This window comes from Brucella pseudintermedia, assembly GCF_008932435.1.
GTDB lineage: Bacteria > Pseudomonadota > Alphaproteobacteria > Rhizobiales > Rhizobiaceae > Brucella > Brucella pseudintermedia.
On the sequence record NZ_WBWE01000010.1, the window covers coordinates 115344 to 173014 of the forward strand.

A 57671-nucleotide genomic window follows, 5' to 3' on the forward strand; every position below is an offset into this window, starting at 1 on the left:
CCCGGTCGTGCAGTTGCCTGATTATACCAGAAAGGTCGACCTATGAGCCGCCCAGCCAACCCAAGAATCCTCGTCACGGGCATTCCGAGCCATCTGACGCGCCTCATCCAGCGTGCGGATAAGGCGCAGGTCTATTATTCGGAAAAGCAGCGGGATTCCGAATCCAGAGATAATTTTATCCAAGAACTGAAGAACATCTCCAATACCGGCAATTATCTGATCGGCGAGGGCGCAATGACAGCGCTTCTGCCGACCGCCAAGCATATTCCATTCTGGCACCTCTATAATTGCGTCAACAATGGAACAGGTCTGGAGGAGATCAACAAGGAGTTCGATATCTGCGTCTTCACCTGCGCAAACCTTCTGCGCAAGGGCCTGTCGGCGGATGCGGAAGCGCTCGTTCTGTCAAAGCTCGATATGCCCGTCGTGATGCTGGGCATTGGTATCCAGAACCGTCCCGATATTGAAAGTGAGGATGGCCTGCCGGCGGGTACCAAAAAGCTTTTGGAAGTGCTGAAAAGCCGCGAACACTATTTTCTCACGCGGGGTGAAAACGCCGCCGGCTATTTGCGCGATCAGGGCTTTTCCTATGTCCGACCGGTCGGATGTCCATCGCTTTATTTCCGCCCGGACAATATGCGCAAGGCAATCAGTCGTCTGCCGGAGGTGAAGGTGGGCGAGGGCCGCACCGTGTTCACCGGCTATATGGGAGCGGAACTCGAAACCATCGGCGATATGAATGCGCTCGGTTCCGATGACGGACGTTCAGCCTATGTGGTTCAGGATGAGCTCTTGCATTTCGACATGCAACTCGAATCCGATGCCAATGGCCGCGCCTATGATTCCACCACGGGCGAGCTGGTCGGGCCGCTGACCTACAAGGGGTCGGGCGATCTGAAAAAGAAGGTGAGTGTTCACGCCTTCCTCGATACCAATCAATGGCGGGCCTGGTGCTCGACCATGGATTTTTCCTTCGGTCGCCGTTTCCATGGCAATGTCATCTCCATGCAGGCTGGCGTGCCGAGCCTGATGGTCGCTGTCGATGACCGCATGCGCGAGATGCTCAATTTTTCCGGATTGCCGAAGATCGATGCGCGCGATCTCAACGCCGCCAACGACAGGCGGGCTTTCGTCAGCGACCACATCGCTTCGATGAACATTCCCGAAGTCATTGAAACTTACTCGGCGCGAGAACGCAATTTCCGGAGCGTGCTTTCAGAAATCGGCATCGGCTGATCTCAGGCACTCTTTACCAGTTTCCTTAATTCCAGCGAAGATGGATCACCATGCGCATAATGATCACCGGCATTCCGTCATATTTGATGCGGACCGTCGAAAGCGTTTCCGGGGCAAGAGTGAAGCATCGCCCCTATTTCGAGCCCATCCGCACCAAGAAGGATGTGATCGATCAGGTCAAGAAGATTGCCAATACCGGCAATTATCTCATCGGTGAGGGCGCGGCTAACGCGGTGCGCGGCCATGATGTGACCTACGTCCCGTTCTGGCATCTGGCCAACAGCCTCAATTCGCCGGATACCTATGCGGAGCTCAACGAGAGTTTCGATCTCTGCCTGTTCGCTTCCGCCAATCTTTTGCGTCCCGGCTATGCGGCCACGACGGAATCCTTCGTCTTTGAAAAGCTGGACATGCCGATCGTGATCATGGGCATCGGCATTCAGAAGAAGGAAAACCTGAAAGCGGAATTGCCGGAAGGGACACGCCGGTTTCTTGAAATCCTGCGCCGCAAGGAAAGCTTCTTCCTCACGCGCGGGCATTTCACCGAAGAGTTCCTGAAAGATGCGGGCATGAAATATGTCCGCCCGACCGGGTGTCCGTCACTCTATTATGCACCCGACCAGATGAAGCGCTCACTGACCCGTCTTGCCGATCCGACGCTGGCCGATGCGCAGAAAATCTCCTTCGGCGGTTATCTCGGCAGTGTTGCAGATACGATCGTCGATGCGCACGCGCTGCTCGAAAAGGACAGCGTTGCAAGCTACGTTATTCAGGACGAGGTGATCGTCTACAATATGAATATGGCGGGCGAAGATCATGCGGAAGCCTATGATCAGGCGGCAAGCCGCATCACCGCGCCCGTTGATTACAAACATATGGAAAAATGGCAGCGCAAGAACGAGTTACTCGTCTTTTTCGACACGCATAAATGGCGTAGCTGGATCTCCAGTCAGGATTTCGGCCTGAGCCGCCGCTTCCATGGCACCATCATCGGCATGCAGTCGGGTATTCCGGGCCTGATGATCGCCGTCGATGACCGCATGCGGGAAATGCTGGGCTTCGTCGGATTTCCGCATATCGAGGCAAGCGTCTGGAACCGCGAGCCGCAGAAAAAAGCTTACCTGCGCGACTTCCTTTCCAAGATCGACGTACCCGCGGCCATCAACCGCTATTCGGAATGCGAGGCCAATTTTAACGGTGCGCTGAAAGATATCGGTATCCGATGATGAAATTCCGCAAGAGCGTCGGGGGCAGGAAAGGGGCAATGGCAGTTTTGCTTGGCGCTGCCATGCTTGCCGTCGCGCCCAGTGGCGCTCTTGCCGACACGCGCTTTGGCGTCAATCGGGTCAATATGGCATGGCTCAAGCCCGCCGAGCGCGAGCAGATCTTCGATCAGATGGTGAAGAACGGCGTGGTGGCGGTTCGGCTGTCGCTCACACGTCCTCTTGATCAGAGTATTGATGCTGTGCGCCTTGCGCATGAGAAGGGCTTGGCTATCCTCCTCGAAATCTCGCTCAACAATGCGGATTTTTATCCGGAGGGGACAAAGCCACGGTCCGGGCGCGGACGTATCTGGGACATGTATCGTCTGTCCGACATATCGCCGCAGCGGTTTCAGCAGGTGGTCGGGGACGCCTTGCAAAAGATCGATAAGCTGGGGGTGGCTCTGGTTGCGGTTGAACCCGGCAATGAGATCAACTGGGGCGCTTATAATGGCGATCTTGCCATTCTGCCCAAGGAGAAGATGAAGACCGCACGCTCTTTGGCCGAGATGGAGCAACTTCCTCTGGTCGAAAAAGGTGCGGAAAAATACATCGAACTTTTGCGCATCGCACGGGCGGAATTGGCGAAAACCAAGCACAGTGCCGAGGCAAAGGTCGTATCTGCGGGCCTGTCCGATATTCCCTTCATCGATGCGGACCGGCGGGGAATAGATACCGTCGAACCTGCCGCCTTTACCGATCTTCTCAAGAAGTACGGATTGGATGAAGCTGCCGATGGCTACGGCATCCACATCTATCCCGGCAGCAGCGGCACGCGGGCTGCGCGCGCAAAGCATATCAGCAACGCGCTATCATTCTGCGGTGGTACCAAAGGCAAGCCATGCTGGATCACGGAATGGGGCTTTGCCAACACCTCGAAGGCCTGTCCGGCCAATGACAATAATCGCCAGCAACTGGTCGAGAAGGCGCGTGATCGCTTTCGGCAGATGATGGATAGCGGCCAGATCGCAGCCGCCTATTATTTTGATTGGGATGCAAGCACGTATGGTGTGTGGCGCTGCGGCGCGCTGACGCCAGCCGGTAAAGCTGCAACGGTGACGCAATGAAATTCAAGACTGTAATCATTGGCGGTTCCAACACCGTCATGCTGCCGGGCTATCTGCCGACACTTCTGTCGACGATGGCGCGGCGCGGGGTGGAACTCGATATTGTCGCCGATCTTGCGGTCGGCGGCACGACGAGCGCGCTCGGTCTTTATCAGCTCAAGCAGTTTGAACAGCTCGAAGAGTGCGAGTTGCTGCTGATCGAATATGCGATCAATGATGCCTTTGTTTACGGCGATGAACGGCGTCCATTCCGTCATTGGGCGCGGCTTTACGAAGGGATCATTCGCTACGCGCTTGAACGCAATCCGAATTTGCGGATTGCGACACTTGTGTTCGGTGCGCGCAATGGTTCCTTTCTGAATTCCGTGCCTTCGATCGATGCGGGCATCAACTATATTTCGCAATGGTATGGAACGATCTCGGTCGATGTCTCGCGAATGCTGATGCAGCAATATGGCCGCGATGTCGTGGGCAATCCGGCATTTTATCTCGATCAGGGCCATTATGCGCGGCCCGTTTCGACAACCATCGTCGCGAACCTGATCGCCGATGTTCTCGAACCGGCCTTGTCGGTTCCGCACCGTCCCAAGGCGCTGCCATTCGCCATCGATCCCGACCATTTCGCCAATGCGCGAGCTTTGAGCGGCCAGCAATTGTGTAAGCGGCTCGGGCGCGTGCCTGTCCAATACAGCAATCGCCGTTTCTCGATTTCGGCGCTCGATCTTGGCTTGGACAAAATGCGCTTTGAGGTTGAGGGCGGTCAGCTTCTGGCGCTTGGCTATGTCTGCGATCCGCGTATCCCGCCGCTCGATGTGACAATGGGGGGAGAGGTGCATCGCGCTGCGATGATGAAGGGCGGCGTGCGCGATGGAACTTACAAATTCCTCGTTTCGATGCTGAGTTTCGAGTTTCTATATGATGCTAAGCTTTTGGAAGCGCGGGGGAATGTTGCGCTTACCCTGTCGGGTGCCGAAGAGGGCGTGGAACACAAGCTGCATGTTCCCAAGGACAGCGCGCAACATGAGGAACTGCCTGCGGAGCCGGTGCTTCCGATAACCGGCATCCTGTTTTCGGGCAATCTGAAAGTCATGTCGCTGGAGAAACAAGCAGCCGGAAACGCCATTCTGTCGGAAGCTGCCCAATAGGCCGCTATTCAACAAAAACGTTGACGCTTGCGGCCCGTCCGGCTGCATCGACGACAGTCAGCGTCGAATATCCGGTTCCGTCCGGTTGCCAATTTGTCGTCCTTCTCCGTTCGATCTCGGCGATGGGCTTGCCATTGGCAAGCCAGCGAAATGGCGCGCGCCCGCCCTGTAATTTCAGCACCAGCGGCGATGCATTATCGGTCAGGGCTTTCAATTCAACATGCGCGCCATCGGGTGGAAACACGATGCGCGGTGCAGGCTCAATCGAGGCCTTGAGAACCGGCAGAGAATCGCTCGCAGACGAAAAGCGTATCTGCGTCACCGGAAGATCGGCGCGCGCTGTTCGAAACGCCCCTGCGGGCGCACGCGGCAGCGGTACGGATGCAATACCGGAACGCACAAAGGCTTCAAACAGGATAGGTGCCGCCGAAACATAGCCCGCAAGGCCCGGCACTGAGCCGCCATCGGCACGTCCAACCCAGACACCCAGCACATAACGGCCGTCATAACCAACCGACCACGCATCGCGATAGCCATAGGACGTGCCGGTCTTGTAAGCGAGGCCGAGGCGTTTCGCGCCTTGCGGCGGCACGACACCGGCCAGAATATCGCCGATCTGCCAGGATGCCTGCTCGGTGAGAATAGGGGCGGAAGGCTGCACAGGCTCCGAACTTTCCGTGCCATCACGAAGGGCGGCGCCTCGCCCGCCATTGGCAAGACCGGTATAAAGCTGCACCAGATCACGCAGGCTGATGCCCGCGCCGCCAAGGCCGATAGCCAGCCCCGGCGCTTCGCCCTTAGGCAGTTGCAGATTGACTGCCGCCTGACGAAGGCGTGTCGTCAACCGCGCAGGGCCGACCGCATCAAGCAGGCTAATGGTCGGCACATTGAGCGACATTTGCAGCGCCTGACGGATGCTGACATCGCCCTGATAGTTCATATCGAAATTGCGCGGACGATAGCCTGCGAAATCCTGCGGGCGGTCCTCAATGATGGTTTCCTGTGCAATCAGCCCTTGCTCGAAAGCCAGGCCATAAATGAAGGGCTTGAGCGTGGAACCGGGCGAGCGCACGGCGCGGGTCATGTCGATCCAGCCCTGCCGCTTGCCATCGAAATAGTCAGCCGATCCGACTTCACCCAGAATGTTGCCGTTACGGCTGTCGGCCAGCACCATGGCTACCGAAACTTTAGGGCCGAGTTTCGCAGCGGCCTCTCGTGCCACAGTTTCCAGTCCCGCCTGCACCGACTTTTTAAGCGTCAGGTGATGCCGCGCCTCGGTCGGTGCCTGCTTCAATGCGAGATCGGCAAAATGGGCGGCCAACGCAGGCAAGGGATGACGCGTAGCGGATATGCGCTCACGCGATGCACGCTCGGCTTCCTCGTTCGTGAACACCTTAGACGAAACCATGCGTTTCAACACACGATCCCGTGCTGCAACTGCATTCTTCATCTCGCGGTCCGGACGGCGGCGCTCCGGCAATTGCGGAAGGGCCACAAGCAATGCGGCTTCCGATGTTGTGAGGCGTAGCGGCTCCTTGCCAAAATAGGCGAGCGAAGCTGACCGCACGCCTTCCAGATTGCCGCCATAGGGTGCGAGCGTCAGATAGCGTTCGAGAATTTCAGACTTGCTCAGCCGCCGCTCAATCTGGACCGCACGCGCAAGCTGCCGGAATTTGGAGCCGAAGCTGCGGTTTTCACGCGGTTCGATCAATCGGGCAAGCTGCATTGAAAGCGTTGAGCCGCCGGACACAATACGGCCATTGCCTGCAAGTTGATAGGCAGCCCTCAGCAGCGCCGTGAAATCAATGCCGCCATGATCGTAAAAACGCTTGTCCTCATAGGCGATTAGCATTTTCACGAATTTCGGATCGACATCCTCAATCCGCGTATTCAAGCGCCAATAGCCGTCCGGCGTTGCATAGGCGCGCAGCAATGCGCCGTCCCGATCCATGACTTCAGTAGAAATGGTCAGCCGTTCCGGCAAAGGCGGAGGATAGGCGCGGTCGAGCCAGTCAAGCCCGAGCACGGTTCCAATAGCAGCGATGCCGAGAAATGCGGCACCGCCAATTGCTATTTTCCAACGCCTTTTCATTTGTTTGGCCGCACACTAAGGCGCGGCCACCTCCATCATGCCCGTTGCCGTGCGCGCTGCAAATTGCGGGCGATACATATCCTCAACAGTTGCTGCCGGATGGGTATAAAGACCTGGCGTCACCGCGCGCACCACATAAGCGAGCGTGATTGGCTTCTTCTCGCCCGCCGAGCGGTCGAAAGCCGCCACAAAACGATCATTGCGGAATTCGAGATGCGCTGCTTGGGTGCTTTCCAGCCAAGGGAAATTGCCTAGATCGGCACTGGAAACAAGCCCCGGATTATCGATCTCGAAGCCCGCCGGCAGCAGATCGGTCACAAGCAGACGCGACTGCCATTCCTGCAGGTCATCGATTTTCAGGACAACCACGTAGCGCTCATTCTGATTGACGCCGGTGACATTGGCCGGTTCGCCATCGAGCGTATAATAGGTGCGCTCAATGTTGAAGCCTTCGCCGCCCGCGGGTAGCGACTGAGCAGGGGGCGCAACTGCGGTTACGACCGCATCAACCGATCCCTGACCCTTGTTGGTGACGATCAGCGGCTGTGCTTCAAGGGTTGCACCATTGAGACGCTCGGAGAACGCGCCTTGATGCGCGGTGCCATTGATGTCGAGGCTGATCGAGCCATTATCGTCCTGCAGGCCACGTGCGGCAAGCAGCATCCAGGCCTGATCCTGCGTGCTGAGATAACGAGCCTTTTCACGCTGGAACTCGACCAGTGTAATCAGCGATGGCAGCACTTTCGGCGCAGGCTTGGTTTCGGAGGCAAGAGCCAGCATCGCCGCACCATCACGCAGCGGCGAACCATAATCGGAGCGATTATAGTCGTAGCTGGACTGGCTGGTTGCAAGCTGGAGCGACGCATCGAACACGCGTTCCGAGCGCGGCTGATCACCATAAAGGGCCAGTGCTGCACCAAGCTGGGCAACCGCCATCGGGCTTGCGAAGTTTCCGAGCTGGGTGTCGGCGAAGTAACGCAGATCACCAACCGAAGCCTTCTTGTTGCGTGCCAGAACATAGAGCGCATAGGCAATGTCGTTGCCGCGTTCCTTGACGTCGGTGGTGTAGCCGAGCGCATTTTGCAGGTTGCCAAGAGCGGAGAGCATCGCCTGCTGCGGCACGTCATAGCCCTTTTCGCGGGCACGCGTCAGGAAGTCGGTCACATAGGCGTCCATCCAGAGATCACCCGACCCGGGCGACCAGAGGCCAAACGAACCACTCGAAGACTGGTTGTTCAGCACGCGGAAGATAGCGTCCTGCACACGCTTCTTGAGCTCGTCCTGACTTTCCAGACCCGCCGCCGCTTCCGTACCGGCCGCCATCTCGCTTAAGTATAGCAGCGGCAGTGCACGGCTGGTGGTCTGCTCTGTGCACCCATAAGGATAGCGGTCGAGAGCCATCAACAAGGCTGGCACATCAAATGCGGCACTTCGCGTCACACCAATGCTGACGAAAGCGCCATCAAGCAGGCTTTCCGACAGAAGGCCGCCATCGACCTTCAGGCTTCCGCCATTGCCCGAGAGATTGACGACATGGCGGCTCGTGACCGGCAGATCAACCGGGCGCACCGGCAATGCCAAAACCTGTTCAACGCTGAGGCCCACATCGTTGGAAAGCCGGATAGTCACACCACCGGCACCCGTTGCCACAGCATTGAGCGGAACGGTGATCGACTGCCGTCTGCCACCGGAAAGCGCAATGCTTTCAGGATAGGAGCCAACTTCGACGCCGAGATTATCGGTGGTCTCAAGGCTCACACGATAATTGCCATCCGGTGCGTCCGTATTGGCAATATCGAAGCGGATATTGGCCTGATCGCCGGGAGCCATGAAGCGCGGAAGACCAGCGGTGATGACCACCGGATCGCGGATGATGACATCGGTCACCGCATGGCCAACAGCCTTCTTGGTCCATGCAACGGCCATGACACGCGCGGTGCCGTTGAACTGCGGTATGTCGAAGGTGATTGTCGCCTTGCCGTCGCTGTCTAGTTCGACCGGACCGGAGAAAAGCGCCAGCAGCTTTTCAGTGGGTGGGCTGCCTTCCGCTGCCATATTGCCGCCATCGCCACCTGTGCGCAGCTTGCCGGTGACGCCGAGCGAACCATCAATCAGGCGACCATACATATCGCGCATTTCAAGGCCCAGCTGACGCTGGCCGAAGAACCAGTTTTCAGGGTTCGGCGGCTGATAGCGTGTCAGATTGAGAATGCCGACGTCGACAGCCGCAACCATGACATAAGCCTGCTCGCCACCTGCATTTTCAACTGAAACAGGAATGGAAAGCGTGGAACGCGGCGCAATCTTCTCAGGCGGTGTCAGCTTGACTGCAAGCTGCTTGTCGGCAGGATCGATCTTCAGCCATTTAAGACCAATCGCACGCGCAGGCATACGGCTTTCAATAGCCTCACCCGGACGGAACAGCGTTGCTGTGACATAGACGCCTGCACCCCAATCATCACCCACCGGAATATCGATGGTCGTGCCACCTTCCGGCACGCTTGCGGTGATTGTCTTGAGCAGCTTTTCCGCACCAATGGTAATGAGCAGCTCACCTGCAAAACGCGGGGAGATTTTCAGTTCTGCCGTGTCACCCGCCGCATAATGTTCCTTGTCGAGCGCGATTTCGAGCCCGTCCGGTGTTTCGGTCGAGGTTGAGCTGACAAACCAGCCCGCATCGAATTCATAGCTTGTGGCCGGACCCGAAGCATCATCTGTTTCGATTTCCAGACGGTAACGGCCCCAATCGACCGGCAGGCTGATTTCAGCCTCGCTATCGGTTTTCAGATCGATCTTGCCGTTGGCAATCGCCTTGGTGAAGGTGACCGGCTCGTAGTTCCAGCTATTGCCACTGCGATACCACTGATAATTACGCTCGATCTTGACCAGCGACCATTGTGCGCCATCAAGCGCCTTGCGATCACCCTTGCTGTCAGAGGCGATCAGGCTGAACTTGGCGGTACCGCCCTGCGGAACTTCATCGCCAGCGAAATCCGGGCGAATGCCGATGAGATCGGTTTCCGGCTGAATGGCAACATCGATCTTACGCTCAACCGCACGACCGCCGGTTTCGCGCATACGAACGGTCACGGCTGCGTTTACGAGACGCGTTGTTGACGGCATTTCATCGACTGCAACCGGGAAAGTCGCCTTGCCGTTGTTATCGACTTTTGACAGGCCATCGAGCGGAAGGCGCGTGGCTTCGCCTTGTTCTTCATCGGCGAGGCCGAAATAATAGCCCTTGAAGCGGTCCCACTGACGCTTAGTCGAAAGCGTGACTTCGCCTTCAAGCGCAAGACCGGCGGCAGGCGCACCATAGAGGAAGCGACCGTCCACGGTGATATTGGCGGTTTCACCCACGGCGATTTCCGGCTTGTCAGACGTCAGATCGAACTCGATCCGGTCCGGCACGAAATCTTCAACCAGAAACATCTGTGTGGCAATTGCTGGCTGCTTGGGATCGGTATAGACCGAAACATTCCAGGTGCCGCGCATGGCGTTCGACGGCAAGGTCAGGTCGATGGCATGACCACCGGCCAGTTTGCTGTCCGAAACAAGACGGCGGTCTTCCACGCCATCGGGACGCGTGAAGATGAAGGTGAGCGGCAGATCCTCGATTGCGGTTGCGGTGTCGTCACGCGCAAGCGCGCCCACATGGACGACTTCGCCAGCGCGATAGATACCGCGCTCTGTCCATGCATAAAGATCGAGCGCTTTCGGCACGACACGGCCCGTCACACCACGATCGGAAAGATCGAAACCAGCGCGCGCCATATCGAGGAATGTGAAATCATCATCATCCCCACTCGCCATCAGCACCGCTGGCACCATGCCGTCTGTGCCGCGTGTCAGTCCCGGCGTAAACGTCGCCCGGCCATCGCCATCGGTGGTCGCTTCGCCCAGCACTTCATTGTTGCGTGCCAGCAGGGTCAGTTTCACGCCTTTAAGCGGTTCTGCGCTTTCCAGCGAGCGGGCAAACACATTGATGCCGTCCTGTCCGGTATAGGTCGAAAGGCCGATGTCGGAGACGACAAACCACTGCGTTGCCTTGGTGCCATATTCATCATCGGACTTCTGGACCAGCGGTTCAGCGGTCAGCACGTAGACGCCGGGCTTGCGTTCCGGCAGTGCTTCATCAACCGGGAAACTGGTCGTTGCTTCCTTGTTCAGCTCATTGCCTGCAACCTCGATCTCACCTTCCCAGACAGGCGCCCCCATCTGATCGGAAACCGTGCTGATGTCGTAGCTGTCCAACTGGCGCAGGAACTGATAGCCGGAGAGAAGCTGTGCCAGCGAACGGTCGCCGACGCGGTAGAGCTTGACCTTGGCGGTACTCAGATTGACGCTGACCAGCGGAATGCCGCGACGGGCTTTCGCAGGCAGCACAAAGCTGTCGCCGGTAAAGCGCACCGATGGCGCGCGGTCCTGCACATAGATCGAAAGATTGACCGGAGCAGGCAGCACTTCGCCAACAGCCGAAGGCAGGCCCTGACGGAACGTCACCGTATAATTGCGGCCATGTTCCAGACCCTCGACGCAAATCTGGCGATCTTTGGCATCAACGGCCTTTGGCGCGCCACTATCGAGCGTGACAAAGCTCGAATAATCGACACCGCTTTTCACCAGTTCTTCCGAGAACTGGGCGCAGATGCGCGGCGCGGCATTGTCATTATCGACCGTATTATTGACGATGCGGAAGCCTTTGCGGGCTTTCAGATCTTCATAGGCGTCACGAACGGATGCGGAATTGACGAGATCAAGGCTCGCTTCATAGGCTTGCAAGGCCGGGCGCGATGCATCGCGCTTTTCGAGCGCCTGCGCCATGACGGCAAGCGCTTGCGCGCGCTCATCCTTGGTGCGTGAGGTCTGGTAGGCAAACCACGAGGCCGACGTCGCTTCGCGCTGGAGCTTGGAACGTTCCTGACCATTGGACGGCTCGGTCGCAAGCGCCCAAAGCGCATATCCGGCCCAGATTTCGCTTTCATCCGGCGACATGCCGGCCGCCAGTCGAAATTTTTCCATGGCAGTGCGCGGATCGCCATTGAGCGCTGCCGAGGCCGCTTCGCTCTTCAAGGTGCTTAGCCCTTCGGCGCTATCATTCGAAGTGAGCTCATTTTTCAGGCGCCGAGCTTCATCAATCAGATTGGCGGCGAAGAAGGAAATAGCTGGCGGCGCGCCGATATCCTCGACTTCGCGGGCCGCTGTCGACTGGGTTACGACCTTGCCTGCAATGGAGCCGACAGACTGATTGAGCTTGTTGAAATCGGATTTTAAAAAGCACCACTTGACCTTCGGATTATAAGTGAAGGCGAGGCAGGCATTGTCGCCCAGACAAATGCTTTTGCACTGGTCCAGGGAGACATTTTTCTCCGTGCGCAGGTCGAAGCCAAAATAATCGCTATCTTTGGTAATCTCTATGCGCCGGGTTTCGGCAGCTTGTGTGTTGTATGGAACAGACGAAACGGAGGCTGCGACTGCAAAGGCTAATAAAAGCCGGTTGAAACCAATACGCATTTGCATCCCCTCACAACGAACGCTGCCCATTCCAATCTATTAGAAAAGGCGAAAAGAATCCGGCTCATGTGAAGCCTCACCGCGACAAACTGTCAAGGCGAATAGGGCTTATCTACAACTATTAGGATAGTGGCGATATTCGCCAGTCACGATACGGGTGCCATTAACCTCTCGTTAAGAATTTGGAACAAGGCGGTCAATTCCGTGTTAGAATAGAACCCGCAGAGATGCGCACATCGCCATGCACTATGGGAGAGGGCAGAGATGAGCAATATTCTATTCTGGACGGCTTTGGTAATCGTGCCGGTGCTTTTGGGTACGGCCTATGCCTATTTGCAATCCATCCGTCACAGGGACGATTTTTAAGGACGCAAATCCTATCTACGCCGGATGTGATGACGGCCGCGTGCAGCAGCACTTCGGGGCCGCGTGATGCCGATTCTTCGCCAGTTTGCTTCAATCCGTTCGCTGCTTCTGGTCTGAAAGCGCGCAATGCTCCGTTTTTCCAGATAGGGTTAACATTTATTTCGTTTTGGTTCCTTTTGGATATTGCAACTTATACTTTATTGTAATCGGTAGTCTCAATTAAAAGGTTTGGTCCGGCAGGCGCAGGCAACCCCCCTAATCAGGGGGATTTGGTGATATTGTCCTATATAATCAATGGGTTAGAAAAGAAGTATACGAAAGAGAGCTATACTCGAAAACGATATGTACCATATTGAAGCATGGAGTCTGGTTGTTTGTATATCCTTGTTTCCCGAAAGTAGTTTCATTCTCATTCTGATATTTCACATTGCGTAAATTAAGAAAATGTCCTTCTATTGTTGCGGGTAAGATCTGATCATTAGTTGCGGGTGGTGCATCATCCCTATGTGGGCTCTTGCACGCTTCATTTTGTCCGAGACAACGGTCGCTATCGATCCAATTGCAGCCACCTCAACTAGTCCGGACATGATCGCCGGATAGGAGGGCAATCTCGGGTGATCTAGAAGAAAACAATGGCGGCCGAAACGGATCGTCAGAAATTGGAGGAGGGAACGACGGTAATGGGTAGACGTGCATACGAAAAGCTCGCGAGAATCTGTGCATCCCTGAACACATCCGAGCAGGAGCTCGCTCATTCTCTCGGTATTTCGCGAGTTGCCCTCAAGGCGATAGATCGCACTGATGCGCCTCTCTATCTGCGATTGGCGCTGGCTGCTTTGGTATCAGACATGGACCCTGATGAGGTGCTGAATCCCAAACGCACGAGTTCTGAAATGGAAAGGCCGCTTCACCTCTTGTCGGCGGGATAGTTGTCAAAGTCTCAGGTTTCAACGGTGTTGTTGTGATAAAATCTTTCGCCTTGCTGCTTTTGATTGGACTAATTTGTTATCCGCAACTGGCTGCCGCGTCCTGCACGCGAGCAGCCGGTGCAGCGGATTTGATGACACAACGCCAGCTTTCGGCCCTGCGCGCGATGGAGCGGAGCCGCGGTTGCAAGGGGGGCGATGAACGCGGAGGCTTCTTCAATCCGTGTCGTGATCTTGCCCAGCGTATTGCTGAAATCCAGCGGCAGCTCGGGTCCAGTTCGCTTTCTTCGCGGACGTGCCACGAACAACCGGCGGCACAACGAACTACAAAGGTAAAACTCGACCGGCCAAGAGCGCCTTCGGTTGCCGCGCCCGTCAATCCCACGGTTCCGAAAGGTGTGAAAGGCGCCCTGACATATTGCGTGCGCTTGTCCGACGGTTATCTGTTTCCTGCTCCGCATTCGCAGTTCCAGAAGTCCGACAACGTGGCGGAGACATTGGCGCAATGCCGTTTCATCTGCCAGGGGGAGAATGTCGATCTCTATGTTTTGAACGATCCGAATGACGAAACAGCGGATATGGTTTCCGTTTCCAACGGCAAGCCGTATATCGAGCTTCCGACCGCCTACGACTATCAGGGAGGTCGCGACTTTAAGAAGTGCGATTGGGCCGGTTATGTCAACAAGATCAGCGAGTTGCGAGCGAATAGCAAAGGCAGCCGGGCATTCAGAAATGTGGTGGTACCCATGCCAGACACGCGTCCGGCTCGCAATAACGAGACCAGTGTTTCCGTAACGTCTTTTTCCCCCATGAGCGAGCGCAATGTGCGTGTGGTCGGTCCGGCGTTTATTTTCGACGAACATACGGCTGAGACAAAATCTGCTACCTATTGACGGCAGGGAAACCGTCTTCAGCAGGTCAATTTGAATGAGACGTGTCGCGATTGAGACTGAACCGCACGCGTTCTGTCTGTAGCCTTCCAGAAACGGGCTTTCGATTATGCCCGGAAACTATCGATCATTGCATTGTTTGAAATCAGTCAGTGTTGTTCGACCTGGAGGAGGTAGACATGAGCAAGAACCGTGGCGTCGTTTATTTGCGGCCCGGGACAGTCGAAGTACGCGATATTGAAGACCCCGTGTTGGCCGCACCGGATGGGAAGAAGCTGGAACACGCCGTTATATTGAAGGTAATTTCCACCAATATTTGCGGTTCAGACCAGCATATGGTCCGCGGACGCACTACTGCCATGCCCGGCCTTGTGCTCGGTCATGAAATTACCGGCGAGATTATCGAAAAAGGCAGCGATGTTGAAATGCTCGACGTGGGCGACGTCGTTTCGGTGCCGTTCAATGTCGCTTGCGGACGTTGCCGTTGCTGCAAATCCCAGGACACCGGCGTTTGCCTGACGGTCAACCCGTCGCGTGCAGGTGGCGCGTATGGATATGTCGACATGGGCGGGTGGATTGGCGGGCAGGCCCGCTATGTCATGGTTCCCTATGCGGATTTTAATCTGCTCAAGTTCCCCGATCGTGAACAGGCGATGGAAAAAATCCGCGACCTCACGATGCTCTCCGACATATTGCCAACCGGTTTTCACGGTGCGGTCAAGGCTGGTGTCGGGGTCGGTTCGATTGTTTATGTCGCGGGCGCAGGACCGGTCGGACTTGCCGCTGCGGCATCCGCACGTCTCCTGGGAGCTGCGGTGGTCATGATCGGGGACTTCAACAAGGAGCGTCTAGACCACGCGCGCAAAGTTGGATTTGAGCCGATTGATCTTTCGGCCAGTGACCGTCTAGGTGACATGATCGCAGAGGTTACCGGGAGCAATGAAGTCGATAGCGCTATTGATGCCGTCGGTTTCGAAGCACGTGGTCACAGCGGCGGCGAACAACCCGCTATTGTGCTTAACCAGATGATGGAGATCACCCGCCCGGCGGGAGCTATCGGTATTCCGGGGCTCTATGTCACCGAAGATCCTGGTGCGGTGGATAATGCTGCAAAGCAGGGCAGCCTCTCCTTGCGCTTCGGCCTCGGTTGGGCCAAGGCGCAGTCGTTCCATACTGGGCAAACGCCTGTGCTGAAGTATAATCGCCAGCTGATGCAGGCTATCCTGCACGGTCGCCTGAACATAGCCGATATTGTCAACGCCCAGGTCATATCGCTCGAAGATGCGGCAAAGGGCTATGAAAGCTTTGATCAGGGTGCTGCGAAGAAATTTGTTCTCGATCCTCATGGCTTGGTGAGCAAGGCCGCCTGATCCAACCTTAATTTCGAAAGCACGAGGAAAGGCGCCCATTTGCGGCGCCTTTTTTGCAGGAACTGATTGCTCGTCTGTAACGTTACAGATTCCCAAATTTCCGTCGTTTCAAGAACAGCCCGCTTGAAGTTGGCGCATGGGAATATGCTTCCCTTAGAAAAAAATGCAATGCGAAAAAGCGCGTGAAAACAGCCAGATAATTCGCTTCTGGATGTCAAATTTATGAAGCTGCTGATTAGGGGACTTGCAAGCAAGGCCGATTTGGATACCATATCTGTAACGTTTCAGATTTGGGAGGATATGGAATGTTACCTGAAAGAGCAAAGATGCTCGCCGCATCGGTTTGTCTGGCTATGACAACGTTGACAATGACAGGTTCGGCCTCGGCGGCCAATCTTGAAGTCACACACTGGTGGACATCCGGCGGTGAAGCTGCCGCGGTCAAGGTTCTTGCCGAAAAATTCGATGCGCTCGGCGGCGATAAATGGGTCGATGGAGCGATTGCCGGTAGCGGCTCCACTGCGCGCCCGATCATTATCAGCCGAATTCTGGGCGGTAATCCAATGGGGGCGACGCAGCTCAATCATGGGCGGCAGGCTGAAGAGCTGGTGCAAGGTGGCCTGATGACGGACCTGACCGAGCTTGCCCAAAAGGAAGGCTGGGCTGATTTCATCCGCCCCAAGAGTCTTCTGGAATCCTGCACCTATGAAGGACGTCTTTATTGCGTGCCGCTGAATATTCACTCGTGGGAATGGATGTGGATCAATCCGCAAGCCTTCCGCGATGCCGGAACCGAACCTCCAAAGACCTGGAATGATCTCGTCGCCGCGGCTCCCAAGCTGAAGGAAAAGAACATCGTGCCGCTGGCAACCGGTGACGGCTGGCAGGTGAATGGCATGCTGACAGTCCTGACAACCGCAATCGGCGGCAAAGACCTCTATCTGAAGGTCAACAAGGACAAGGATGCGGAGGCTGCGCGCAGTCCGGAAATGAAAAAGGTTTTCGAAGCGCTGGCGCAAGCCCGCTCAATGGCTGACGCGGGTTATGTCGGGCGCTCATGGAATGAGGCCACCAATATGGTGCTGACCGGACGCGCAGGAACGCAGATCATGGGAGATTGGGCGCAGGGCGAATTTGGCACCGCAGGCAAGGTTGCCGGTAAGGACTATGACTGTTTGCCTGGCCTCGGCGTCCATCAATATCTGGATACTGGCGGCGATGCGATCTACTTTCCGAAGAACAAGGACCCGGAAGTTACAAAAGCGCAGGTGAAGCTGGCCAGCATGCTTGTCTCCAAGGACACGCAGGTTGCCTTCAATCTTGCCAAAGGTTCTTTGCCGATCCGTGGCGATGTAGATCTGGATGCGGCTTCGAGTTGTATGCGCGCAGGCATCGAAATTCTGAAGAACCCGGAGAACATCGTTCCGTCGGTGGAGCAATTGCGCGCACCGGATACACAAGGGCAGATCGAAAGTCTCGCGGCTGAGTTTTTCTCTAATCCTGACATGACGGTTGATGACATCCAGGAACGTTTTGCTGAGATTATCGAGCAGGCCCAATAGTTTCGGGTCTGGTCTCGCGCTGTCGATGAGGGATGACGTCGCGGGGCGTCCGAAAACCGGACAGGGAGGATATCATCATGGCCGTTATGGAAGAGGTCAACCGCCGAAAGCCGCCGGGAGTATTGCGCAATCTGAATGCAAAGGTGGCAGCACTCCCCATGATCGCGACGGTTCTCGTGGTCTTTATTGGCTGCACGCTTTGGACAGTCGTCTATTCCTTCACATCTTCCAAATCGTTGCCGATGTTGAACTTCATCGGCTTCGATCAGTATACGCGTCTGTTTTCAGCAACCCGCTGGCATGTGTCGGTGCGTAATCTGGCGATCTACGGCGTCCTTTGCATGGGCTTTTCTCTTGTGACGGGGTTTGTTCTTGCGGCGCTGATGGATCAAAAAATCCGCTTCGAAAACACGTTCCGCACGATCTTTCTATATCCTTACGCCCTGTCGTTTATCGTGACGGGTCTTGTCTGGCAGTGGATATTCAATCCTCAGCTAGGGCTGGAGAAAGTCATTCGCGATATCGGTTTCGACAGTTTCCAGATGGCGATCCTATCGAGCCGAACTTACGTCATTTATGCGATTGTCATTGCCGGACTTTGGCAGATGACAGGCCTGGTCATGGTTTTGATGTTGGCCGGACTGCGCAATGTTGACGACGAAATCTGGAAGGCTGCGCGGGTTGACGGCATTCCGAAATGGAAAACCTATCTGTTCATCATTCTGCCGATGATGCGTCCTGTCCTGGTGACAACCATAGTCCTAATCGCGACAGGCATCGTCAAACTTTACGATCTGGTGGTCGCGATGACCAATGGTGGTCCCGGCATCGCATCGGAAGTACCGGCAAAATATGTCTACGACTTCATGTTCGGCTGGGCCAATCTGGGGCAGGGGCTGGCTGCTTCTACAGTCATGCTGACCACCGTTTTGATCATCCTCGTTCCGTGGACGATGCTCGAATTTAGCCGGAGGAAAGCGCGATGACGGAAGCTGTCCTGAACAGGAAGATGTCGACTGAAACTCAATCGGTAGCCGCCGAACCCCGTTCGGTACAAAGCCAGGCACAGCCATGGGGGCGCAAGCCGAAACGGCGCTTCGCGCCTGCCACCCTCATGCTTTACAGCATCCTGTTCGTTGCTGCGGTCTATTATCTGCTGCCGCTCTACGTGATGGTCGTGACATCCCTTAAAGGCATGCCCGAGATACGGCTTGGTAATATCTTTGCGCCGCCTGTCGAAATCACATTCGAACCGTGGATCAAGGCCTGGAGCCAGGCATGCACCGGCCTTTATTGCGAAGGGATAAGTGCAGGCTTCTGGAACTCGGTCAAGATCACCGTTCCGAGTGTGATCGTTTCCATTGCGATTGCATCGGTCAATGGCTATGCGCTGGCAAACTGGAAGTTCAAGGGATCGGAAATCTTCTTCGCGGTCCTGCTGTTCGGGGCATTCATTCCGTATCAGGTCATGCTCTATCCGCTCGTTATCATCACACGTGAGCTGGGAATTTTTGGCACGCTGACCGGGGTTGTCTTTATTCATACCATTTTCGGCATGCCGATCCTGACACTGCTGTTCCGCAATTATTTTGCTGGCTTGCCGCCGGAATTATTCAAGGCCGCCCGCGTGGACGGCGCCGGTTTCTGGCGAATTTTCTTTCAAATCATGCTGCCTATGTCGCTGCCGATTTTCGTTGTTGCGATCATTCTGCAGGTGACCGGTATCTGGAACGACTTTCTGTTCGGCGTGGTGTTTGCCGGAACGCAGAATTTTCCGATGACCGTGCAGTTGAACAATATCGTCAACTCCATGCAGGGCGTGAAGGAATACAACGTCAATATGGCCGCAACCATTCTGACCGGTGGCGTGCCGCTACTCGTTTACTTCCTCTCGGGCCGTTATTTTGTTCGCGGCATCGCCGCTGGCGCAGTGAAAGGATGAGGTCATGAGTTCAAGCGTTTCCATTCAGGACCTGTCGCTCGCCTTCGGCTCGGTAAATGTGCTGCAAAATCTCAATCTGGAAATCGGGGAGGGCGAGTTCCTCGTGCTTCTCGGGCCCTCAGGCTGCGGAAAATCCACGCTGCTTAATTGCGTGGCGGGTCTTCTCGATATTTCCGAGGGAAGCATTTTCATCAAGGGGCGCAATGTTACCTGGGATGAGCCGAAGGATCGCGGCATCGGCATGGTGTTTCAGTCCTACGCACTTTATCCGCAAATGACCGTCGAAAAGAACCTTTCATTCGGATTGCGCGTGGCTGGCCTGCCCAAAGGCGAGATCGACAAACGTATCAAGCGTGCTGCCGAAATTCTCCAGATTGAATCTTTGCTGCAACGCAAGCCCTCGGCATTGTCTGGCGGTCAGCGTCAGCGTGTTGCGATCGGTCGCGCACTGGTGCGTGATGTGGATGTGTTCCTGTTCGATGAGCCGCTTTCCAATCTCGATGCAAAATTGCGCTCTGAATTGCGGGTCGAGATCAAACGTCTTCATCAAAAGCTCGGTAACACAATGATCTACGTTACCCACGACCAGATCGAAGCCCTGACATTGGCGGACCGCATTGCCGTGATGAAAGGTGGCGCGGTGCAGCAACTGGCTGACCCGCTGACAATCTACAACCGCCCGAAGAACCGGTTTGTCGCGGGCTTTCTTGGTTCGCCATCAATGAATTTCTTCTCCGGGGAGATTGGTGTCACTGAGGGGAAGCCGGTATTCCGCATCGGGCAGACGGCTGTAGGGCTGGACGGGTATGACGGGACGCCAAAGCCCGGACATAAGGCAACGCTCGGTGTTCGCCCGGAACATGTCAGGCTTAACACGGAGGACGGCTTTGAAGCGACCGTTGATCTGGATGAGCCGATGGGGGCCGACAGTTTGGTTTGGCTTCGCCTGAACGGGCATGCCTTGTCCGCGCGGGTGGAAGCCGGAAAGCGCTATCGGGCAGGCGAAAGGGTCAGGATCGGCTTCAAGCCCGACGCCCTGTCGCTCTTCGATGCCCAGACGGAGGAGAGGCTTTAGATGAACAGAGAACAACGCTCCCCTTAGAGCCGCCGGCATAAGGTCGCATCGGATGTGAGTTGACGGATTGAAGACGGCTTTGATCCGCATGGATGGCTTTTGCCGAAAAAACCAACACAATTTTGGAACGAGTTCGAAGGATACGAACATGAACGGATATTCCTATCAGCTTTACAGCTCCCGCAATTTCCAGCCGTTGGAGCGAACACTTACAATGTTGCGTGATCTCGGCTACCGCCGCGTGGAGGGATATGGAGGGATTTATGGCGATCCCGTTCGATTAAAGAAGGAACTCGACACATTTGGACTTTCCATGCCTACCGGCCATTTTGGTCTGGATATGCTGGAAAGCGAAGTGGGCCGCGTGTTGGAGATTGCCAAGATTGCCGATATGAGGGCGATCTTTTGTCCTTATCTCGATGCAGATCGCCGCCCTGATAGCGTGACTGGCTGGCAGGAGTTCGGGCACCGCCTGGCTGCGGCTGGCGAGCCTTATCGCAAGGAAGGTTATGCGTTTGGCTGGCATAACCACGATTTCGAGTTTCGGCCCTTGGCGGACGGCTCCGTACCTCAGGAACACATTCTAAACGCTTCGCCTGATCTGGCCTGGGAGGCTGATATTGCCTGGATCATTAAAGGTGGTGCCGACCCGCTTGAATGGATCGAGCGTTATGGAGATCGGATACTGGCAGTTCATGTGAAGGACATAGCCGTGAATGGCGAAAAAGCTGACGAAGACGGTTGGGAAGATGTTGGTCACGGAACCGTCAACTGGGCTGCCTTGTTTGCCGCTTTGCGCAAGACACCTGCCCGTTATTTCATCATGGAACACGATAACCCATCGGACGATAGCCGGTTTGCGAGCCGTTCCATCGAATCCGTAAGAAATTTCTGAGTTGGAGAGCGAAATGACCAGGACACTTGGTGTCGGGATTATCGGTTGCGGCAATATATCGGCTGCATATTTGCGGTTGTCTCCCATGTTTCGAAACATCGAAATAAGGGCATGCGCCGATATCAATTTGGCGGCGGCCAATGCGCGTGCAGAAGAGTTCGGCGTGAAGGCCCAGACTATCGAGGAACTGCTCCAGAACGACGATATCGAAATCGTCGTCAACCTCACCATTCCGGATGCCCACTATGCCGTAACCAAGAAGATACTGGCCGCTGGCAAACATGCCTATTCGGAAAAGCCGCTGGTTCTTTCAATGGAACAGGGGCTGGAACTGAAAGCACTTGCCGATGGCCGCGGCCTCAAAGTCGGGTGCGCCCCAGATACCTTTCTCGGCGGCGCGCACCAACTGGCGCGGCGCGAAATCGATAGCGGTAATGTCGGTCGCATCACTTCAGGCACATGCCATGTCATGAGCCACGGGATGGAGCATTGGCACCCGAACCCGGACTTTTTCTTCAAGCATGGCGGTGGCCCGATACTCGATCTCGGACCTTATTACATAGCCAATCTCGTCAATCTTATCGGGCCTGTGAAGCGGGTCGCAGCTTTGACTTCCATGGCGACACCGACGCGGACGATCAGTTCCGAGCCGCGCAGGGGCGAAACCATTCCCGTGGAGACGCCAACGACTATTCACGCGCTGCTGGAATTCGAACAAGGTGCAACAATAACGCTTTCTGCGAGTTGGGATGTGTGGGCGCACCGCCACGCCAACATGGAACTGTACGGCACTGAAGGATCGCTCTATCTGCCGGACCCCAATTTTTTCGGCGGAGAAGTTCAACTGGCAAAGCCGGGCGAACCAGTCGAAACCGTTGAGAACTGGGAGCATCCCTTTGGAATCGCGAATGAACAGCACTCGCAAGGGATGATGGCGAACTATCGGGCAGCGGGACTGGCAGATATGGCTGCCGCCATTTTGGATGGTCGCGAACTGCGTTGTTCGCTGGAACGCGCACTGCACGGGGTCAACGTGATGTTGGCTATTTTGAAATCGGGCGAAGAAAAGCGTTTCGTCGATATCGAAACCCGTTGCACGCGGCCGGAGGCACTCGATATAGCCGCCGCAGAAGCCTTGCTACGGTCGGCAGACAGCAGGAAGAAACGGGCGGCAAACTGACTTTGCATCGCTCCTCCCGAGCGATTGGAGGCTGTCTCGATCTTGCGGGATTGGGATGGCCTCCACCCATTTTATCCGATCGTTTGCAAGGACTTGATGTCTTTGCCGTTGATCCGACCAAGGATTGCTTTGCCAAGTTGCTGTCCGGCGAGCTTGAAGCTTTCCTCGACTACAATTAGCCCCGGGCGAAACCAGTGCAAAATCTCGGTTGACTGTTTTGCTGCGACATCGACTTCATTGCCAATGTTCATTCCAGCATCTTCAATACCAGCGACGAGTGCTAACGCAGCCGCACTGCCCGAGCAGATGATGCCGTCTGGCCGGTCAGTCCTTTTCATTAATTGAGCGACGTGCAGCCGCAAATCGTCAAGCGGCGTATCGAGATCTACCCCTTCAAGGGGTGATCCGCTGCATTGAAAGGTACGCAGCCCCTCATAAAATCCACCCACCATATGGCGGTAATAGGTGAGGTGTGCCGGCGGTGTCAGCAGGGCAAGCCGTTTTCGTCCAAGCTTCGACAGTTTACCGACCATCTCCAGGGCAAAAGTGAAATTATCAAAGTCGTGATAAGGATGCTCAATGCCCGTATCGGTGCGGCCGTGAGTGGCGAACGGAAAATCATGTTCGGTCAGATAATGAACGCGTTGGTCATCCGGTTCTGTGCGTGAGAATATAATTCCGTCGGCTGAGCCTGTCTCGACGATATAGCGGATAGGTTCAATCGGCGCCCGCGAATGAAAATAGGGCGTCAGAATGAGATGGTATTGCGTTTCGGCAAGTACATCCGCAACACCGTGAATGACCTGACTGGTGAACCCCATAATTTCATCCTGCGTATTAAGAACCAGCGCAATGACATTTGTTTTGCCGGTTCGCAGGCGCACGCCGGCACGATTGGGGCGATACCCGATCTGCCTCGCGATCAATTGCACACGTTTGCGGGTTTCGGGCCCAATTTCAGGCGCATCCTTCAAGGCTCGCGAAACCGTGGTTACGCCCAGACCAGTCATGAATGCGATTGTCTTCAGCGTGGGACGTTCATTTTCCAGGAACGATTTGGCTGGATTTTGCGGCTTGGAAACCGTCGGGCTCCGTTTTTCACTCATGCGCATTTCGTCCGGCGGCGAGGAACGACGTATATAGGCGAACGATAGAAATCGCTTTATCTATCAATAGCTTGTTTTGATGGGCTTGTCATCTTCTATGAAACAATATCGCTGACTTCCGATATTATTCTGGACCGAATTTTTCGCGCGTCGTGCGCGCACAACTTCATATTCCCGGGGCCCGGAACAGTGAACCCTTGTCTGTTGGAAAGACTTCTTCCGAGGCGCTGTTTTAACTGGAATGTCATGGTATTAATTCAGTATAACAAGACAATTTTTGAGATGTCATGATGGAGTCGGTAGACGCATGTGGGAACCTATTTTGGAAATGCGCAAGGGCGTCACCAAGCACCGACTTCTGACAGAAAAAATAGTCGATGATATTGAAAAGGGCATTCTTCAACCCGCCATGCGTATGCCGACCCATCGGGATTTGGCTCACAAGCTTGGGCTCTCGGTGCAGACGGTCAGCATCAGTTACAAGGAGGCTGAACGGCGTGGTTATCTGCGTGGCGAGGTTGGTCGGGGAACATATGTCTGCAACCGGGTGACGGAGCGAGCGGACCGGTTCATGCTGGACCGGGATCCTAGCGGAACGGCGGACCTTTCGATTATTCGGGCGGTTTATACAGAAGCGCATGAGAATGCTTCGCGCCGTCTGCTCGAAGAAATGAGCCATTCGGACAATGCGAGTTTCATGCGTCCTTGCCGTCCGATAGCGGGATTGGATAGGCATCGTGCTATCGCACGCGATTGGCTGGGCGATCTGTCGGTGGATGTCGATCCGGGCCGGATCATCATCACCAATGGCGCTGCACATGGGCTGTTTCTCGCGGTTGCTGCCGTCGTTCAGCCCGGGGAAGTCGTGCTCACGGAAAGCCTGACCGACCATGGCATCATAGGTCTTGCCAATGTGCTCGGGTTTACTCTGCGTGGGCTCCCGATTGATGAACAGGGCATTCTACCCGATGCTTTTGAAACTGCCTGCAAGGCTGGTGACGTCCGTGCGCTTGTGATCATCCCGACACTGGGCAATCCGACCAGCCATCTGATGGGCGCAGGGCGCCGCATTGCCATTGCGGAAATCGCCCGGCGATACGGCGTCTGTGTTATCGAGGATGAGGTTTATAAACCCATCCTTGAAGATAAATTGCCCTCAATGCCGGAGTTGCTGCCTGATCTTGGCTTCTTCGTTACAAGTTTCACCAAGACAGTGATGACCGGCTTGCGTACGGGCTATCTCGTTGTTCCGACGCAATATTCCATCCGGGTCACATCCATTCTGCGCGTGACAAGCTGGAGCGGCGTCAATCTCATGGGTGAGATGGCGAGCCGCTGGATCGAGGACGGCACGGCGGCGGAATTGATTAAAATCCAGCGCAGCGAGCTGCGATCCCGGCAGGCGCAAGTAACCGATATTCTGGGTTCGAATGTGGCGGGCAGCAATCCGTTATCGCTCTGCGCCTGGCTGAAAATTCCTCGCAACTGGTCTGAGGATGGACTGGTGCGCGCACTTGCCAGCAAAGGTGTTGCTGTCACGCCATCGGACCCATTTGTGGCCGGTGCCGACCGTGGGAGTGGCGGTATTCGCATCTGCCTTGGAGGAAGGCTTTCTCGCTCGGCTTTGCAGACGGCACTTGAGACCATCCGCGAGACCTTTGCGCAATTGCCGCCTGTCTACGATGTGGGATCGATCGCCTGAAAGCCAGTTTCTAAAGCACCGAACGCAGGAACTCTTTGGTGCGTGCCTCGCTCGGGGTCTGGAATATCTGTTCCGGCGTGCCTTGCTCGCAGATACGCCCCTTATCGAAAAAGCAAACGCGATCAGATACTTCCCGGGCAAATCGCATTTCATGCGTGACAAGGAGCATGGTCAGGTCATGCTCCTGTGCCAGCCCGCGAATGACTGACAGCACTTCGCCCACGAGTTGTGGATCAAGAGCGGACGTGGGTTCGTCAAACAACAATACGCGTGGGCGCATGGCAAGCGAGCGGGCGATGGCGACACGTTGCTGCTGGCCACCTGATAGTTGTGAAGGATAATGGTCCTTCTTGTCGGTCAAACCCACGAGGGAGAGCAGGTCGAGTGCGCGGGCTTCCGCTTCGGCGCGCTTCATGCCCAGAACATGAATTGGGGCTTCGATGATGTTTCGCAGCACCGACATGTGCGGAAACAGATTAAAGCTCTGGAACACCATGCCGACATGCGACCTGATCTTGCGCAGATGGGCTTCGCTGGCCTGAAAGTGACCTTTGCCGTTCGGCTCGTGATAGGACATGTCTGCAAGCTGAAGCGTGCCCTCCTGAAACGGTTCCAGCGTCATGAGGATACGAAGAACCGTCGATTTTCCCGAGCCCGAGGGGCCGATAAGGGTAACTTTTTCGCCTGTTCTGACGGAAAAATTGAAGCGATCCAGTACGGTCAGCGCTCCGAAGCGCTTGGTTACGTCCTGAAAGCGGATAATTTCCTGGGTCATTTGAGAGCGATCCCGTTTTTTGGAAGTGTACGTTCGAGCAGGCGTATGAGTGCCGAGCAGATCAAGGTCAGGGCGAGGAAAATCAGGCCCACCATCGACAGAGGCACCAGATATTCAAAGGTGCGGTCGCCAATCAGATTGGCGAGGTTCAGCATGTCGACAATGCTGACCACCGACAGCACGGGCGTCTCCTTCAGCATGGAGACGAGGTAATTGCCCATGGCCGGGATGATCCGGGGTATGGCTTGCGGAATGACGATATCGCGATAAGTGCGCCAGGGCGTGAGATTCAGCGCGCGTGCTGCTTCCCATTGTCCGCGCGGGATGGCTTCGATGCCGCCACGATAAACCTCTGACGTATAGGCTGAATATTGAAGACCAAGAGCCAGGGCGCCAGTCAGAAAGGCAGGCAGCACGATGCCGTAAACCGGTAGCACATAATACAGGAAAAACAGCTGTACCAGCAGCGGCGTATCACGCAGGAACTCAACCACAATTGTGGTTGGCCAGGAGATAATCTTGTATGGACTGCGGCGCAAAAGCGCAAAGACAAGGCCAAGGACCAGTGCAATTGCAAAGCCCGTGGCAGCGGCTTTCAAAGTCACGGTGAGACCAATCGCCAGAATTGGCAGAATGGAAATCGCGAACGAGAGAGTGGACGAGGTGTCCCAGGCATAACCGTAGATCATGCAAAACCTCCAGCCATGGTCTGGCGTCTCAGACGCCGCTCCAGCCAGCGAATGGCTGCAGCCAGCAAGAGCGCCATTGCGAAATAGCCGAGCAGGGTCAGTGAGTAGATTGTCACGCTGTCCAATGTCAGGTTTCGCAGGCGTTGCGCTTGGAAGGTCAGGTCGCTGATCGCAATGAGCGAAGCAAGGGCGGTGTCCTTGAGATTGTGGATGGCAAGATTGCCGAAGGCCGGCATCATTTCGACCACCGCTTGCGGAAGGATGACATGAAACAAGGTATGGCCCCTGCTGAAATTGAGCGCTCGGGCGGCTTCATGTTGCGCTTCCGGCACCGCCTGTAACGCACCGCGAACCACTTCTGCGCCGTAGGCACCGATATTGAGTCCAAGGCCCATGATGCCGGTTGTAATCGGATCGAACGAAATACCGATCAGCGGCAAGGCGTAATAGAGCCAGAAAAGCTGCACGAGCAGCGACGTGCCGCGGAATATCTCGATATAGATCACCGCAATCGTGGAAAGGATCGGCCCACCTGCGAAACGGGCAATTCCGGCGGAAAATGCCAGTACTGTGCCGATAGCCATCGAACTGAGGGCAAGAATGGCGGTAATTTGCGCTCCCTTGAAAAGGGCGGGAAGATATTCCGTCCAATGCATATGATCGTCTCCCGGTTGAGATGAGACAATGCCCGCCGAGCCGTGAACGGTTCGACGGGCAGCAATTCAGCTTACTTTGCGTTGCATAGGCTGGCTGTATCCACCGTTCGTGCCGCTTCTACGCTTTCCTCACTAAGCCCATAAGTCATCAGGATTTTCTTGTAGTCGTCAGTCTTCTTGAACTCGATGAGCGCCTTGTTGAAAGCTTCATAGAACTCCTTGTCTTCCGGACGGAAGCTGAACGCGCCGAAACTTCTGGCAGACTTGCCGTCGACAACCGGGTCGGTGAACGGATGCGCCTGTTCCAGTTCCGGTGAATTTTCGACCAGCTTGGCGACCGTCAGTTCAGTTGCGGCATAGGCGTCAGCACGTCCGGTCTGGACCGTCGATGGTGCATCGGCATTGCCCTGGATCATGACGATCTGGGATTCATCGATGCCCATTCCATGCAGGAAGTCGATCTGGTCAGCACCGGAAACGATCGCGACTTTCAGCGATGGGTCTTTCTTGATGTCCTCATAGGAATGAATGTTTTTCGGGTTGCCCTTGGGAACCAGAAGACCTTCACCGTAACTCGAATTCGCAACGGTGAACTGGACCTGTTTGCAGCGGTCCGGCAGGACATTCTGCTCGGCGGCGACAAACTCGAACCGCTTGGCCTTTAGGCCGGGAATGAGCGAGCCGAACGGAGTAACTGTCCAGTCGATTTCCTCAATTCCAAGTTTCTTGAAGATTGCGGCGGCGACGTCCGGGCCTATACCCTTGGCGGCGCCGCTCTCGTCCATATAACCGTAAGGCACTTCATTGGCCGTCGCTCCGCGAACAAAGCCCGCACCCTTGAGATCATCAACGGTGACAGCTTGTGACGGAAGCGAAAGGGAAAAGACCGCAGCTGCAGAAAACAGAGCGGAAATTATATGACGTTTCATGCGCATCGTGTTCACTCCTCTTTATGAATGCCGGTTGTTTTGTTGTCCGGCTTGTCAGTTGGCGTTATTGATCGGCTTATCCCGGGGACGGCTCCTCGCTGATCGTGGCGATGACCGACAGGCAATCCCCCATTTTGATGAGACCAGGAAAGTGCCGGGCTGCGAGAATTCCATCGAGCGCGGCGCGGTATTCCTGTGGAGCGACACCTGTGCGGGTTACAGTATGGACGCGCGCAATGACGTCGCCTTTGCGTACTTCCGCTCCGAGATCGACCAAAGGTTCAAGCAAACCTTCGGTATCGGCAAAACCGAAGCATTCCTGCGACGGCATATCGAGCCACGTTGTCGGTGACAGCTCCACCTCTCCTTGCAGAATGCCTGCGTGGCGCAAAAGGTTGCGAATGCCGCGCTTGGCTATGGAAGCAGTGCGGGCAGAAATCGTGCCGCCGCCGGAAAGCTCTGTCGTGACAAACACCTTGCCCGCTTCCTCCGCTATCGTGTCGTACATGCCGACAGCATCAATCTCGATCATTCGCATCGAGAAAGGAGCCGAAAAGGCTTTGACTGCCGCAAAGCAGCGGAGCTCCTGCGCCGTATCGGGCAAGGCGTGTGCGGCTGCATAGGGCAGGAAATCGAGGGTCCGCCCACCGGAATGAAAATCCATGACGATATCGGCCGCTGGCAGAAGGTAGCGGGTGAAATAGTCGGCAATCTTTTCGGTAACGGTGCCATCCGGACGCCCGGGGAAACTGCGGTTGAGATTGCCCTTGTCGATGGGGGATGTTCGCGTTCCCGCAAGAAAGGCAGGGTAGTTCATTGCTGGAACAATGATGACCCGCCCCCTGATCTCTTCCGGTTTCAGATTGGCTGCGAGATCATAAAGAGCGACCGGCCCTTCATATTCATCGCCATGATTGGCGCCGGTCAATAGGGCGGTAGGACCATCGCCGTTGCGGATCACACAAATCGGCAACATCAGCGATCCCCATGCGGAATCGTCTCTGGACCACGGCAGACGCAGATGTCCGTGCTGAATGCCGTCGCGGTTGAGATCGACGGTAGGCGTGATCGGGGAGGGACGTGAAGGGGGCGAGGTGTGCATCATCGCAGCGTCCTAATTCTTGACCACGAGCTTGCGCGGCACATTCGACAGACATTCAACGCCTGTTTCGGTGATCACGATGCTTTCGGTGATTTCCAGCCCCATGGTTTCCAGCCAGAGACCTGTCATGAAATGAAAGGTCATGCCGGGTTGCAACTCGGTGCGGTCGCCGGGGCGCAGGCTCATCGTGCGTTCGCCCCAATCCGGTGGGTAAGACAAACCGATGGAGTAGCCGGTGCGGTTGTCCTTGATAATTCCGTATTTCTTCAGCACGGCAAAGAAGCCATTCGCGATATCTTCGCATGTGTTGCCGGGGCGAGCAGCAGCGAGACCTGCCTCCATCCCTTCGAGCGTGGCTTTTTCGGCATCGAGAAAAGCCTGTGTCGGTTTGCCGAGAAATACGGTGCGCGACAGGGGGCAATGATAGCGCTTGTAGCAGCCAGCGATCTCGAAGAATGTGCCTTCGCCGGTCTTCATCGGCAGATCGTTCCAGGTCAGATGCGGTGCGGAGGCGTCGGGGCCGGAAGGCAGTAACGGAACGATGGCGGGATAATCGCCACCAAAACCGTCAACGCCGCGCGTGCCAGCATCATAGATTTCCGCAACCAGATCGCATTTGCGCATGCCCGGCTCGATTTTGTCGACGATGCGTTGATGCATAGCCTCAACGATCCGACCAGCTTTTCGCATATAGTCGATTTCCGTCGGGCTTTTGACGGCGCGCTGCCAGTTGACCAGTCCTTGCGCATCCTTGAAGCGGGCATTCGGCAGATGTTTCTGCAAGGCGTGATGAGCCGCGGCAGTGTACCAGTAATTATCCAACTCGACGGCAATGGTCTTGGTGCCCCAACCTTTTTCATCCAGTATCGACGCCAGAAGATCCATAGGGTGCCGTTCAAGCGACTGAACATAGTGGTCGGGATAGCCGACGATGTTGTCATGGCCGAGCCATGCAGTGCGTTTCGCGCCATTGCCATCCTGACTGCGGCCATACCAGATCGGTTCCCCTTCCATCGAAAGCACAACGCATTGATGAACATAGAAGGACCAACCGTCATAGCCGGTCAGCCAGTGCATGTTGGATGGGTCGGTGACGATGAGGACGTCGAAGCCAGCCTTCTCCATGGCGCGACGGGTTTTTGCTATCCGCTGATCATACTCCGCGCGGGTGAAGTTGAGTTCCACACTCATCGGCTGGCTCCTGCAGTTTTGGTTGAATCGATTTTCGTGCCTGCATCGCACGCACTGGCGCGCTCTGCCGCAAGGCGAGCGATGGCCGTGTCCTGAACGCCTGTTCCCGTGAGGTCGCAGAAGGTTATGTCTTCTGCCTTCCGCTGGAAGGGAGAAGCAGCGAGAGCGATCTGGCCGAGTTCTGGAAAAACAGTATCCGCAGCGACAATTCCCGCCGCAATCGCATGATGCAATTCACCGAGCCTGCGCGTTTGGGAGAGGCTGTCTGCAATGTAAACGATCGGGCGCCGGAAAAGGGCAGGATCAATCTCGTTCTTGTGTTCAGCATCGGAGCCCATCGCGGTAAGGTGCTGGCCGGGCACAAGCCATTCAGCATTAATGAGCGGCGTTTCCGATGGTGTTGTCGTGACGATAATATCCGCGCCTTCGCAGGCTTGTTGCGCCTCCGCGATTGCGGTTACGGGTATTCCGAGCTTTTCGGTAAAGCTCTGCGCGGCTTGTTGTGCGCTGTCGAAGTTGCGTGCCCAGATCCGCGCCTCGGAGATTGGACGCACGAGCGTCAGCGCTTGAAGCTGCATCCCTGCCTGCATGCCCGCACCGAAAATGGCAGCAACGCGGGCGTCTTCCCGCGCCAGGTGTTTTGCCGCGACAGCACCGGCAGCCGCGGTGCGCACATCGGTCAGATAGCCATTATCCAGCAAGAGCGCCTCGACCAGCCCGGTCTTCGCTGAAAACTGGATCATCAGCCCGTTGGTAGAAGGCAAACCAATGGACGGATTGTTGAAGAAACCGGGGCTCACCTTGATGGCGAAACTGTCAAGCCCAGAAATGTAAGCCGTTTTCACGTCCACTTCGCCCCGTTGGGCGGGGATGTCCAGTCGCAGTATGGGTGGCATGCTGACACCGCCACTGGCGAGCGCCCGAAAAGCATTTTCCACACACGCCACGCTTGCCATGTCGAAGGCAATGATCCGCCGCAGATCGGCTTCGGTGAGAATTCGCATTTCAGCCATCACCCAGCCCTCCGATAGCGGTTTTCGACGATTGCGCGATGCTGTTCAGGGTCGATGTTGCCACCTGAAACAATGACGACAGTCGGTCCCGTTGGCTTGATCCTGCCGCTCAACAAGGCGCCGATACCAACCGCTCCCGCGCCTTCGATAATTTCACCTTCCTGCGTTGCGGCATGCCCGATCCCCGCTGCAATCTCCTCCTCATCGAGCAGGATCACTTGGTCCAATAGCGAGCGGCACATCTCCAAAGTCCAATGATTGTCGAGCCCAATGCCGCCGCCTAAAGAATCTGCAAGTGTCTCCAGTTCCTCGACATTGACCGGCTTACCGGCTTTGAGGCTGGCATCCATGGCTGCACCGCGAGCCATGGAAACGCCGATGATACGGCAATGGGGACGCCGGGCTTTCACAGCCGCGGCGATGCCCGCAGCGAGCCCCCCGCCTGAAAGAGGAATGAGAACAATCTCGGTGTCCGGTTGGCCGTCAATGATTTCGAGGCCGATTGTGCCCTGTCCGGCAATAATGCGCTGATCGTCAAATGGGGGGACGATATTCATTCCGTTTTCGTGGGCCAGACGCACCACCTCGTTCATGGCGTCATCCTGGGATTTTCCGACGATGCGCACATCGGCACCAAGATCGCGGATTGCATCGACCTTGTTGCGCGGCACCAGCGATGAAAGGCAAACGGTGGCGATCAATCCCTGACTGGAAGCAGCATGCGCAAGAGCTCGTCCATGATTGCCGGTGGACGCCGTCACAAGTCCATGTTTGCGGTCATCAGGCGACAGGCTAAGGACGGCGTTGGTCGCGCCGCGCAGTTTGAAGCTGCCGGTGGTCTGCCGATTTTCCAGTTTGAGATAAACCGAAGTACCGGTGAGTTCACTTAGATACTCTGAGCGCGTCAGCGGCGTTTTCACGACGAGACCTTGCAGCCTCTCACGCGCTGCTTCGATATCGTCAAGACCAATCATTTCACGGGCCAATCCGGGCATGGCGCTGCCTCTCATAGCGTCACGGCGACGGGAAATGCCGCGCCAAGTTTTGTTGGGCGCTGCGATGGATGAGTGGACAGAAGGCGCAATAATGCACCACGTGCGAAGCCGTAAGGCCGCATCCTCGTTCCCCATATGTCTGATTTTTGTTCTTGGCTCTATGTGTGAAAGACCATTCTTATCATGTCAATAATTATATTGGATCATTACAATTTTGATCTGTAACGACTTTTCTCTATCGGAGCCTTGTCAGCGGAGCAGGGGCGTGCCAATGAAAACAGGAGTGTTTGCAGATGCTGGATTAAAAGAATGAAAGCCGCCTTGAAGCTGGACGCCGTCGATTTGCGTATTCTCGCAGCCGTTCAGGAGAATGCGCGGATCACCAAGCTCGCATTGGCGGAGAAGGTTGGGCTTTCGGCGACACCTTGCTGGCTGCGACTGCGCAAGCTGGAAGAGGCCGGTGTTGTGACCGGCTATCACGCACGCATCGCCTATCGAAAAATAGCCCCGATTGCTCATGTCATAGTCCAGATTACCCTGGGCAATCATCGACAAAGCGATTTTGACCGGTTCGAGAGAGCCATCCTGGCCTTGCCCGAAATCGTGTCCTGCTGGTCCGTTGGCGGTGGGGTGGACTACTTTCTGATGATCGTGGCGCGCGACATTGATGGTTATCAGCGGCTGATTGACCGTCTTTTAGACCAGAATATCGGCATCGAACGTTACTTCACCTATATCGTGACCAAGCTGGTCAAGGACGAGAAGGCGAGTGCGTCCTTGTCGCTGTTTAAGGATGCAACCGATTAGCCCAAACAGACTGTCCGGCTTTTAAATTTAGTCCATTCCGCATGTGCGCGGAGATGATTTGGTCCGAATCCGGAGCTATCTCGTGACAAACTTCTTCCTGAATTGGGAGAAGAACAATGAATGCCGTTCTGGATCATCCGATACAACATGACGGGCTTGGCAAGCTTCGCGATAAACATCTCTTTCGTGAACTCGCCTATGTCGATGGGCGATGGGTAGCAGGAGAAAAGGCCGAAACTTTCCCTGTTCTCGATCCCGCCACCGGTCAGCGGCTTGCGCGCGTGGCAAGTCTCGGCGAAGTGGAGACGACACTTGCAATTGATGCCGCTGTAAAGGCCTTTCCGGCCTGGCGAGATAAACTGCCGCAGGAACGATCGGCAGTTTTGCGGCGGTGGTTCGAGTTGGTCACGGCACATCGCGAGGACCTCGCATTGCTGATGACGCTGGAGCAGGGCAAGCCACTGGCGGAATCGCGCGGCGAGATCGATTATGGCGCATCTTTCATTGAATGGTTTGCCGAAGAAGCGAAGCGGCTCAATGGTGAAACCATTGCAAGCCATCTGCCCAATGCAGAAATGCTGGTGCGGCGCGAAGCGCTGGGGGTGGTCGTGCTTGTAACTCCGTGGAATTTCCCACATGCCATGATTACCCGCAAGGCGGCAGCGGCCATTGCCGCCGGTTGCCCGGTTGTCGTGCACCCGTCTTCGGAAACGCCGCTCTCCGCACTTGCCCTGGCCGAGCTGGCCGAACGTGCGGGAATACCCGCAGGCATATTCAATGTCGTGACAGGCAAAGCTGCGCCTATCGTTGATGTATTGTGCCGCGATGAGCGTGTTCGGGGGCTGAGCTTCACCGGTTCAACCGAAATCGGCAAGTTGATTGCTACCAAAAGCGCGAACACGATGAAGCGGCTGGTCATGGAGCTTGGCGGCCATGCACCGCTGATTATCTTCGATGATGCTTGTGTCGAGCGGGCCGTCGATGTGGCGATGGCTGCAAAGTTTGCGACGTCCGGTCAGGATTGCCTTGCTGCAAACCGCATCTTTGTCCAACGCGGCATTTTAAAAGATTTCACCGAGGCGTTTGCTACGCGCATCGCTGCGCTAAAGGTCGGTAACGGGCTGGATCCGACATCGGATATAGGCCCTCTGATGCATAGTCGAGCGGTCGCTAAGGTCGAGGAGCATGTTCAGGATGCCAGCCAGCGGGGCGCCGCAATAGTTGTGGGCGGCAATCGGTGCGGAGAAGTTGGACTTTTCTTCGAGCCGACTTTGCTGGTCGACGTGCCGGACGATGCTGCGATCATGCAGGAAGAGACATTCGGACCGGTTGCCGCCGTCGCGGCATTTGACGATGAGGCCGAAGTCATTGAGCGCGCCAATTCCACACAATATGGTCTCGTTGCCTATGTGGTGACGGCAAATGGCGCACGACAACTCCGCATGAGCCGTGCGCTCGAATACGGGATGGTCGCGGTTAACCGTGCGAAGATTACCGGCGCACCGATCCCGTTTGGCGGCTGGAAGCAATCCGGGCTTGGCCGCGAAGGCTCCCATCAGGGCATCGAAGCCTTCACCGAACTCAAATATCTCTGCATCGATACCGCCGCGTGAAAGCGTGGCGACAGGAAAGGAACATACCCATGTTGAACAATAGCAATGAGCTGACCGCCTGGGATCGGGATCATTTCTTTCATCCCTCCACCCATATGGGGATGCATGCGCGAGGTGAAACGCCAACGCGCGTGCTGGAAGGCGGGGAGGGCGTTTACATTGCAGATGTGAACGGTCGCAAAAGTCTGGATGCTTTCGCGGGTCTCTATTGCGTCAATGTTGGTTATGGTCGCACGGAAATAGCGGATGCGATTGCAGAACAGGCGCGCAAGCTTGCCTATTATCACGCCTATGTCGGTCATGGGACCGAAGTGTCCATCACGCTCGCCAAGATGATCATCGACCGCGCACCGGACCATATGAGCCGTGTCTATTTCGGTCTTTCGGGTTCGGATGCGAACGAAACCAACATCAAGCTCATCTGGTACTACAACAATATTCTGGGTCGCCCGGAAAAGAAGAAGATCATTTCCCGTTGGCGCGGCTATCACGGTTCCGGCGTGATGACGGGCAGCATGACTGGTCTTGCGACGTTCCACAACGCATTCGATCTACCGCGCGCGCCGGTATTGCATACTGAATCGCCGTATTATTTCCGCCGTGCGGATCGCTCTATGAGCGAGGAGCAGTTCTCGCAACATTGCGCCGACAAGCTCGAAGAAATGATTCTGGCGGAAGGCCCGGATACAATCGCCGCCTTCATCGGCGAACCTGTTCTGGGGACCGGTGGCATTGTTCCGCCGCCGTCTGGCTATTGGCAGAAGATCCAGGCCGTTCTTGATCGTTATGATATTCTGCTGGTTGCTGACGAAGTGGTCACTGGCTTCGGTCGTCTGGGCAGTATGTTCGGGTCCGACCACTATGGCATGAAGCCCGACCTGATCACTATCGCAAAGGGTTTGACCTCTGCCTATGCGCCCCTTTCCGGTTCGATTGTATCAGAGCGCATGTGGCAGGTATTGGTTCAGGGATCAGACAAGATGGGACCGATCGGCCATGGCTGGACTTATTCTGCCCATCCTATCTGCGCGGCGGCAGGCGTGGCCAATCTCAAACTCATTGACGAATTGAAGCTGGTCGAAAATGCCGGTTCCACAGGCGCTCATTTACGCAAGGCAATGAAGGATGCCCTCGGCGATCACAAGCATGTCGGGGAAATTCGCGGCGAAGGCCTGATGGTCGCAATCGAATTTGTGGAAGATCGTGACGACCGCAGGTTCTTTGATCCGTCACTCAAAATTGGCGCTCAGGTTTCAACAGCGCTCCTGGCCAATGGCGTTATCGGGCGAGCCATGCCGGAAGGCGATATTCTCGGGTTTGCGCCGCCGCTTTGCCTCACGCCTGAGGAAGCGGACAAGATTGTTGCAGCTACGAAAAAAGCTGTCGACACTGTCTTTGCGTGAGTGATGGTACCCGGAGGCAATGCTTCCGGGCTATCCCCGCCAGATGGGCAGGTGCAGTTCAGCGATCAATCCGCCTGATGGATCGTTTTTTAGAAGAATATCGCCTGCATTGGCACGCGCCACGTTGCGGGCGATAGTCAAGCCCAGACCGAAGCCGCCTGAGTCCCGATTTCGGGACTTTTCCGCCCGGTTGAAGGGTTTGAACATTTCTTCGATCTGGTCTGGGGGAATTCCCGGTCCATTGTCCTTCACGCTCATCACGAGCTCTTTATTGTCCTGGCGGAGCGCCAGTTTCGCTTTGCCGCCATAGGCAATGGCGTTGTCAATGAGGTTGGTGATGCTGCGCTGAACAGAGACTGGCTGACAATAAGCTATGGCATCCAGCATGTCAGAATTTCTTTCATCCAGCGTTGCCTCCGGATAGTTATCTGCGATGGAAAGGAGAAGCGACCAGAGATCGACCTTTTCCTTTTGTTCATTGGCCAGTTCTGATGTCGCAAAATCAATGACCGAACGAGAAATCGCTTCTATATCGTTGATATCCTTAGCCAGCGACTTTGAGAGGGCTTCATCTTCAACAAGAGCCAGGCGAAGCCGGATTCGCGTGAGCGGGGTGCGCAGGTCATGCGCAAGGGCAGCGGCAAGTTGCTCGCGTTCAGCCACATAATCGAGAAGCTTCGATTGCATCGTATTCACGGCACGCGCAGCGGCTTTGTATTCCCTGCTTCCGTCTTCGGGCAACGGGGAGCTCTTCAAATCGCCTCCGATCCGGTGTACGGCGCGTTCGAGTACGCGATAAGGTGCTGTAAGACGGCGCGTTGCCCATATTGCGACAAGAATAACGCTGAGCACCACAAGCGCGAAAAGTGGGATGGTTTCGGTCGTGATGATTGGATCAGCCGGAGTGATCCGCGTGGTAAAATTGATCCAGCGCCCGTCGCCGAATTGCAGGGACGTCGTCAGGCTGGCACCCAGATTTGCTGTTGCCGCGAGATCGTTGATCTGCTTTTCGACATCGCCGATATCACTGCTGTCAGTGGTCTGCACAACGGCAGTGTGGGCTCCAAGCGCAAGTTTATCCCTGCGTATGCGGGCATCGACAACGCCAAAGCGTGCGAGACGTGCGACAAGAACATCTTCGAGCTCGGCAAGGTCTTCTTCACTCGCCAGAACGGTTGGAACGTCCGGCTGGGTGGTAATGGTGATGCCCTGGCCCGAACTAGCGAGGCGGGAAGCAAGATTGTTCCAGTCGCTGACCGGGGTGGTGTTGAGAAGCTTGACGAGCGATGTCGCTCTTTCGCTGAGCCGGAAGAGTTCCAACGCATTGTTGGCGTCCTTGCGGTCCTGCGAGACAATCCAGAGTGTTGCGATCTGAGTAATCAGGAGGCCGCTGATCAGAATAGTGAGCAGCCAGCTCGGTAAGGAGCGCGGAAACGGAAATCTCATTCCATCTCGACCTCGTGGCCAAACTGATAGCCGCCACCACGAATAGTAAGGATCATTTTCGGGGAACGGGAATCGTCGTTCAGCTTGCGCCTCAACCGGCTGATGAGGATATCGACACTACGATCATAGCCATACACCGCCTGATTGCCGGCCATTTCCATCAACTGATCGCGGCTGAGTATGTGCTGCGAGCTTTTGACGAAGGCTTCGAGGAGATTGAACTCGGCAGTCGTAAGCTCGACACGCACGTCTGACGGCGACGTGAGCCGCCTGCGTGCGCAGTCGAGCGTCCAGCCCGCAAAGCGATAGCTATGCGTCACGGGGCGACTGGGAGCACGGTTGTTTTCCAGGCGCCTGAGCACGGCACGGATACGGGCCAGAAGCTCGCGCGGATCGAATGGTTTGGCCAGATAATCGTCGGCGCCGATTTCCAGGCCGAGTATCTTGTCGGCAGAATCGGCAATTGCCGTCAGCATAATGATCGGCACGCGCGAATGGCGGCGGATATCCTGGCAGATCTCAATGCCGCTTTTGCCGGGAAGCATAACATCGAGAATAAGCAGATCAACCGCCGTCCGGCTCATCACGTCCTGCATTTCTTCGCCGCTATGGGCAATTGAAACGCGCATGCCGCGCCGTTTGAGAAACTCATGCAGAAGGTCACATATGTCCTTATCGTCATCGACAATCAGAACGTGGGCGTCTTCTTTCAATTTGCAGTATCCGTAATTGCCTGTGGTTGCGAGATAGTAGCGCTGGAATTGCGTCGATAAAAAGCCGCGGCAATGGTTTTCAACCAGCAATTGGATGACGCTACAATTGAGAAACAAATTGCAACAGATGCGAAAAACAAGGGCAAACAAGCCGTGTCATAACGGTACCGCTGAAGAAACTGAAGTCCAATGAAAGATTGAATTCGTATGTTCAGATCGGTTCTTATATCGAAAACAGCAGCGAAAGCGTTTCTTTCAACACTTTGTCTTGCGGGTCTGCTGTCCTTCCCGCTTCCCAACGGAGCAATGGCAGCTCAACTCGTAACACGCAGCGAACGGTGTGACAGGCTTCAGCATCAACTGCAAACCGCGCTTTCCGGCCGCCCCGAAACCCGGCAGGCCCGTCAGGCAGAGACCTTGCAGAAGAGAGGGATGAAATTCTGCGCAAGCAGAAGAGAGGCGCAAGGCTTGCGAGCTTACGCCGAAGCCCTCAAGCTTCTAGGGGTCAAACCTGACATTGCCGATACAGGCGGACAGGAAAGGGCCTTACCTCCGGCGGGGAAGACCCCGAACGGAAAACCCAATTGAGGAACTGGAAAATGAAGAAGTCCCTTATTTCTGCTCTTGGTGTGGCCGCTGTTCTGGGCCTGTCCGCTCCCGTCCTGACCGCAAGTGCTGCTAACGCAGCCCCGGCTGCTGCAACGCACACGACGGCGGCCAAGCATCATGCAAAGAAGACTGCTCACAAGAAGCATCACACCGCTAAGAAGTCGCACAAGAAGGCCGCTCCGGCCAAGAAGTACTAAGCTTTCCGCTTTGTGCGATAATCGACGGCTCCCTCGCAGTCGGTTTTTGCCACCAAAGGCCGTTGCTTGTCGGACATGAAATGTCCGATTTGCAGCGGCCTTTTCTTTTATGCGCCGAGAGGGTGGGCTTGCCGAAACTGGCCCGACCACCATATTTCTGCTTGTGCATTGGGAGCTGTGGCTTTGACGACGATTGTTTTAAAGCGTATTTACGATGCTCCTTCGCCGGACGATGGCTATCGTGTCCTTGTGGATCGGGTTTGGCCGCGTGGCATGACGAAGGAAAAGGCAGATATAGATTTATGGGCCAAGGATATTGCTCCGTCAGCCGAACTTCGCAAATGGTTCTGCCACGATCCGGCGAAATGGAACGATTTTCAGAAAAAGTATCGTGAAGAGCTTGAAAACAACAGGCCCGCACTGAAAGAGCTGATCGTCCGGGCTGGGGAGAAAGGCGGCCGTCTGACGCTGTTGTATGGAGCGAAAGACGAGGAGCACAATCAGGCTGTGGTTCTGCATGCGTTCATGCAGTCGTTGTAAGCTGTCTGACGGAAATGCATGTCAATCTCGGCCATATTCTGGAGCTCCAAGCGGGAATAGATGGCGGAATGGCCGTGCTTCGTCCAGAGCGCGGGCATAGCTCGGACGCGCAAGCAGACGTCTGCGGTAGGCCCATACATTGGTGAATTCCTTGTCTATGGCATATGTCCAATCTGCGTAGAGCAGGGAAGGAGCCGCGGCACAGTCAGCCAGACTGAACGCATCACCGGAAACCCACTCACGTCCCGCCATATGCCGATCAAGAAAGGCATAGGCCGTATCGAACATCGCTCGCCAGCGATCCCCGCCGTCGTCATGTTCTCGGCCGAGCGCAATATAGACAAGCCGCTGCTGTGGGTAATTTATGTAGTTATCGAAGAAGCGATCCCACATGCGCACATCGGCGCTGACAAGCGGGTCCGACGGGATCAAGCGTCTGGAATGGGGATAGGCCGCTTCGAGGTATTCAATTATTCCCGTTGCTTCGAAGACCAGTTTTCCATTGTGCGTCAGGATGGGAAACTTGCCAAAAGGCCAAAGCGCGGCGAACTCGCTTGCGATCGGTTCGGTGCCGTCCAGCGTTCGAGCTTCGAAGGCTATGTCCTTTTCATAGAAGGCCGCTATGGCCTTCTGACAATAAGACGAGAAAGGATGCATGTAGAGTTTTAGCGACATCTTGGTCCTCCGTGCCGATGCAGATAAACCTCAATCGCCGTTGCTGCGATAATCCGCTCGATTGATGCCATGGCGCTGCATCTTATCGTAAAAAGTCTTTCTTGGAATACCAAGTGCCTCAATGGTTTCCTGTACATTGCCGTTATGCGCGGCAAGCGTTTCGCGAATTATCGTTTCTTCATAGCGCTCCAGCCGTTTGGGAAGCGGCTCCTGATCGCTGATCGCCGGAGCCAGAAAATGGTCCGGTTTTGCAACGCCAAGGGCTATGCGGTCGGCAAAATGGGCGAGTTCGCGGACGTTTCCCGGCCAGTCGTGGCTCATAAGATAGCGCTGCACAGATGCGTCGATTACAGGCACATCGCGGTTGAAGCGTTTTGCAGCGCGCGACAGGAAATGCGCGAACAGCAACGGAATATCCGGTCGCCTTTCCCTCAGCGGCGGAATGGAAAGGGTGACGACATTCAACCTGTAATAAAGGTCTTCACGGAAGTCGCCTCTCTGGGCAGGGTCTGCCAGATCGATTTTTGCCGCCGCCACGACGCGAAGGTCGACCGGGCGAACTTCGTTTGTACCGAGAGGAGCGATTTCCCGCATCTCAAGGACACGCAGCATTTTTACCTGTGTTGCAGCAGGCATGCTTTCAATTTCATCCAGAAACAGCGTGCCTCCGCTTGCATGTTCAATCCGTCCCAGCCGCTTTTTCTGCGCCCCGGTGAAGGCGCCCGCCTCATGGCCGAACAACTCGCTTTCAATCACCGTTTCGGGCAAGGCGCCGCAGTTGAGCGCAACGAAATTTCCTTTGCGGCGACGGCTCCAATTGTGCAGCAATTGTGCGACAACCTCCTTGCCGCTACCCGTTTCGCCAGCCACGAGCACATCCACATCGGTATCGGCTATATCTCGCAAGGTACGGCGCAAGTGTTCCATCGCGGGCGTCTGGCCGATCAGGGGCAAATCGCCTTCCACATTTTGCGCAGATTCGCGCAATGCGCGGTTTTCAAGGACCAACTGACGCTTTTCCCAAGCGCGGCGGATGCTGTGCACCAGCCTGTCAGTTGCGAACGGCTTGGCAATGAAATCATAAGCGCCTTCCTGGATGGCCTGCACGGCCATCGGAATATCACCGTGACCAGTGATCAGGATGACGGGCAGTTCGGCGTCAATCGCCTTTATCCGCGCGAAGAGCTGAAGACCATCGATTTGCGGCATGCGCACATCCGTGACGACGACGCCGTCGTAAGCAGACGTAACCCTATTCAGGGTTTCCAGTGCGTTCGGAAAATCTGCAACACCGAAACCGGCAAGCTCGAGCGTCTGCCGGGTGGCGCGCCGCAGCGCCCTGTCGTCATCGACCAGAATAACGGAGGGGGATTTATCCATCATGCTTTTCTCAATTCGATGCGGAAAATCGTGCCGGCTGGGCTGCTTTCGGCGGAAATCGCCCCGCCATAGTCGGTGACGATTTCCTTGACGATCACAAGGCCAAGGCCGAGTCCTTTTTCCTTCGAGGTATTAAAAGGGGAAAACAGATTGTCGCGAATGTGCTGCGGCATGCCTGATCCGTTATCGGAGACGGTGACGATGACTTTGTCGTTCTCCACAAAAGTTCGGACTTCTATTCGACCGTCATTTTCTTTTGTATCAACTGCTTCCAGTGCATTCTGAAACAGATTTATGAAGACCTGTTCGAGTCTGATGGAATGCCCGATGACGCGAAGTTCGGACGGCGGTAAAGCAACGTCGAGCTGGTCCATCCGTCCGGAAAAACGGCTGCGCAACAGTACAAGAGCTCCTGAAATAACCTTGCTGAGCGAGGTTGGCTCGGAAGGAGAGCGTCCCTTTCTCGCAAGCGCTTTTAGATCACCTGTAATTGTGCCGATGCGATCTGTCAGTGCCGCGATTTCGCTGAGGTTTTCAATCGCATCCGAAAGCCGCTGACGTTCAATGAAGGTTTTCGCGTTGTCTGCATAAGCGCGAATGGTTGCAACCGGTTGATTGATTTCATGCGCCACGCCTGCCGCGACCTGGCCCATGATAGCGAGGCGATTGGCATGAACAAGATCTTGCTGCACGCCTTGCAGCATCGTTTCGGTGCGGCGGTGGTCGCTGATCTCGGCTTGCAGCCTGTCCCGCGCCAAACTGAGGTCGCGGGTGCGTTCCTTCACACGCTCTTCAAGTTCCATCCGTGTGCGTCGGGCGTCGACAATGCGGGCCGCGAGCTTCTGTCGGCGCCGCAGGAGCAGCCCGGCAAAGCTTGCGATCGCTGCCAGAACGATAAAGGCGAACAGCCGGGCTTCTCGGACCGAGGCAGGAATTTGCGGACGAATTGGTGCGAGACTGTACATTTGCCAGGGAGTGGAGGGCACGGTAGAGCGGATTGCGAGAAAATCGGTATTGCGGGCACGCCCCGGCAATAATGCGTCGATCAGCAGAAAATCGCCGCTTTCAAACGATGTGGCCGAGAGCGGCAACGGTTTCAACGGCGCGTCTCCAAACTGCAGGCTGTCGCGGATGGACTGAATCCGTTCCTGGTCCATCGACCCAATAGTCATGAACCGCCACGACGGCAGGCTCGTAATCAGCACTATGTTGCGTTCGTCCGTTACGAAGGTCGGACGGCCGGTATCGTTCCAGTCGCTTTCGAGACGGTCGAATTCCAGTTTCACGACGATGACGCCGAGCGGACCATTTGGGCCGTCAATGCGACGCGAAATGTAGAGGCCAGGGCGATTGCTGGTATTGCCCAGCGCGAAATACTCGGTGTCCCTGTTTTTCAATGCGTCGTGAAAATAGGGGCGGAAATTATAGTCGTTGCCAACGAAGCTATCCGGCTCGCGCCAGTTGCTTGCGGCAACGGCGACGCCATCCATGCCAACAAGATAGATCACCGCTGCTTGTGTGCCACGCGCCAGCGTCTCCAGTTTTTCGTTCAGGGGACTGATCGTTGCCGCCGTTTTGTCTTGCAATGCGACTTCCAGAGCCTTGTCCTTTGACAGAACCAGAGGCAAGGCGCGCTGCTTTTCGAGAACTGCACGCAGCAATGCCGTATTGAGGTTGGCGTCGATCCGGGCCTGCTCGCTTAATGCCAGCATGGCTTTGTCGCGCGCCAGGTCGCCCACGATCCAGAAAGCGAGTGAGAAAATCACAGCCCAAAACAATCCAAACAGCGCCCATGTACGGTTGGAGTTTGCGGGTTGTGACAAAATACCGGCGGACGAAGGGGGCGAGTTCATTATCGCAATGTGCAATATTTCAGACAACTGATAAACAGAAATGTGCGGATAATCGCACTTTTCATGCGGGCTATTTACTGAGTGGCATTTTTAGTCTCACTAAAACAAAGGGTTAGGGGCTGCCCGCAAACTGGCACGGACATTGCAATCAGCTCAGCAGCGGTTCTGATCGCTGAAACTTGAGACTGAATGGCTCGGGAGGTTGGACCTAGGTCCAGACTGGGCCGAACGGAGGACGTCATGATTGCAGTACCGACGGGCACCGCGGCTTCGCCGCGCGGTCCCATCCCCTTTTACAAGCATCTTTATGTACAGGTTTTGGCGGCTATTGCTGCCGGTATTCTCCTTGGGCATTTTTATCCCGAACTGGGCACACAGCTGAAACCGCTTGGCGATGCGTTCATCAAGCTCGTGAAAATGATCATCGCACCGGTTATCTTCCTAACCGTTGCAACCGGCATCGCCGGTATGACCGACATGAAGAAGGTCGGTCGTGTTGCCGGTAAGGCGATGATCTACTTCCTGACATTCTCGACATTCGCCCTGATTGTCGGGCTTGTCGTTGCCAACCTTGTGCAGCCGGGTTCGGGCATGCATATCGACCCGGCTTCGCTCGATCCAAAGGCCGTTGCCAATTATGCGGCCAAGGCGCACGAACAGACCATTACGGGCTTCCTGAGCAACATAATTCCGACGACAATTGTCGGCGCATTCGCTGATGGCGACATTCTGCAAGTGCTGTTCTTCTCGGTTTTGTTCGGTATCGCATTGGCTCTGGTCGGAGACAAGGGCAAGCCGGTTACCGATTTCCTTCATGTCTTGACCGCGCCGGTTTTCAAACTGGTTGCGATACTGATGAAGGCCGCGCCAATCGGTGCTTTTGGCGCAATGGCGTTCACCATAGGCAAATATGGCATCGGTTCGATTGCTAATCTCGCGCTGTTGATCGGTACATTCTATCTCACGTCCGTCTTGTTCGTGCTTGTCGTTCTGGGAGCGGTCGCCCGCTACAATGGTTTCTCAATCCTCGCGCTCATTCGCTACATCAAGGAAGAACTGCTTCTGGTTCTGGGCACTTCTTCATCTGAAGCGGCGCTCCCGGCGCTGATGGACAAGATGGAAAAGGCCGGCTGCAAGCGTTCGGTCGTGGGGCTGGTCATTCCGACCGGCTATTCGTTCAATCTGGATGGCACCAATATCTACATGACATTGGCGGCGCTTTTCATTGCGCAGGCGACGGATATTCCACTGTCTCTGGGCGATCAGATTTTGCTGCTGCTGGTGGCCATGCTGAGCTCCAAGGGGGCGGCCGGTATTACAGGCGCGGGGTTCATTACACTGGCGGCGACTTTGTCCGTCGTTCCCGCGGTTCCCGTTGCAGGCATGGCCCTGATCCTCGGCATCGATCGCTTCATGTCGGAATGCCGGGCGCTGACAAACCTCGTCGGCAACGCAGTGGCAACCATTGTAGTGGCGCGTTGGGAAAATGAGCTCGATGCGGACAAGCTGGCCGCAGCGATGAACGGAGCGCCTCTCGTCACAGACGTTGCTCCGCAGCTGGAACCCGCCGAATAATAGTGATGACTTGAAAAGAAACGGCCCGCTTGTCGCGGGCCATTTCGTATTCATCGTTCGACAGGTTTGCCCTGTGTGATCAGCCGGGCGCTATGCTGGCCGGAAATATAGGTCCACAGCCAGCTCCACGCGACGGCGGCACGACTTCTCGTGCCAATGAGAAAAAAGATGTGCGCGATGCCCCAGAACCACCAGGCGATGATGCCTTTCAGCTTGAAGCGGCCCATATCGACCACAGCAGCGCCTCTGCCAATGGTGGCGAGATTGCCCTGATGCTTGTAACGGAACGGCATGGGCGGCGTTTGTCCTTCGATACGGCTTTTTATGACTGTAGCAACATAGGCGCCTTGCTGTTTGGCGGCAGGCGCTATGCCAGGAACCGGCTTGCCGTCCGGTCCCTCAACCCAAGCCGTATCGCCGATGACGAAGATATCTTCATGGCCGGGAACGTTAAGGTTGGACAGAACCTTCACGCGGCCTGCGCGATCGCTCTCAGCGCCAAGCCACGTCGCAGCTGGGGAAGCGGCGACGCCTGCCGCCCAGATTGCCGTACGACATGGAACGAACTCCTCGCCGACTGTAACGCCCTCGGCTGTTATATCCTTAACCGGAATCCCGAGCCGCACTTCCACCCCCAGTTTTTCCAGCGCCTTCAATGCATAATTGGACAGATCCTCAGGAAAGGCTGCCAGAATGCGCGGCCCCGCTTCAAGCAGCATGACGCGCGTTTGCCGCGTGTCGATATTACGGAATTCTGGCCATATAGTTTGCTTGGCAAGCTCTGCGATAATGCCTGCAAGTTCCACGCCGGTCGGCCCGCCACCAACGATTGCAAATGTCAGCAGCGCCTTCCGTTTTGCCTCATCGGATTCGCGTTCGGCCCGCTCAAAAGCTAAAAGCAGGCGGCGGCGAATGGTGGTTGCATCCTCAAGCGCCTTCAGTCCCGGTGCCAGCGCTTCCCATTGGTCATTGCCAAAATAGGCATGGCGCGCTCCTGTGGCGAGTACAAGCATGTCGTATGAAATTTCCGTGCCGTTTTCCAGCTGCACCTGATGGCGTTCGGTATCAACATCCGTAACCGTTCCCAGCAACGTCGTCACTTCCTTGCGGTCGCGAAACAGGTGGCGGATCGGCCAGGCGATCTCTGACGTAGCGAGGATAGTTGTTGCAACCTGATACAAAAGCGGCTGGAAAAGATGATGATTGCGCTGATCAATCAGCGTTATCCTGATATCGACGTTTTTGAGGTCGTGGATCAGTTGCAATCCGCCAAAACCGGCACCGACGACAATAAGATGGGGGACGCGCTTTTCGCTCATTATTTTGGCCTGCTTTCGTCTAAAAATGGAAAATGATAGTTACAACGCGGTTAAGATCTATTTAAATATATTTATGCCTGCGTCCCATGTGTTAAAGGCATTGCGTAATTAATTTTGCAGTCATTTCTTTGAAGGTTCGCGTTTTATACCATCAGAATGATGAGAGCGCCAGCAACTCGCCCCGCACGTTATCGGCATTGCCGTTTTTAAGCTGCTTCTCAATTTCCGAATGCGTTGCCTCCCATATTGGTACGGCTGCCGCAAGAGCAGCTTTTCCTTCCGCTGTAAGTTGCAACAACCGCTCACGCCTGTCGTCGGGGTTTACGACGATTTCCACCCAGCCTTGCCGCCGCAACGGCTTCAGCGCTGCTGTCAGCGTTGTCTGATCCATCGCCAGAAGCTCCGCAACCGGCTTCATTGGCGGAGGCGCCGGACGATTGAGCGACATCATCAAGGAGAACTGACCGTTTGTTAGCCCCACTGGACGCAGGGCATCGTCAAAGCGGCGGGCGAGGGCGCGGGCGGCGCGCTGAACATGCAAGCAAAGGCAGGTATCTCGAACCAGAATCGTTGTTGCAAATGGTACATCGTGGCTATTTGACATGGCTTATTAATATTGATATCAATGTAAATCGTCAAGCTAGAAGATTGAAATCGACGGGCGGGAGCAAAAGCCGGAGGAGGGCTTGCACCATGAATGAGGTCGTATCCCGAGAAGTCTGGCTGGACGCGCGGCGCGCGCTTCTGGCAAGCGAGAAAGAAGCCACGCATCTGCGCGACAAGGTTAATCGAGAGCGGCAAGCCCTGCCGTGGGTGAAGGTCGACAAGGATTACATGTTCGATACGCCTTCGGGGCGGAAAAACCTTTCCGATCTGTTCGATGGGCGCAGCCAGTTGCTGATCTACCATTTCATGTTCGGACCTGATTGGGATCAAGGCTGCACGGGATGCTCGTTCCTTGCGGACAATTTTGACGGCGCGGTGACGCATCTCAACAATCACGATGTCACGCTTGTTGCAGTTTCGCGCGGACCGCTGGCAAAACTTGAAGCCTACAAGAAGCGGATGGGATGGCATTTTCCGTGGGTTTCGTCTGAAGGCAGCGATTTCAATTTCGATTATCATGTTTCCTTCACGAAGGACGAACTCGAAAACAATCAGGTGTTCTATAATTTCGACAAGCTTCCTGCGAAAGATGCCTTCGATGAACTGCCCGGGATGAGCGCTTTCTACAAAGACGAAAACGGCACGATCTATCACACCTATTCCAGCTATGCCCGTGGCATCGAGGAGTGGATAGGCACTCTGATGATCCTCGACCGTGCCCCCAAGGGCCGCAACGAAAACGGGACCATGCATTTCGTCAAACGGCATGATGAATACGAAACAAAGGCCTCCAAACATAGCTGCTGCGGCTGATCGTCCGAACGCAAGATAATCCGAGGGAGTACATTCAATGAAACAGGGCTCATCTCCGTTCGTCTGGTACGAACTTATGACGACCGATACGGACAATGCGCAGGATTTTTATACAAAAGTCGTCGGCTGGGCCGCGAAGGACGCCGGCGTTCCCGGCATGAAATATACGTTGTTTGAGGTACCCGGATGCATGATCGCGGGCATGATGTCGATTGCGGACATGCCGAAGGAGGATTGCGGAGGCCAACCGGGATGGCTCGGTTATGTCGGTGTTGGGAATGCCGACGACTACGCCCGAAAAGTTGAAGCGGAAGGCGGGAAGGTTCTCAGAGCACCGCAGGATATCCCGAATATCGGGCGGTTTGCTATCGTGTCCGACCCGCAAGGCGGTGTCTTTGCGCTTTTCGAGCCGATGGGCGACATGCCGGCTCCAGCTGACTTCGGTTCGCGCAAACCGGGACATCCAGGATGGCACGAACTCCATGCGAAGGACTGCGAGACGGTATTTCCTTTCTATGAGAAGGTGTTTGGCTGGAAACTCTCGCGCAATTTCGACATGGGGCCTATGGGCAATTACAAGATATTCAGCGTCGACGGCGCCGATCACGGCGGCATCATGACCGCACCTCCCGGCACACCGGTCGGCTGGGGTTTCTACTTCATGGTGGAAGGGATCAAGGATGCAGCCAGCAGGGTCAAGTCTCTTGGCGGAACCGTCCTGCAAGAACCGATGGAAGTGCCGAACGGCGAATGGGTTGTTCAATGCAGGGACCCGCAAGGCGTGAGCATCTCGCTCGTCGCGTCGAAACCGTAGAAATACTGCACTCCGCGATTGACTGCCGATACATTTACGATGATTGGATGCTACATCGAAACCTATCGGCGGAAGATCGACCCATGCAGGAAAGAAGGGCGCGTCAGTCTCAAAGGTCTGGGACTGTTCTCTCGGCAGATGTCGGTGGGTCCTTCATTCGGCTTGCGCGCTCCACCCATCCGGGAAATATCGAGCTTCTCGAAAAATTGCCCACTCCAGCTGACAGCTGGGACGAATTTGGTCGCGCGCTGGAAACCGTACTGCGGACTCACGCGTCGAACGACGAGTGGCCACTTGCTCTCTCCATCGCCGGTTTGGTCGATCCGGACACGATGACTGCTCTGTCGGCAAATATTCCCTGCATTACAGGTCACAGGCTGAGCGTGGAACTTGGCGAGCGATTGCAACGTCGGGTCATCGCGGCCAATGATGCCGACTGTCTGGCGCTTGCCGAAGCGATCGAAGGGGCGGGTAAAGGACACGACATTGTTTTCTGTGCCGTACTTGGCACAGGCGTCGGCGGCGGGCTGGTTGTCGATGGTCGGTTGGTTCGAGGTAAGGGCGGACTGACAGGCGAATGGGGACACGGTCCGATCCTCAACACATCCGTAGAGATTAACGGACAGGCTGTAGCGGTCCCGCGCTTCAGTTGCGGCTGCGGGCAAAGCGGTTGTGTCGATACCATTGGCGGCGCGCGCGGGATCGAGAGACTGCATCGCTTTCTGAACGCTGCCGATGCAACGAGTCATGGGATTATACAGGACTGGCTCGCCGGCTGCGAGAAGGCTACGAGGACAGTCTCCGCCTATCTCCAGCTGGTTGCCGATCCGCTGGCTGCCGTTGTCAACATAACCGGCACATCGATCATTCCGGTAGGTGGCGGACTTGCCACGGCGTCCGAGCTGATTTCAGCGATTGACGAGGCGGTGAGAGCCCGAATCCTGCGCAAGACGGAGCAGCCTATAGTCGTTCCCGGAATATTCGGCAGCGACGGCAGTTTGGTCGGGGCAGCAATATTGGGGCATCAGGCGTGAGCGTGTTACTCGAAGTCTGCGTGGATAGCGCCGAAGGCCTACATTCGGCGATCGAAGGCGGCGCGGATCGCATCGAACTCTGTTCCGCCCTTGACCTGGGCGGCTTGACGCCCTCGCAGGCATTGATGGAGCTTGCTTCAAAAGTGCCGATTCCAGTCTACGCTATGATCCGGCCCCGTGCGGGCAGCTTTTGTTTCTCGGCTGAAGACGAAGCCATCATGGCGGCAGATATCAACAATGCCAGAAATGCCGGTTTGGCAGGCGTCGTCCTGGGCGCTTCGCTCGGGGACGGTTCCCTGGATGTTGCCTTGCTGGAAAGACTGATCGCGGAAGCAAAAGGTCTCGGAACCACGCTCCACCGCGCCTTTGATCTCGTGCCCGAAGCAGAAAGAGCGCTGGAGCAGGCAGTTGCGCTCGGCTTCGAACGCATCCTGACATCCGGTCTTTCGCGAACCGCGGAAGACGGACTGGACAACTTGCGGCGGCTGGCGGGAATAGCCGACAAGCGCATCAGCATCATGCCAGGCAGCGGCGTCAGTCCGGGAAATATAGGTCGGATACTAGAAGTAACCGGCGCGACGGAAGTTCATGCTTCATGTCGCGTTTCAGTCGAAGAAAAGGATTCTCGTGCAATCGCCTTCGGTTTCGCTGCAGAACGATCCTTTCGAACGTCAGCCCGGCGCGTAAGGGAGCTAAAAGCCGCAATCGGCCATATATAAAGGTCGTTGATTCCAAATTCCGCGTCTGCGGCGGTGCTGCTTGTGCGCTCCGGCCAGTTCGTGGAAAAGGAAATTCCTATACACTTCGAGGTGACATCTAAACCCTATTGCTACTCCGAAAGAGTTTGAGTAGAAGTGACATCACATCAAGAGTTGGGGCGACGCCCAACGCCAACCTGCCTCTCCGGGCAAGGTGGTACTCTCTTTAAAGGGAGGATGTGGCCAAACCGGCAAATATACGGATGAAGCCACTCGCGTCAGCTCCAACATAAACTAGGGACCGACGCGACATGCCGATTAAAATTCCTGACGATCTGCCAGCAACCAGTGTTCTCGAGGCCGAGGGCGTTATGGTGATGCGAGAAGCAGATGCCATTCGTCAGGATATTCGTCCGCTGAAGATCGGTCTTCTCAACCTGATGCCTAACAAGGTCACCACCGAGACGCAGATTGCGCGCCTTCTCGGCGCGACGCCGTTGCAGGTGGAGCTGACCCTTGTTCGGATCACCAATCATGTGGCGCGCCACACGCCCGCCGATCACATGCTGTCCTTCTATCAGCCATGGGAAGACGTGCAGGATCAACGCTTTGATGGCTTTGTCATCACGGGTGCTCCGGTCGAGCGTCTCGAATTCGAGGAAGTTACCTATTGGGACGAAATGCAGCGTGTTTTCGACTGGACCCAGACCCATGTGCACCGGACGTTGAATATATGTTGGGCGGCGCAGGCCGCTGTGCATCATTTCCATGGCATGGGCAAGTATGAACTGCCGAACAAGGCGTCAGGTGTCTATAGCCAGCGCAACCTTGCGCCGTCTTCGCCATACCTCCGCGGATTTTCAGACGATTTCAAAATCCCGGTTTCACGCTGGACCGAGGTACGCAAAAGCGACATTCCAGCGAATAGCGGGCTGAAGGTGCTGGTTGACAGTCCGGAGACGGGCCTCTGCCTGTTGGACGACCCGCTTCACCGCTCACTGCATATGTTCAATCATGTGGAGTATGACACCACATCGCTTGCCGATGAGTATTTCCGCGACATTCAGGTCCAGCCTGACACGAAGGTTCCGGCAAACTATTTCCCCGGAGACGACGCGACGCGCCAGCCGGAAAATCGCTGGCGCAGCCACGCGCATCTTCTGTTCGGAAACTGGATCAACGAGATGTACCAATCGACGCCATACGACCTTGAAAAGATCGGGAAGCGTTAAGAGCGCATAGCAAGGACAGCGCGACCAGAACGGACCCTGTCCAGGGCAGGGTCTGCAACGATATGTATTCTAACGCAAGCCCGCCTGTCGCCGTGCCCAAGGCCACGCCCAGATGCATGGCGGAGAGGTTGATCCCGACACCGGCCTCTGCCGTTTCGGGATCGGTCGCAATGAGAAAACTTTGTACCACCGGTGATATCATCCAGCTCAAACAAGCCCAGATCATCAATACCGCACCGAAAGCAGTGCTGGAGCTGATCGCAAACGGTATCGCCATCAACGCCGTCAGGTAGAGGAACGGTGTCAGCACGACGGCCAGTCGCGGCGATAGCTTATCGGCGAGCAGACCGCCGAGATAGCCACCTGTCATGCCGGCCAGTCCAAAAGCCAGCATGGCCCATATAATTCTCTGCGAAGAGATATGCACTGCTTCCAGAAGGTAGGGTGCGAGATAAGCGAACAGCACGAAGTGGCCGCCAATCATGAGGATGGAAACCAGCTGCGCCGATACCAGCCGGAAGGACCTCAGGTGCGGCATATAGGGCGGCAAGCCGCGCTGGCTGCGCCCCGTGCTGGCCAATGCCCACATTGAAAGGAGCTGAACCAAGGCTGCTGCGGATGCGAGGCACAAGAAAACTGCGCGCCAGCCCAGCCACTCATTGACAATCATTCCTGTGGGGACACCTGCAACCATCGATCCGCTGATACCCATGAATATGATTCCGATGGCGCGCCCGCGCATTGCCGGATCGACCAATTCCGTCGCCAGCATCGTGGCAATCAGGCAAACGGCTGCGCTTGCCGCAGCCATCCCGATACGCGCGGCAAACAGGACCCCGTAGTTGGGGCTCAAGCTCGCGGCGATATTGCTCGCGATGAAAACACCCAACGCAGAGACCAGAATAGCTTTCCGCTCAAGCCGCGTAGTGAGGATGAGCAGCAGCGGAGCGGCAAGCGCAAAGGTAATCGAGAAAATAGACGTCAGTTGGCCAGCGGCGCTGACGGAAACGTCCAAGCCGCTGGCGATGCCTGGAAGAATACCTACAATGATATTCTCGGCGGTGCCGGTAACGAACGTCGCCAGCGCCAGCACAAATATCCGGATGTCCATGTTTGTCGTCCCTTTCATGGTAACACCATGCGGGCGACCAATGTCCCGGCATGGCGATGTTGCATGCCGGGTTTCGAGGCAAAGCTTCGGTTATCCCTGATATGATCTCATAACATTCAAACGGGCGTCTTGCCAGCTTCGAGGGCCATTAGCTGGCTGCACGCGCCAGCCATCTGTGCCAGTCGTCTTCCGAACCGTGGAAGACGTTGAGGTCGATCTTGCCGTTAACGCCCTGCGACAGGCCCGATCCAGAATACTGCCAGAAGGTCCATGGGCGCCCCGGATAGACCTTGGACGGATGCTGGGCAACTGCACGCAACCAGAAAGGATAATTGGTGAAAGCACCTTTCAAATTGTCGTCGTAGAAATCCGGGGCAGTATAGATGATCGGTCGCTTGCCATAATGCTGCTCCAGCTTGTCCATGAAGACCTGCATCTTTTCCCGCACCTGTGCCGGAGATGGCCGTCTCTTGCAGGAAGAATCGCCGTTCCATTCCACATCGATGACTGGAGGAAGCGCATCGGCTTCCTTGGGAACATTGCGGATGAACCAATCGGCCTGCTGGCTTGCTACACGGCACCAATAGAAGAAGTGATAGGCGCCACGCTTGATGCCTGCCGCCTTCGCCTCGCGCCAGTTCTTGCGGAACATGGGGTCGAGATGATCTCCGCCGTCGGTTGCCTTGATATAGGCGAAGTTTGCGCCCTGCGTGCGCAGTTTCGCCCAATCAATATCGCCCTGCCAGCGCGATACGTCCACGCCATGCACTGCCAGCTTGCGCGGCGACGAGCGCCCGAAATTGATGGGTTTCGCATCGCGAAAGCGATGGCTGTAAATTTTGGAGCGCTCCTGCGGTGCAAGGCGAACAGGCGGATAGGCTGCAACCTCCGGCGTGGGCACCGAAATCCGGGCCTGCGGACGTTCCTGTGGCTGTGGTCGCGGCGTAAGGGGAGCTGGCGGCTCCGCCTTGAACGGACCGGCATCTGGAATAGGGCCAGCCCATGCCAGCACTTCTTCCTGACTTGCCGGAGGCATTGGCTGGGGCGTGCTCGCCATTTCGCTCAAGGGGGCGGGTGGAACCGGGCGGACCACCGAACTTGTGGTCTCGGCCGAGGTTTTCGACTGGAGCATGATGCTGTCGACGCCCGAGCTTGACGTACAGCCCGTCAAAGCGGCGCAGGCAAGGGCAATGACTGATACAACCGAAGAACGCATGAGCACCCGTAACGCAAAACAAATGGGCTGCAACGCTCCTCCCGAGCTAATTGCTATTCAAAGCTTACGGGGAAAAGCTGAATCCAAAGTTTACGAAATTGCTAATGCGAAGGCTCTAAATCGACTGTTTGAGAATTTTTATCAAGGCTGTTGCAGATTTCTCCAATGTGGTTTCATCAAAGCCTGAAAAACCGAGGATAAGCCCCTGACGCGGTGTCAGTTTCGTAAAAAGCGTCGATAGCGGATGAACCTCAATGTCAGCCTCTGCCAGAACGGATGCGAGATCTATGTCGCTTTGCCCGTCTGGCAAAGCTAGCAGCAAGGATAGTCCGGCAGGTGGGGCTTCAATTCGAAACAGGTCCGGTTCACCGGGTGCAAGTGCTGCTATGAGTTTACGGCGGCGCGAGGCATGGATGCGGCGCATACGTCTTATGTGCTGCGCAAAAGCTCCTGTTTCAATAAATGCGGCTAGAGCTGGCTGTGCCAGCGGCGAAGGCGCGGGAAACAAAGTCTGCCGCAATTCTCGAAATTGGGCCACTTTATGCGACGGCACGATCAGAAAACCGAGCCGCAAGAGAGGCGAGAAGACCTTGGAGAAGCTCCCGATATAAAGAATACGGTCAGGGTCCAGCGACAACAGTGCCGGGAGAGGCTGGCCTACATAACGATGCTCGCTATCGTAATCGTCCTCGATGATTATCGCGTCCCGTTCTCTTGCCCAGGCAATCAATTCCAGACGGCGCCCCAATGTCATGGTTACGCCTGTCGGGTGATGTCGCGCAGGTGTAACGAAAGCGCCGCGCGCATCGTCAGCCTTGTCCCGGCCGGCGGAAACGTCGAGGCCTGCGCCATCAACCGGCACAGGAATGATGTCGAGGCCATTGACACCCAGGATTTTGCGCGCCGGTGGATATCCCGGTTCTTCCATCCACAGCCTGTCGCCAGGGGCGAACAATGCTTCCCGGACGAGTGAAAAGGCGTCTGCGCTGCCGCCGGTTATGATGATCTGCTCCGGCGACACGATCATGCCGCGCCATTCGTGCAAATGCCGGGCCAACGATGAACGCAAAGGATAAAATCCAAATATATCGTCGCTGCTCAACAGGTCCGGGGAAGGCTTGCGCCAGATGCGCCCCAGTAGTTTTCCCCACTCATCGTGAGGGAAATGCTCGCTGTCGAACACGCCGAGGCGAAAGGGTTTCGGGTGCTCCTGATGAATCTGCGGCTGGCTTATTACGCGGACGGGCAGTTGATTTACGGTCAGGCTACTATCGGGAAGCTCCGCAGTGACATGGGTGCCCGACCCCAGCCGTCCCTCCAGATAGCCTTCGGCAATCAACTGATCGAATGCTGCGAGGACAGTTGTTCGCGACAAGCCCAGCTCCAAAGACAAGGCGCGGGTGGACGGCAGCCGGGCATTGGGCTTTAGCCGTCCAGCCAGAACGGCTTGCCTGATCTGCTCTACCAATTGGGCGGTAAGCGGAATATCGCTGGTGCGATCTATACCGAGTTCTGGAAGTGTATTGAAAATTGGCATCTTCGAAATCGCTTGAAGTGGCTATTTTATTAAGGCCACTATGCAGGCAATTTGGCCGGACATAAAGGAGAAATATCGGCCATGACGAAAGCCCCCACCGAACGCAGCCGCGTAAAGCGCCTGCACGAACGCGGCGCCTATGACGCAGCCACGGTTCATGCAATCATCGATGCCCAGCCTTTGGCGCATGTCGCCTATGTGTTCAACGGAACGCCCTATGTCACGCCCACGCTTGTCTGGCGAGAAGGCAATTTCATCTACTGGCATGGGTCGTCCGCCAGCCGAATGCTGGAAAGCTGCGATGAAGCTGAAGTCTGCGTCAGCTTTACGCTGCTCGACGGGCTGGTGCTTGCCCGATCCGCGTTTCATCATTCCTGCAATTATCGTTCGGTCATGGCTTTCGGGACAGCACGCAAGGTTTCGGAGGTCGCGATGAAGGAACATCACTTGCGCAGTTTCGTAAACGGCCTCTTTCCCGGCCGCTGGGAAGGACTGCGCCCGATAATGGCAAAGGAGTTGAAGGCCACCATGCTCCTCGAACTGGAACTGAACGAAGCCTCGGCGAAAGTCCGTTCGGGCCCGCCAAAGGATGACGAAGCCGATTATGCGCTACCGATCTGGGCAGGCGTCATTCCGATGACCACGCAGATGGGTGCGCCGATCGATGATGGACGCGTTTTGCCCGGCGTCGCCGCGCCGCAAGGCGTTACGCAGTTCGGATATGTGGCGGAAGCCGCCGAATAAACAGTCGGGATTTTAAGCAGGTCCGAGAAAGAGATGCGTCTCGGACTTTGCGATACCGTCCATCGCCCGGATACCTGTTACAAGCCGGTGAAATTCATTCATGTTGGGAACCTCGATCTCGGCGATCAGATCCCACGTTCCGTTGGTGGTGTTCACTGCTGAAAATCCGGGATTTTTACGCAATGTCGCGATCACGCTTTTGATGTTTCGTCCGGTGAGTTCGATCATCATGATGCCGCGGATCATGTCGGTCGAACCGTGGTCTTTCAGCCGGACCGTAAACCCTGCAATCACGCCTGAAGCGATCAGGCGTTCCATCCGGCTCTGAACCGTGCCCCGCGCCACCCCAAGAATGCTCGCAAGCGTCGGGATCGACGCGCGTGCGTTGATACGCAATTCCGAGATTAATCGCTGGTCCAGATCATCCATCGCCACATCGCCCTTTGACGATTTCGCCAATTTGATTGCGTTTATCGCAGATTACTGGACATTTCTATACAGAATTAGCGTTTTCGTTGATCCTTTGCTCCGTTAGCGTGCTTGAAAACAACAAGCCGGATAAGCAGCAACCCAACCGGCAAGGGGAATTCGGAGGTGGATCGATGGAGCTTTCTTTCTCCCGCGCCCGGATAACCGGGGCGCGACGGTCTTGTCCGTTCCGAATCTGTTTTCCCGAGAGCTTTGCCGCCGCCTGTCAGGCGTCGGTGATCTGGAAAGATGCGCCCGACCGGGCGTTCGGAACGGGCATTGCCCGTGATCGCGTTAGGGTCACCTAGGAGAAAACGAAATGAAAACTCTTCTGTCTTCACTTATTGCCGCGGGCATCGGTGCGTTGATGATGCTTGCACCTGCTCATGCTGACGATCTCGAAAAGGTCAAGCAAAGCGGCGAATTGCGTATCGGGATGAGCGGCGTTTTTCCGCCATTCAGCTTTGTTGACGGCCAAAACCAGGTTGTCGGCTTTGACGTCGATATTGGCACGGAAATCGCCAAGCGCCTTGGTGTGAAGCCAATTGTCGTAACCACTGCGTTCGATGGTATTATTGCGGGTCTGCG

50 protein-coding genes and 1 riboswitch (2 of these 51 cut by a window edge) are annotated in these 57671 nt (G+C 55.9%); of the genes, 28 read left to right on the forward strand and 22 right to left on the reverse strand.

Going from position 1 to position 57671, the window contains the following annotated elements; translation table 11 throughout:
• The 5 genes in view from F9K78_RS14110 to F9K78_RS14130 are tightly spaced (at most 50 nt apart) and all read left to right on the forward strand, a layout consistent with a single transcriptional unit that may run on beyond the window.
• A protein-coding gene (locus F9K78_RS14110; RefSeq protein WP_121985133.1) for a glycosyltransferase crosses the window boundary here: on the forward strand, positions 1–21 show its final stretch. Its footprint begins 2664 nt before the window's first position; the window shows 21 of its 2685 coding nt (coding positions 2665–2685); its start codon lies off the left edge, out of view; its stop codon occupies positions 19–21.
• Positions 22–42: 21 nt separating this feature from the next.
• Positions 43–1236: a polysaccharide pyruvyl transferase family protein gene (locus F9K78_RS14115; RefSeq protein WP_121985132.1), complete on the forward strand. Its 1194-nt coding sequence runs from the start codon at positions 43–45 to the stop codon at positions 1234–1236.
• A gap of 50 nt (positions 1237–1286) precedes the next feature.
• Positions 1287–2462, forward strand: coding sequence for a polysaccharide pyruvyl transferase family protein (locus tag F9K78_RS14120; protein WP_121985131.1), 1176 nt, complete (start codon positions 1287–1289; stop codon positions 2460–2462).
• Positions 2459–3565 (forward strand): glycoside hydrolase, encoded by a 1107-nt coding sequence (locus F9K78_RS14125; protein ID WP_121985130.1) that lies wholly within the window; start codon positions 2459–2461, stop codon positions 3563–3565. The genes F9K78_RS14120 and F9K78_RS14125 overlap by 4 nt, the downstream gene beginning before the upstream one ends.
• The gene (locus F9K78_RS14130; protein WP_151682247.1) at positions 3562–4710 is read left to right on the forward strand and encodes an SGNH/GDSL hydrolase family protein; all 1149 of its coding nucleotides are present in this window, start codon (positions 3562–3564) and stop codon (positions 4708–4710) included. Before F9K78_RS14125 ends, F9K78_RS14130 begins: the two co-directional genes overlap by 4 nt.
• Before the next feature lie 4 nt (positions 4711–4714).
• On the opposite strand, the gene pbpC is transcribed toward F9K78_RS14130, so the two are convergent.
• Entirely contained in the window at positions 4715–6802 is a 2088-nt protein-coding gene (gene pbpC, locus F9K78_RS14135) for a penicillin-binding protein 1C (protein ID WP_121985128.1), read from the reverse strand.
• A gap of 15 nt (positions 6803–6817) precedes the next feature.
• Positions 6818–12322: an alpha-2-macroglobulin family protein gene (locus F9K78_RS14140; RefSeq protein WP_151682248.1), complete on the reverse strand. Its 5505-nt coding sequence runs from the start codon at positions 12320–12322 to the stop codon at positions 6818–6820.
• Positions 12323–13314: 992 nt separating this feature from the next.
• Here F9K78_RS14140 and F9K78_RS14145 point away from each other — a divergent pair.
• The 9 genes from F9K78_RS14145 (at position 13315) to F9K78_RS14185 (ending at position 22522) form a co-directional block, all read left to right on the forward strand.
• Positions 13315–13611: a hypothetical protein gene (locus tag F9K78_RS14145; RefSeq protein ID WP_235925427.1), complete on the forward strand. Its 297-nt coding sequence runs from the start codon at positions 13315–13317 to the stop codon at positions 13609–13611.
• A gap of 131 nt (positions 13612–13742) precedes the next feature.
• Positions 13743–14501, forward strand: a complete 759-nt coding sequence (locus F9K78_RS14150) for a DUF2865 domain-containing protein (protein WP_235925428.1) — start codon at positions 13743–13745, stop codon at positions 14499–14501.
• 176 nt (positions 14502–14677) lie between these two features.
• Positions 14678–15868 (forward strand): formaldehyde dehydrogenase, glutathione-independent, encoded by a 1191-nt coding sequence (gene fdhA / locus F9K78_RS14155; RefSeq protein ID WP_121985125.1) that lies wholly within the window; start codon positions 14678–14680, stop codon positions 15866–15868.
• 305 nt (positions 15869–16173) lie between these two features.
• Positions 16174–17430 carry an ABC transporter substrate-binding protein gene (locus F9K78_RS14160; protein ID WP_208851921.1) on the forward strand — a complete coding sequence of 419 codons (1257 nt, stop codon included), beginning with the start codon at positions 16174–16176 and terminating at the stop codon, positions 17428–17430.
• A 77-nt stretch (positions 17431–17507) separates the two neighbouring features.
• Positions 17508–18416 (forward strand): carbohydrate ABC transporter permease, encoded by a 909-nt coding sequence (locus tag F9K78_RS14165; protein WP_121985123.1) that lies wholly within the window; start codon positions 17508–17510, stop codon positions 18414–18416.
• Between the two features lie 23 nt (positions 18417–18439).
• Positions 18440–19372 carry a carbohydrate ABC transporter permease gene (locus tag F9K78_RS14170; protein WP_162929780.1) on the forward strand — a complete coding sequence of 311 codons (933 nt, stop codon included), beginning with the start codon at positions 18440–18442 and terminating at the stop codon, positions 19370–19372.
• A gap of 4 nt (positions 19373–19376) precedes the next feature.
• On the forward strand, positions 19377–20447 hold the full coding sequence (locus F9K78_RS14175; protein WP_121985121.1) for an ABC transporter ATP-binding protein: 1071 nt from the start codon (positions 19377–19379) through the stop codon (positions 20445–20447).
• A gap of 148 nt (positions 20448–20595) precedes the next feature.
• Positions 20596–21342: a sugar phosphate isomerase/epimerase family protein gene (locus F9K78_RS14180; protein ID WP_121985242.1), complete on the forward strand. Its 747-nt coding sequence runs from the start codon at positions 20596–20598 to the stop codon at positions 21340–21342.
• 13 nt (positions 21343–21355) lie between these two features.
• Positions 21356–22522: a Gfo/Idh/MocA family protein gene (locus F9K78_RS14185; protein WP_121985120.1), complete on the forward strand. Its 1167-nt coding sequence runs from the start codon at positions 21356–21358 to the stop codon at positions 22520–22522.
• Positions 22523–22593: 71 nt separating this feature from the next.
• Here F9K78_RS14185 and F9K78_RS14190 read toward each other — a convergent pair whose 3' ends face one another.
• Positions 22594–23628, reverse strand: coding sequence for a LacI family transcriptional regulator (locus F9K78_RS14190; RefSeq protein ID WP_174813360.1), 1035 nt, complete (start codon positions 23626–23628; stop codon positions 22594–22596).
• A gap of 307 nt (positions 23629–23935) precedes the next feature.
• Between F9K78_RS14190 and ehuR the strand changes: the two genes are divergently transcribed.
• On the forward strand, positions 23936–25330 hold the full coding sequence (ehuR, locus tag F9K78_RS14195) for a MocR-like ectoine utilization transcription factor EhuR (RefSeq protein ID WP_121985118.1): 1395 nt from the start codon (positions 23936–23938) through the stop codon (positions 25328–25330).
• A gap of 10 nt (positions 25331–25340) precedes the next feature.
• Here ehuR and ehuA read toward each other — a convergent pair whose 3' ends face one another.
• The 8 genes from ehuA to eutB form a co-directional block, all read right to left on the reverse strand.
• Positions 25341–26105 (reverse strand): ectoine/hydroxyectoine ABC transporter ATP-binding protein EhuA, encoded by a 765-nt coding sequence (ehuA, locus tag F9K78_RS14200; RefSeq protein WP_121985117.1) that lies wholly within the window; start codon positions 26103–26105, stop codon positions 25341–25343.
• Positions 26102–26794, reverse strand: a complete 693-nt coding sequence (gene ehuD / locus F9K78_RS14205; RefSeq protein WP_121985116.1) for an ectoine/hydroxyectoine ABC transporter permease subunit EhuD — start codon at positions 26792–26794, stop codon at positions 26102–26104. Before ehuD ends, ehuA begins: the two co-directional genes overlap by 4 nt.
• Entirely contained in the window at positions 26791–27450 is a 660-nt protein-coding gene (ehuC, locus tag F9K78_RS14210; RefSeq protein ID WP_121985115.1) for an ectoine/hydroxyectoine ABC transporter permease subunit EhuC, read from the reverse strand. Before ehuC ends, ehuD begins: the two co-directional genes overlap by 4 nt.
• 71 nt (positions 27451–27521) lie before the next feature.
• On the reverse strand, positions 27522–28385 hold the full coding sequence (gene ehuB / locus F9K78_RS14215) for an ectoine/hydroxyectoine ABC transporter substrate-binding protein EhuB (RefSeq protein WP_121985114.1): 864 nt from the start codon (positions 28383–28385) through the stop codon (positions 27522–27524).
• A gap of 70 nt (positions 28386–28455) precedes the next feature.
• Positions 28456–29484, reverse strand: a complete 1029-nt coding sequence (gene doeB, locus F9K78_RS14220) for a N(2)-acetyl-L-2,4-diaminobutanoate deacetylase DoeB (protein ID WP_121985113.1) — start codon at positions 29482–29484, stop codon at positions 28456–28458.
• A 9-nt stretch (positions 29485–29493) separates the two neighbouring features.
• Positions 29494–30672: an ectoine hydrolase DoeA gene (gene doeA, locus F9K78_RS14225; protein WP_121985112.1), complete on the reverse strand. Its 1179-nt coding sequence runs from the start codon at positions 30670–30672 to the stop codon at positions 29494–29496.
• Positions 30669–31685, reverse strand: a complete 1017-nt coding sequence (locus F9K78_RS14230; RefSeq protein WP_121985111.1) for a cyclodeaminase — start codon at positions 31683–31685, stop codon at positions 30669–30671. The genes doeA and F9K78_RS14230 overlap by 4 nt, the downstream gene beginning before the upstream one ends.
• Positions 31685–32659, reverse strand: a complete 975-nt coding sequence (eutB, locus tag F9K78_RS14235; protein ID WP_121985241.1) for a hydroxyectoine utilization dehydratase EutB — start codon at positions 32657–32659, stop codon at positions 31685–31687. The genes F9K78_RS14230 and eutB overlap by 1 nt, the downstream gene beginning before the upstream one ends.
• 342 nt (positions 32660–33001) lie before the next feature.
• On the opposite strand from eutB, the gene F9K78_RS14240 reads away from it, so the two are divergent.
• The 3 genes from F9K78_RS14240 to F9K78_RS14250 all read left to right on the forward strand — a co-directional run bounded on the left by F9K78_RS14240 (position 33002) and on the right by F9K78_RS14250 (position 36503).
• A complete protein-coding gene (locus tag F9K78_RS14240) occupies positions 33002–33487 on the forward strand; it encodes an Lrp/AsnC family transcriptional regulator (RefSeq protein WP_174813425.1) in 486 nt (161 codons plus the stop codon).
• 116 nt (positions 33488–33603) lie between these two features.
• Positions 33604–35100, forward strand: a complete 1497-nt coding sequence (locus F9K78_RS14245; protein ID WP_121985109.1) for an NAD-dependent succinate-semialdehyde dehydrogenase — start codon at positions 33604–33606, stop codon at positions 35098–35100.
• Positions 35101–35129: 29 nt separating this feature from the next.
• Positions 35130–36503, forward strand: a complete 1374-nt coding sequence (locus F9K78_RS14250; RefSeq protein ID WP_121985108.1) for an aspartate aminotransferase family protein — start codon at positions 35130–35132, stop codon at positions 36501–36503.
• 30 nt (positions 36504–36533) lie between these two features.
• On the opposite strand, the gene F9K78_RS14255 is transcribed toward F9K78_RS14250, so the two are convergent.
• A complete protein-coding gene (locus F9K78_RS14255; RefSeq protein ID WP_121985107.1) occupies positions 36534–37949 on the reverse strand; it encodes an ATP-binding protein in 1416 nt (471 codons plus the stop codon).
• Positions 37946–38662 (reverse strand): response regulator, encoded by a 717-nt coding sequence (locus F9K78_RS14260; protein WP_121985239.1) that lies wholly within the window; start codon positions 38660–38662, stop codon positions 37946–37948. Before F9K78_RS14260 ends, F9K78_RS14255 begins: the two co-directional genes overlap by 4 nt.
• A gap of 599 nt (positions 38663–39261) precedes the next feature.
• Between F9K78_RS14260 and F9K78_RS14275 the strand changes: the two genes are divergently transcribed.
• Both F9K78_RS14275 and F9K78_RS14280 read left to right on the forward strand, forming a co-directional pair.
• Positions 39262–39468 (forward strand): hypothetical protein, encoded by a 207-nt coding sequence (locus F9K78_RS14275; protein ID WP_121985240.1) that lies wholly within the window; start codon positions 39262–39264, stop codon positions 39466–39468.
• A gap of 183 nt (positions 39469–39651) precedes the next feature.
• On the forward strand, positions 39652–40008 hold the full coding sequence (locus F9K78_RS14280) for a DUF488 domain-containing protein (RefSeq protein ID WP_122066552.1): 357 nt from the start codon (positions 39652–39654) through the stop codon (positions 40006–40008).
• Positions 40009–40029: 21 nt separating this feature from the next.
• Here F9K78_RS14280 and F9K78_RS14285 read toward each other — a convergent pair whose 3' ends face one another.
• From F9K78_RS14285 to F9K78_RS14295, 3 genes are read right to left on the reverse strand one after another with little or no spacing between them, the layout of a single operon-like run.
• On the reverse strand, positions 40030–40683 hold the full coding sequence (locus F9K78_RS14285; RefSeq protein WP_121985104.1) for a glutathione S-transferase family protein: 654 nt from the start codon (positions 40681–40683) through the stop codon (positions 40030–40032).
• A 30-nt stretch (positions 40684–40713) separates the two neighbouring features.
• On the reverse strand, positions 40714–42063 hold the full coding sequence (locus tag F9K78_RS14290; protein WP_121985238.1) for a sigma-54-dependent transcriptional regulator: 1350 nt from the start codon (positions 42061–42063) through the stop codon (positions 40714–40716).
• Positions 42063–43931 carry a sensor histidine kinase gene (locus tag F9K78_RS14295; protein ID WP_376903353.1) on the reverse strand — a complete coding sequence of 623 codons (1869 nt, stop codon included), beginning with the start codon at positions 43929–43931 and terminating at the stop codon, positions 42063–42065. The genes F9K78_RS14290 and F9K78_RS14295 overlap by 1 nt, the downstream gene beginning before the upstream one ends.
• Positions 43932–44156: 225 nt before the next feature.
• On the opposite strand from F9K78_RS14295, the gene F9K78_RS14300 reads away from it, so the two are divergent.
• Entirely contained in the window at positions 44157–45491 is a 1335-nt protein-coding gene (locus F9K78_RS14300; RefSeq protein WP_121985102.1) for a dicarboxylate/amino acid:cation symporter, read from the forward strand.
• Between the two features lie 50 nt (positions 45492–45541).
• On the opposite strand, the gene F9K78_RS14305 is transcribed toward F9K78_RS14300, so the two are convergent.
• Both F9K78_RS14305 and F9K78_RS14310 read right to left on the reverse strand, forming a co-directional pair.
• Positions 45542–46810, reverse strand: coding sequence for an NAD(P)/FAD-dependent oxidoreductase (locus tag F9K78_RS14305; RefSeq protein ID WP_121985101.1), 1269 nt, complete (start codon positions 46808–46810; stop codon positions 45542–45544).
• Positions 46811–46961: 151 nt separating this feature from the next.
• Positions 46962–47414, reverse strand: coding sequence for a MarR family winged helix-turn-helix transcriptional regulator (locus F9K78_RS14310; RefSeq protein ID WP_121985100.1), 453 nt, complete (start codon positions 47412–47414; stop codon positions 46962–46964).
• Positions 47415–47503: 89 nt separating this feature from the next.
• On the opposite strand from F9K78_RS14310, the gene F9K78_RS14315 reads away from it, so the two are divergent.
• From F9K78_RS14315 to metA, 5 genes are all read left to right on the forward strand, one after another.
• Entirely contained in the window at positions 47504–48229 is a 726-nt protein-coding gene (locus F9K78_RS14315; protein ID WP_121981574.1) for a DUF899 domain-containing protein, read from the forward strand.
• 37 nt (positions 48230–48266) lie between these two features.
• The gene (locus F9K78_RS14320) at positions 48267–49043 is read left to right on the forward strand and encodes a VOC family protein (protein ID WP_121985099.1); all 777 of its coding nucleotides are present in this window, start codon (positions 48267–48269) and stop codon (positions 49041–49043) included.
• A gap of 83 nt (positions 49044–49126) precedes the next feature.
• Complete coding sequence (locus tag F9K78_RS14325) at positions 49127–50077, forward strand: ROK family protein (protein ID WP_121985098.1); 951 nt, start codon at positions 49127–49129, stop codon at positions 50075–50077.
• Complete coding sequence (locus tag F9K78_RS14330; protein ID WP_121985097.1) at positions 50074–50796, forward strand: copper homeostasis protein CutC; 723 nt, start codon at positions 50074–50076, stop codon at positions 50794–50796. The genes F9K78_RS14325 and F9K78_RS14330 overlap by 4 nt, the downstream gene beginning before the upstream one ends.
• Before the next feature lie 138 nt (positions 50797–50934).
• Positions 50935–51044, forward strand: a riboswitch (SAM-I-IV-variant riboswitch).
• Positions 51045–51086: 42 nt separating this feature from the next.
• Positions 51087–52007: a homoserine O-acetyltransferase MetA gene (gene metA / locus F9K78_RS14335; RefSeq protein WP_121985096.1), complete on the forward strand. Its 921-nt coding sequence runs from the start codon at positions 51087–51089 to the stop codon at positions 52005–52007.
• On the opposite strand, the gene F9K78_RS14340 is transcribed toward metA, so the two are convergent.
• The 3 genes from F9K78_RS14340 to pdxR all read right to left on the reverse strand — a co-directional run bounded on the left by F9K78_RS14340 (position 51952) and on the right by pdxR (position 55871).
• Entirely contained in the window at positions 51952–53100 is a 1149-nt protein-coding gene (locus F9K78_RS14340) for an MFS transporter (RefSeq protein ID WP_235925430.1), read from the reverse strand. The two genes, metA and F9K78_RS14340, sit on opposite strands and share 56 nt — an antisense overlap.
• 166 nt (positions 53101–53266) lie before the next feature.
• A complete protein-coding gene (locus F9K78_RS14345; protein ID WP_121985094.1) occupies positions 53267–54334 on the reverse strand; it encodes a glycoside hydrolase family 25 protein in 1068 nt (355 codons plus the stop codon).
• A 115-nt stretch (positions 54335–54449) separates the two neighbouring features.
• Positions 54450–55871 carry a MocR-like pyridoxine biosynthesis transcription factor PdxR gene (gene pdxR / locus F9K78_RS14350; protein WP_121985093.1) on the reverse strand — a complete coding sequence of 474 codons (1422 nt, stop codon included), beginning with the start codon at positions 55869–55871 and terminating at the stop codon, positions 54450–54452.
• Positions 55872–55952: 81 nt separating this feature from the next.
• On the opposite strand from pdxR, the gene F9K78_RS14355 reads away from it, so the two are divergent.
• Entirely contained in the window at positions 55953–56615 is a 663-nt protein-coding gene (locus tag F9K78_RS14355; RefSeq protein ID WP_121985092.1) for a pyridoxamine 5'-phosphate oxidase family protein, read from the forward strand.
• Between the two features lie 12 nt (positions 56616–56627).
• Here the strand turns inward: F9K78_RS14355 and F9K78_RS14360 are convergent, their stop codons facing one another.
• The gene (locus F9K78_RS14360; protein ID WP_121981565.1) at positions 56628–57044 is read right to left on the reverse strand and encodes an Lrp/AsnC family transcriptional regulator; all 417 of its coding nucleotides are present in this window, start codon (positions 57042–57044) and stop codon (positions 56628–56630) included.
• A gap of 358 nt (positions 57045–57402) precedes the next feature.
• On the opposite strand from F9K78_RS14360, the gene F9K78_RS14365 reads away from it, so the two are divergent.
• Positions 57403–57671, forward strand: partial view of an ABC transporter substrate-binding protein gene (locus F9K78_RS14365; RefSeq protein ID WP_121985091.1) — the 5' end (the start) only. 508 nt of this gene lie beyond the right edge of the window; 269 of the gene's 777 nt are visible here — the first part of the coding sequence; it begins with the start codon at positions 57403–57405; its stop codon lies beyond the right edge, outside the window.

Excerpts from the sequence above, each read along its gene's own strand:
- F9K78_RS14115 (WP_121985132.1), top strand. The coding sequence starts at position 43 with ATGAGCCGCCCAGCCAACCCAAGAATCCTCGTCACGGGCATTCCGAGC.
- F9K78_RS14120 (WP_121985131.1), top strand. The coding sequence starts at position 1,287 with ATGCGCATAATGATCACCGGCATTCCGTCATATTTGATGCGGACCGTC.
- F9K78_RS14125 (WP_121985130.1), top strand. The coding sequence starts at position 2,459 with ATGATGAAATTCCGCAAGAGCGTCGGGGGCAGGAAAGGGGCAATGGCA.
- F9K78_RS14130 (WP_151682247.1), top strand. The coding sequence starts at position 3,562 with ATGAAATTCAAGACTGTAATCATTGGCGGTTCCAACACCGTCATGCTG.
- pbpC (WP_121985128.1), bottom strand. The coding sequence starts at position 6,802 with ATGAAAAGGCGTTGGAAAATAGCAATTGGCGGTGCCGCATTTCTCGGC.
- F9K78_RS14140 (WP_151682248.1), bottom strand. The coding sequence starts at position 12,322 with ATGCAAATGCGTATTGGTTTCAACCGGCTTTTATTAGCCTTTGCAGTC.
- F9K78_RS14145 (WP_235925427.1), top strand. The coding sequence starts at position 13,315 with ATGGCGGCCGAAACGGATCGTCAGAAATTGGAGGAGGGAACGACGGTA.
- F9K78_RS14150 (WP_235925428.1), top strand. The coding sequence starts at position 13,743 with ATGACACAACGCCAGCTTTCGGCCCTGCGCGCGATGGAGCGGAGCCGC.
- fdhA (WP_121985125.1), top strand. The coding sequence starts at position 14,678 with ATGAGCAAGAACCGTGGCGTCGTTTATTTGCGGCCCGGGACAGTCGAA.
- F9K78_RS14160 (WP_208851921.1), top strand. The coding sequence starts at position 16,174 with ATGTTACCTGAAAGAGCAAAGATGCTCGCCGCATCGGTTTGTCTGGCT.
- F9K78_RS14165 (WP_121985123.1), top strand. The coding sequence starts at position 17,508 with ATGGCCGTTATGGAAGAGGTCAACCGCCGAAAGCCGCCGGGAGTATTG.
- F9K78_RS14170 (WP_162929780.1), top strand. The coding sequence starts at position 18,440 with ATGTCGACTGAAACTCAATCGGTAGCCGCCGAACCCCGTTCGGTACAA.
- F9K78_RS14175 (WP_121985121.1), top strand. The coding sequence starts at position 19,377 with ATGAGTTCAAGCGTTTCCATTCAGGACCTGTCGCTCGCCTTCGGCTCG.
- F9K78_RS14180 (WP_121985242.1), top strand. The coding sequence starts at position 20,596 with ATGAACGGATATTCCTATCAGCTTTACAGCTCCCGCAATTTCCAGCCG.
- F9K78_RS14185 (WP_121985120.1), top strand. The coding sequence starts at position 21,356 with ATGACCAGGACACTTGGTGTCGGGATTATCGGTTGCGGCAATATATCG.
- F9K78_RS14190 (WP_174813360.1), bottom strand. The coding sequence starts at position 23,628 with ATGAGTGAAAAACGGAGCCCGACGGTTTCCAAGCCGCAAAATCCAGCC.
- ehuR (WP_121985118.1), top strand. The coding sequence starts at position 23,936 with ATGTGGGAACCTATTTTGGAAATGCGCAAGGGCGTCACCAAGCACCGA.
- ehuA (WP_121985117.1), bottom strand. The coding sequence starts at position 26,105 with ATGACCCAGGAAATTATCCGCTTTCAGGACGTAACCAAGCGCTTCGGA.
- ehuD (WP_121985116.1), bottom strand. The coding sequence starts at position 26,794 with ATGATCTACGGTTATGCCTGGGACACCTCGTCCACTCTCTCGTTCGCG.
- ehuC (WP_121985115.1), bottom strand. The coding sequence starts at position 27,450 with ATGCATTGGACGGAATATCTTCCCGCCCTTTTCAAGGGAGCGCAAATT.
- ehuB (WP_121985114.1), bottom strand. The coding sequence starts at position 28,385 with ATGCGCATGAAACGTCATATAATTTCCGCTCTGTTTTCTGCAGCTGCG.
- doeB (WP_121985113.1), bottom strand. The coding sequence starts at position 29,484 with ATGATGCACACCTCGCCCCCTTCACGTCCCTCCCCGATCACGCCTACC.
- doeA (WP_121985112.1), bottom strand. The coding sequence starts at position 30,672 with ATGAGTGTGGAACTCAACTTCACCCGCGCGGAGTATGATCAGCGGATA.
- F9K78_RS14230 (WP_121985111.1), bottom strand. The coding sequence starts at position 31,685 with ATGGCTGAAATGCGAATTCTCACCGAAGCCGATCTGCGGCGGATCATT.
- eutB (WP_121985241.1), bottom strand. The coding sequence starts at position 32,659 with ATGATTGGTCTTGACGATATCGAAGCAGCGCGTGAGAGGCTGCAAGGT.
- F9K78_RS14245 (WP_121985109.1), top strand. The coding sequence starts at position 33,604 with ATGAATGCCGTTCTGGATCATCCGATACAACATGACGGGCTTGGCAAG.
- F9K78_RS14250 (WP_121985108.1), top strand. The coding sequence starts at position 35,130 with ATGTTGAACAATAGCAATGAGCTGACCGCCTGGGATCGGGATCATTTC.
- F9K78_RS14255 (WP_121985107.1), bottom strand. The coding sequence starts at position 37,949 with ATGAGATTTCCGTTTCCGCGCTCCTTACCGAGCTGGCTGCTCACTATT.
- F9K78_RS14275 (WP_121985240.1), top strand. The coding sequence starts at position 39,262 with ATGAAGAAGTCCCTTATTTCTGCTCTTGGTGTGGCCGCTGTTCTGGGC.
- F9K78_RS14285 (WP_121985104.1), bottom strand. The coding sequence starts at position 40,683 with ATGTCGCTAAAACTCTACATGCATCCTTTCTCGTCTTATTGTCAGAAG.
- F9K78_RS14290 (WP_121985238.1), bottom strand. The coding sequence starts at position 42,063 with ATGGATAAATCCCCCTCCGTTATTCTGGTCGATGACGACAGGGCGCTG.
- F9K78_RS14300 (WP_121985102.1), top strand. The coding sequence starts at position 44,157 with ATGATTGCAGTACCGACGGGCACCGCGGCTTCGCCGCGCGGTCCCATC.
- F9K78_RS14305 (WP_121985101.1), bottom strand. The coding sequence starts at position 46,810 with ATGAGCGAAAAGCGCGTCCCCCATCTTATTGTCGTCGGTGCCGGTTTT.
- F9K78_RS14310 (WP_121985100.1), bottom strand. The coding sequence starts at position 47,414 with ATGTCAAATAGCCACGATGTACCATTTGCAACAACGATTCTGGTTCGA.
- F9K78_RS14315 (WP_121981574.1), top strand. The coding sequence starts at position 47,504 with ATGAATGAGGTCGTATCCCGAGAAGTCTGGCTGGACGCGCGGCGCGCG.
- F9K78_RS14320 (WP_121985099.1), top strand. The coding sequence starts at position 48,267 with ATGAAACAGGGCTCATCTCCGTTCGTCTGGTACGAACTTATGACGACC.
- F9K78_RS14325 (WP_121985098.1), top strand. The coding sequence starts at position 49,127 with ATGCAGGAAAGAAGGGCGCGTCAGTCTCAAAGGTCTGGGACTGTTCTC.
- metA (WP_121985096.1), top strand. The coding sequence starts at position 51,087 with ATGCCGATTAAAATTCCTGACGATCTGCCAGCAACCAGTGTTCTCGAG.
- F9K78_RS14345 (WP_121985094.1), bottom strand. The coding sequence starts at position 54,334 with ATGCGTTCTTCGGTTGTATCAGTCATTGCCCTTGCCTGCGCCGCTTTG.
- pdxR (WP_121985093.1), bottom strand. The coding sequence starts at position 55,871 with ATGCCAATTTTCAATACACTTCCAGAACTCGGTATAGATCGCACCAGC.
- F9K78_RS14355 (WP_121985092.1), top strand. The coding sequence starts at position 55,953 with ATGACGAAAGCCCCCACCGAACGCAGCCGCGTAAAGCGCCTGCACGAA.
- F9K78_RS14360 (WP_121981565.1), bottom strand. The coding sequence starts at position 57,044 with ATGGATGATCTGGACCAGCGATTAATCTCGGAATTGCGTATCAACGCA.